Source organism: Porphyrobacter sp. SLTP (genome assembly GCF_009905735.1).
Lineage (GTDB): Bacteria > Pseudomonadota > Alphaproteobacteria > Sphingomonadales > Sphingomonadaceae > Erythrobacter.
Map to the genome: position 1 here is coordinate 111,465 of NZ_JAAALE010000008.1, position 53,024 is coordinate 164,488.

Below are 53,024 nucleotides of genomic sequence, written 5' to 3' on the forward strand. Positions count from 1 at the left end.
CTACAAGCGCGAGCTGCGGGATGAATACGCTGCCAAGGCAAAGGCCGACGCAGCGTGAGCGGGGAGGCGGTGCTTTCGGGCGACGTCGCCCGCAAGGTCATCGATCCGCACGCCTATGCCGAATGGGACGGGCTGCTCGACACCTTCGATCATATCCGCGCCACCACGCCCGTCGCCAAGGTGCAGCCCGACACGCCGGGGCTGTTCGACCCGTTCTGGCTCGTCACCAGCTATGACGATGTGATGCGGATTTCGAAGGACAACGCTGCCTTCCTCAACAACCCGCGCCCGGTGGTGTTCAGCTTCAATCAGGCGATCGAATTCAGCCGCGCGGCGACCGGATCGAACATGCTGGTCGATTCGCTGGTGGTGTTCGACGCGCCGATCCACCCCAAGTATCGCAAGCTGACGCAGGAATGGTTCATGCCGCGGAACCTCGCACGGCTCGAGGATGAACTGCGCGCGCTGGCGGCCCGCACGGTCGACCGGATGCTGGAACAGGGGGCCTCGGGCGAGGTGGACTTCGTCAAGGAAGTCTCCGGCCCCTATCCCTTGCGCGTCGTCATGCAAATCCTCGGCGTCCCCCCGGAGGACGAGTTCCGAATGCAGATGCTCACCCAGCAATTGTTCGGCGGGCAGGACAAGGACCTGTCGGGCAGCGGCATGGATCAGATGACGCCCGAACAGGTGGTGCAGATCGTTGCCGGGGCGGTGAAGACTTTCGAGGATTACTTCGCCGGAATCGCCGAGGATCGCCGCAAGCACCCGACCGAGGACGTCGCCAGCGTCATCGCCAATGCGCTGGTCGATGGCCAGCCGCTCCCCCCGCGCGACATGGCGGGCTACTACATCATCGTCGCCACCGCCGGGCATGACACCACCAGCGCCAGCACGGCGGGCGCGATGCAGGCCTTGGCGAATGACCCCGAGCAATGGGCGCGGGTCAAGGCGGACCGCTCGCTCCTGCCCGGCATCGTCGAGGAAGCGATCCGCTGGACCAGCCCGGTGCAGCACTTCATGCGCACGGCAGCCGAGGATTGCGCGCTGGGCGGGCAGCAGGTGAAGAAGGGTGACTGGCTGATGATCAACTACGTCGCCGCCAATCACGACCCCGCGCAGTTCCCCGACCCGCGCCGGTTTGACGCCGCACGCTCGCCCAACCGCCACCTCGCATTTGGCGCGGGGGCGCACCAGTGCCTTGGCCTGCATCTGGCACGGCTGGAGATGAAGATCCTGTTCGAAGCGATCCTCGACCGGGTCGCCAGCGTGGAACCGGCAGGCGAGGCCAAGCGCGCCAGCAGCACCTTTGTCGGCGGGCTGAAAACTCTGCCGCTGCGGGTAACGGCGGCCTGAGCCGCTACTTCAGCAAGTCCAGCGCAATCGCCCGCACCTCGGCGCCCATGTCAGGGCGGGCGAGCGCGATGGCCAGCGTCGCCTCGACAAAGCCGACCTTGCTGCCGCAGTCGTAGCGCGCGCCGTCGAAGGTCACCGCGTGGAACGGCTGCTGGCCGATCATCTTGGCCATCGCGTCGGTCAGCTGGATCTCACCGCCCGCGCCCTTGCCCTGATTCTCCAGCACCCGCATCACTTCGGGCTGGAGGATGTAGCGGCCCGAGACGATCTTGTTGGACGGCGCGTCGGCCTGCGCCGGCTTCTCCACCAGCCCCCGCACCTCGGTCAACGCGCCCTGCGAAGCGCCGGGGTCGATCACGCCGTAGGACGAGACCTGCGCCATCGGCACTTCGAGCACGCTGATGAGGTTGCCGCCGACCTCGCTATAGGCCTCGACCATCTGCTTCATGCAGCCGGTGCCCCCTTCGCGGGCGACCATCAACTCATCAGGGAGGAAGATCGCAAACGGCTCGTCTCCGACAATCGCCCGGGCGCACCAGATCGCGTGGCCAAGGCCCAGCGGCACCTGCTGGCGCACCGCGATGATGTCGCCCGGCGTGGCGCGGGTGCAATCGAGCACCGACAGGTCCTTGCCCCGCTCCGCCATGGTCTGTTCGAGTTCAAAGGCGATGTCGAAATGCTCGACAATCCCGGTCTTCCCGCGCCCGGTGACGAAGATCATCTGTTCGATCCCCGCCTCGCGCGCTTCGTCCACCGCATACTGGATCAGCGGACGGTCAACGACAGGGAGCAGCTCCTTGGGCACCACCTTGGTCGCGGGCAGGAAGCGGGTGCCAAGACCGGCAACGGGGAAAACGGCTTTCCGGATCGGCTTGGGAGACATGAACTGCCCTCGTTGCTTGCTTCTGGTTGCCTGATGTCCCGCGACCCGTGCCTTGCGCCATAACCGAGGTCAATGATTGATCGGAAACCGGACCCGGCGAGTTGCACGAAAGGCACTTTTCGCTAAGGCGGAATCATGGACAAACTCATCATTCGTGGCGGCAACCGCCTTTCCGGCACCATCCCGATCTCCGGCGCGAAGAATGCGGCACTGACGCTCATTCCCTGCGCGCTGCTGACCGAGGAACCCTTGACGCTGCGCAACCTGCCGCGGCTGGCGGATATCGACGGGTTCCAGCACCTGATGAACCAGTTTGGCGTCACCACCGTGATCCAGGGCACGCGCCCGGAGGATTTCGGCCGGGTGATGAGCCTTGAGGCAACCCGCATCACCTCGAACGTCGCGCCCTATGATCTGGTGCGCAAGATGCGCGCCTCGATCCTCGTGCTCGGCCCGATGCTGGCCCGCAGCGGCGAAGCGACCGTGTCGATGCCCGGCGGCTGCGCGATCGGCAACCGCCCGATTGACCTGCACTTGAAGGCATTGGAAGCCTTCGGGGCCAAGATCGAGCTGGCAGCGGGCTATGTCCGCGCGATCCAGCCCGATGGCGGAATGCCGGGCGGGGACTTCGATTTCCCGGTGGTCAGCGTCGGCGCGACCGAGAATGCGCTCATGGCCGCTGTGCTGGCGAACGGCACCAGCCGCCTGTTCAACGCCGCGCGCGAGCCGGAGATTGTCGACCTTTGCAACATGCTCGTTGCGATGGGGGCGGAGATCGAGGGGATCGGCACCTCCAACCTCACCATTCACGGCGTGAAGCGCCTGCACGGGGCGACCTACCGCGTCATGCCGGACCGGATCGAAGCCGGCTCCTACGCCTGCGCGGCCGCGATCACCGGCGGCGAAGTGCGCCTGGACGGCGCCAAGGCTGACGACATGATGGCGACGATCCACGCGTTGCAGGCCATCGGCTGCGATGTGACGTGGGACGCCAAGAGCATCACCGTGGGGGCAAACGGCGCGCTGAAAGCCACCAACCTCACCACCGCGCCCTATCCGGGCCTTGCCACCGACATGCAGGCGCAGCTGATGGCGCTATTGTGCAAGGCCGAAGGCGCGAGTGTGCTGAAAGAAACGATCTTCGAAAACCGCTTCATGCACGTGCCGGAACTCGCGCGCATGGGCGCAGACATCACCACCGAGGGCCGCACCGCGATCGTCAAGGGCGTGGACCGGTTGACCGGCGCCGAGGTCATGGCGACCGACCTGCGCGCGTCGATGAGTCTCGTCATCGCCGCCCTCGCGGCCGAGGGCGAGACGACGGTGCGGCGGCTGTATCACCTCGACCGTGGGTATGAGCGGCTGGAGGAGAAGCTCCAGCTGGTCGGCGCGGATATCGAACGGGTGGATGATTGATCCGGCGCTCCCTCGTCATTGCGAGCGAAGCGAAGCAATCCATCGACTGAGCTTGCAGTAGTCGGTCGGTCTTTGGATTGCCGCGGCCTTCGGCCTCGCAATGACTAAGTCAGCCGTTCACCACCAACCAGACCCTGATCGCGCTCGCCAGTCCCGGGGGCGTCGGTGACTTGATCCGTTCGGCATCGATGCGGGCGACCAAGGCAGCAATCGCCAGCCCCTCGCGCATGGCGGCGCCTTTCAGCATATCCCAGAACAGCGGTTCAAGGCTGATCGAGGTCTGGTGACCCGCGATACTCAGCGAGCGTTTGACCGGGGGGTGATAGGGCGACGTCATCCGCCGCCTCTTAACACGTCTTTGTGGTCGCATCGCTGTTTGCAGAAAACCGGTTCCCACTTTTCTGCGCGATGCTCCGGATCACGCCGCTTCGAAGTCGTCCACATATTCGGGGAGGAAGCCCGGCTCGCGTTCCGACCAGCCGGGCGCGGTGGCGGCGGCCTCGCTCAAGCTTTGCAGCAACAATTTGCGGCGTTCGGGGCGGATCGAGGGCAGGGCGGCGGCCGCGCAGAAGGCGGCGGGCAGATAGGGCCGCGCGCGGGCACCGAGCAGGCGCTCATACAGGAAGCGGAAGGCCGAAAAACACCCCAGCCGCTCCTGTTCGAGATCGAAAGCGGCCACCCGCACCAGCTTGCCGAGGAAGCGCTCGACCTCCTGCGGGGTGCCTTCGTGCGGGATCAGCGCGCGCAGAGTCTTCAGATCCTGATAGGCGACATATTGGCGGCGGATCGCAGTGTTCTCGCTCTCGCTGCGGCCCCAGCGGCGGAACGCATCGGTGCGGGCGAGGCCGATATCGAGGCTGCGCTTGATGTAACGCTGTTCTGCGGGTGCGAACCCGGCGAATTCCCGCATTTCGGCAATCGGCATCATCATGGCGCATGTCTCCTTCAGACAGGGAGAACGTCGCACGCCATGGTTAATTTAAGGTTAGGTAGAAATGGGGTCACAGAAAGGCACAAAGACACAAAGAGGGCAGCGCATGCGGCCCGTGAGGGCCTGTCTCTTCAAGCCCACCTTGAAAACGAGGCTCGGCTTCGCCGCAGGTGCCAACCTCTTTGTGCCTTTGTGTCTTTGTGTGAAACCCTCAGATCAAACCCGCGAGCGGCGAGGACGGATCAGCATACATCCGCCGCGCCATGCGGCCTGCAAGGTAAGCCTCGCGTCCGGCCTCGACCGCCAGCTTCATCGCGCGGGCCATGCGGATCGGGTCTTTCGCCTCGGCGATGGCGGTGTTCATCAGGATACCGTCACAGCCCAGCTCCATGCCCACCGCTGCATCCGACGCCGTGCCAACGCCCGCGTCGACCAGCACCGGCACCTTCGCGCCCTCAACGATCAACCGGATCATCACCCGGTTCTGGATGCCGAGGCCCGAGCCGATCGGCGCGCCCAGCGGCATGATCGCGACCGCGCCCGCATCCTCAAGCTGCTTCGCCGCAATCGGATCGTCGGCGCAATAGACCATCGGCAGGAAGCCCTCCTTGGCCAGCACCTCGGTCGCCTTCAGCGTCTCGCGCATATCGGGGTAGAGCGTGCGTGCCTCGCCCAGTACCTCCAGCTTGACCAAGTCCCAGCCCCCCGCCTCGCGCGCCAAGCGCAGGGTGCGCACCGCATCCTCGCCGGTGAAGCACCCGGCGGTGTTGGGGAGGTAGGTGATCTTTTTGGGGTCAATGAAGTCGGTCAGCATCGGCGCCTTGGGATCGCTGACATTCACGCGCCGCACCGCCACGGTGACGATCTCCGCGCCCGAAGCGGCAACGGCCGCGGCGTTCTGCTCGAAGCTCTTGTACTTGCCTGTGCCGACGATAAGCCGCGAGGTGAAGGTTCGGCCCGCCACGGTCCAGCTATCCGCGACGTGATCGCCGCCGCCGACAAAGTGCACGATTTCCAGCCTGTCGCCATCCGCCAGCGGCGCGTCACCCAGCGTCGAACGCGGGACGATTTCGCCGTTGCGTTCCACGGCGACCTTCTCGGGTGCGAGGTCGAGTTCGCGGACCAGATCGGCGATGGTGGCGGCGGCGGAACGGTGCGGCGCGCCGTTCAGGATAAGGCTCTTCGTCATGGCACGGGACATAGGCGCTCAGGCCGAGGCTGCAACCCAAGTGTTTTGAGAGGCTGCGTTTGGATAAGCGCGTCAGCGCGCGGCGCGCAGGTTCAGCACATGGCCGGCCGAAACCAGCGCCACACCCAGCAGCGTCAGCAGGAATTCGTTGGTTCCATGCGGCACGACCAGCGCAGCTGCCATCAGCACCAGACCGACCACCGCGACGAGGAACGGCAGCATCCGCCCGTGGCGCAGCAGGCCCCAGCCGATCGCCGCGGTCGCCACCGCCACCGCAACGGCGAGGCCGATACGGTGGATGTTCTCTTCCAGCAGGAAATGCCCGCCCAGGCCCAGAGCCGAGACCAGGAACAGGGTCGCGAGACAATGGATCGCGCACAGGCCGGCCAATCCGATCCCGAGCTGATCGAGTCGGCGACGGAGCGAGGTCCGACTCGCAGGGGGGAGCGCATTTTGGGGCATGATCTCAGCCGCACATATGTAATGTTGTTACATTGTGCAAGGCGGACTTGCGCGCGAAGCATTTGCATTTGCGCCGAACAGACTTGCACTGGCACGGCGCGCGGCACAAAGAGCGAGCCACCATGGCCACTTCCGCCTCCGTGTCGAACCTGTTCAAACCCGCCCCGCACACCCGCGCCCGGCCTCTGGCGATTGCGCGCTGGCTGGAGCTGGTGGCGCTGCTGGTGGTGGGCATCGTGGTTGTCGGCGGGATTACCCGGCTGACGGAGAGCGGCCTTTCGATCACCGAATGGAACGTGGTCAGCGGCATCCTCCCTCCCTTGAACGAGGCCGCGTGGCAGGCCGAATTCGCCAAGTACCGGCTCACCGCCGAATTCCGGATGGAAAGCGGCCCGGCGGGGATGGATCTCGCCGCGTTCAAGTTCATCTTCTTCTGGGAGTGGTTCCACCGCATCCTCGGGCGGGTCATCGGGCTCGCCTATCTGTTGCCGCTGATCGTGTTTGCGGCGCGGCGAGCGATTCCGGCGGGATACGGCTGGCGGCTGGCGGCGATGTTCACGCTGATCCTCGGGCAAGGGGCACTGGGATGGTACATGGTGTCGTCGGGCGTCGGGAATACCGACCTGACCGATGTGAGCCATTTCCGCCTGTCCGCCCATCTGCTGACGGCGCTGTTCCTGCTCGCGGGTCTGGTGTGGACGTCACGCGATTTGCGGCTGCTCGCCCGCGATCCTGCCGCCCGCCCGGCGCCGCTGACGGCGGGCGCGGCGCTGGTGGCGGGCGTGTTGTTCGTCCAGCTGCTGCTCGGTGCGTGGGTGGCGGGGCTCAATGCCGGACTCGCCGCCAATGATTGGCCGCTGATGAACGGGCGGCTGCTGCCCGAGGTGGACTGGTCGCAGGGCGCGCTGTGGACGCTGACGCATGATCCCTTCCTGCTCCATTTCCTGCACCGCTGGTGGGCGTGGGTGGCCGTCGCGGCGCTGGTGTGGCTGGGACGGGCGGTGCGCACAACGGATCGGTTCGCGAGCATCGCGGTGCACAGCGCCTTCGGGACGATGGTGCTGCTGGGGATTGCGACCGTGATGAGCGGCGTCTCCCTGTGGATCGCCGCCGCGCACCAACTGGTCGGCGCGCTGACGGTCGCCGCGACGGTCTGGGCGATGCACAGCAACGGAGTCGCACGGCAAGGCGGAGCTACCGCCTGATGGCCGCCGCGCTGGTGTGGTGCCCCTTCCCCGATGTTGAAAGCGCCCGCGCCGCTGCCGACACGCTGCTCGATGAAGGGCTTATCGCCTGCGCCAATATCCTCGGCACCATCGAATCCCGCTTCGTGTGGGAGGGCGCCCGTGCTTCGGGCACCGAGACCGCGGTGCTGTTCAAAACCGTCGCCGACCGTCTGGATGACGTGGTCGAGCGGGTCGGCGAACTGCATCCCTACGATACGCCCGCCATTCTCGGTTGGCATGTCGATGAGGCCCATCCGGCAACGCTGGCATGGCTGGCCGGAGCCATTTCCAGCTAACGGTATTATTTTACCGCATCGCGAAATGGCGCTTTTGCTTGACTTTCACGGGGGTCGGCGACATTTGCGCCCCACTTCTCCGCTCGGCCGTGTGCCGCGTGGGGGCGATTCTCCCGGACATTTGCCGGCAGAACAGTTTCGAACCAAGGACACATGCCATGAAGGCGCTCAGCAAGCAGACCCGGTCGATCAAACCGGCCGAGGTCGAAAAGAACTGGCACATCATCGACGCCGACGGTCTCGTCGTCGGTCGCCTCGCCGCGATCGTCGCCAACATCCTGCGCGGCAAGACCAAGCCGACCTACACCCCGCACGTCGATTGCGGCGATCACGTGATCATCATCAATGTTGAGAAGGTGAAGTTCACCGGCAACAAGATGGGCAACAAGATCTATTACAAGCACACCGGTCACCCCGGCGGCATCAAGGAAACCACCCCGGCCAAGGTGCTGGGCGGTCGTTTCCCCGAGCGCGTGCTTGAAAAGGCGATCGAGCGGATGATCCCGCGCGGCCCGCTCGGCCGTGATCAGATGCGTGCGCTGCACCTCTATGTCGGCACCGAACACCCGCATGATGGCCAGAAGCCGCAGGTGCTCGACGTCGCTTCCATGAACCGCAAGAACAAGGTGGCCGCATAATGTCCGACGAAACCACCACCGTCTCGGATCTCGCCGACCTCAAGGATATCGCCGCTGGCGTTCCGCAGGGTGACGCTGCCGAAATCGCTCGCGTGGCCGCACCGCTGCGTGACCGTGAAATCGACGCGCAGGGCCGTTCCTACGCCACCGGTCGCCGCAAGGATGCGGTTGCCCGCGTGTGGGTCAAGCCGGGCACCGGCAAGATCACCATCAACGGCCGCGATCAGGAAACCTACTTCGCGCGCCCGACTCTGCGTCTGGTGATCAACCAGCCCTTCACCATCACCGACCGCAGCGGCCAGTACGATGTGATCTGCACCGTGCGCGGCGGCGGGTTGTCGGGTCAGGCCGGCGCTGTGAAGCACGGCATCGCTCAGGCGCTCAGCAAGTACGAGCCGGAACTGCGCAGCGCGGTGAAGGCTGAAGGCTTCCTCACCCGCGACAGCCGCGTGGTCGAGCGCAAGAAGTACGGCAAGGCCAAGGCCCGCCGCAGCTTCCAGTTCTCGAAGCGCTAAGCTTTTCCCGCAAGGGATACAAAAAAGGGCGGCCCCGGAAGGGAGCCGCCCTTTTCTTTTGCCGCCCGGGAGACTCGGGGGCTCAGCGTTGCAGCAGCATGATCCCGAAGGACAGCCCGCTCGCCGACAGGAAGATCGGCCACGACCAGTAGATTTTGGCATCCGCGAGATGCACCGCATGAATCGCCAGCGGACCGGCGCTCGATCCCTGCGAGCCGACCACCAGAGCGACCGTCGCTGACAGGATCGCGCCAAAGGTCATCGCCTTGATCAAATCCATCGCCATTCCCTTCGTCGCACCAGCCGCAGGGGGGGAGACTTGCCCCAGGCGGCCGTCGGTTGAACAGGGCAGGCAGGAAAGGGCCAGCGCGTGCATGCCATCCCAGCCTGCATCCGCGATTTGACCAACAAAACCTTAAGGCCAATCCTAGGGAAAAGGTTAAGGCGCAGCCCCGAAATATTACCGATGCGCGCAGATCAATGCACCGGCGGATCGACCGGGGGGACACGATCGACCGGAGCGACCGGCTCGCCCGGTGTGCGCGGCGGGGTGGCATCCTCGGGGACATCCGCGATCAGCATGTCGGGCGTCGGAACACCTTCGAGATTGCGCACCGCCACCTCCAGCCGCACGCCATCCCACGTCAATTCGTTGAAACTGGGCGGGGTTGAGCGGGTGCGATGCGACAGGGTGCCCGCGCCAATCATGCGGACGGCGCCTTCGCTGGTCGGCTCGGCGATGTCGAAGGCGTCATGGACATGGCCCGACAGCACGCCGAGCACATCGCGCCGCGCGAGTTCACGCAAGGCATTCTCGCCCCCGCGGGTCAGCGCCGTGCCATGCGTTCCGGCCTCGCGCAGCGGGTGGTGCACCGCCACCAGCGCCCGCGTTCCGGCAGGCAGCCGGTCGAGCGCATCAAGGCAATCGGCCAGCGCCGGGGCCGTCACCCAGCCCTTCGACCAGTTCATGCGCGGCTGCCAGCGCCGCACGGTCTTGAGCGGCACGATCGCCAGCCCCGGCAGGTCGATCTCGCGTTCGACCAGCGTCTTCATCCCCTCGAACCGTTTGTAGGGATCGAAAAAGCGCTCGATCAGGTTGAAATAGGGCATGTCGTGATTGCCGATGCTGATCGTCACCGGAACGTCGAGCGCGGTGATCCAGCGGGTCGCAGCGGCGAATTCGTGATGGCGCGCGCGCATCGTGTGATCGCCAGTAATCACCACCGCAGCGGGGCGCTTGGCCGCGATCTCGTCGCGCACCCATGCCAGCGCGTCGCGATCCTCCAGCCCGAAGTGGATGTCGGACAGGTGGAACAGGCGCAGCCGGTCAGAGCTCATGCGATGTCGCCAGCAGATCCACGCCGCATGGCTCAACCGAGAATCGCGAACCGGAGGGGCATTCGCTTGGCTCACCGTCGATCAGGCAGGCCAGCGGGCTGCCATCGGCGCTGACGAGCGTAAAGCTGTCAGCGATCCCGAGCCGGTCGTGCGGCCCTTCGCGGAACCGGCGGCGCACCAGGGCCCAGGCCTGCCCGGCATAGTCGAGCGGGGCCTCGGCGAAGTATCCGTCGATCTGCACACCGTGTTCGCCGGGGGTCAGTTCGATGAGCGGATAGCCGCCGTCGCGCGACAGGCGGCTGTCGGCCAGCATGACGCCTGCCCCGGTGGTGGTGTGGCGCAGCGCCTCGACCGTTTCCTTCGCCATCTCCGCGATATCGCGCCTGCGCATCGATTCGCGCACGCGGCTCCACGCGGTGCCCGGGCCGACCAGCAGCCCCGCCAGCGCCAGCCCAGCCTCGCAGCGCACACAATCCAGCCGCCGCGCGCGCGCACCGCCGCCGGCCACAATATCGAGGATCGTGTCGAGGTCCGTCGTCCGGTGCAGCCGCAGTGGCAGCAGGTTCATCGTTCCGCCCGGCAGCACCAGCACCGTGCCGCCCCAGCCGGAGAGCTGATTGATCAGCGTGTTCATCGTGCCGTCGCCGGTGTAGATCACCACATGCCCGATCCCTGCCGCATCCAGCGCGGCGGCATCGGGCAGGGGATCGTCGGGAAAGGCCACCACCCGCTCGACCGGCCAGTCGCGCGCCGTCAATGCGGCGGTGAGCGTTTCGGCGGAGGTCTGGTCATTGCTCCCGCTTGCAGGGTTGACCACGAGCCAGCAGGGGGTGTGCGTATCCATCGTCGTTTGTGCTCCGGCGCCCCCGGCTTGGGCGCTATACCCGCCCGCTCAGGATCAACCAAGCGGCACCGGCATTGAAAAAGGTGTAGGCGGCATAGGCCCAGGCATAGCCCGGCCATCCCTCAACCGAGAGCAGCAGCGCGAAGAACAGCACGGCAAATTCGCTCACCAGGGCGGCGCGGCTGCCCAGCGTCTGGCTCACCTGCGGCAGGCGCGCGAACAGCGGGTGACCGCTTTTGAACACAGCGCGGTTGATCGCGAAGTTTCCGATTCCCAGCAGAAAGATGATGATGGTGGCCGAACCCATGCCGCCACTATGGCGCTGCGCTGGTCGATTGGGAACCGCCATTTGTCCCGCCATCAGCACCATTGGTCATCAGGCCGCCGCGTCTGTCGACGGCGGTACACGGGTTGATCGAAGGCCGAATGCGGGCGGCAGGAAGGGGGCGTATCAGGGGTTTCAGCAGGGCGCTTGGCACCCCCGCCGGATCGGACCCCCGCCCGATCTCAGGCCCCTGCGAGATGGAGGAGATGAAACATGAAACCCCTTGCGAAAACACTCACACATGCCCTTGCGGCGCTTGGCCTTGCCGGCGCGGCGATCAGCCCGGCGATGGCCGCCGAGATGCAGAAGACGACCATCCGGGTCACAACCACAGACATCGATCTCGGCACGGCGAACGGTCAGAAGACCCTCGACAAGCGCGTCGAGAAAGCCGTGCGCCAGGTGTGCCGCACCACCAGCCTGACCACCGGTTCGCGCGTGATGAGCCGAGACGCCCTCGCCTGCCTCGCCAAGGCGCGCAGCGATGCCAAGCAACAGGTCGCCGCGCTTATTTTGGAACAGCAGCGCGGCGGCTAACCGCAGCTGCAATCCTGCGCCAACCGACGCCCCGCAGGCTGGATGGCGCAGTCGATACGGCCCGAACCCTTCCAGTCCCTGGGGTTCGGGCCGTTTTTTTGTTTTCCGGCACTATTGGTGGGGCGGGCGTCAGCGCAGACCGCGAATCAACGACCCGCCATCGCCTTGACGCGCGCGAGGTAAGTGCGCCCGATGCGCAGCGCCTCGCCGTTGACCAGTTCCGCCGACCACACGCCTAGGCCATCGTGACGCAGTCCGCGAATATGGTCGCGGCGCAGGATGGTGGAGCGGTGGATGCGGATGAACTGTTCGGGATCGAGCCGTTCTTCCAGCCCGGCGATGGTCTGGAGCAGCAGGTAGGACCGCCCAGCTTCCGGCCCGCCCACGTGCAAGCGGACATAGTCCCGCTCGGCATCGATCTGGTGGACTTCGCTCACTGCGATGCGCAGCAGCTCAGACCGGTGCGGCACCCACAATTCGTCGAGATAGCGGCTCGCCTTCTGGCGGCGCTGGCCACGGCGGGCGACGGCACGCTCGATCGCGCGTTCCAGCCGGTCAGCCGAGACGGGCTTCAGCACGTAATCGACCGCCTCCAGATCGAACGCCTCGACCGCGAAGTGATCATGCGCGGTGACGAAGATCACCACCGGCGATTGCGGCTGATTGGCGAAATGGCGCGCAACGCCAAGCCCGTCCAATTCGGGCATGGTCATGTCGAGCAGCACGAGATCAGGTTCAAGCTTCTCGGCCAAGCGCAGCGCGGCGGCGCCGTCGCTCGCAGTGCCGACCACGCGGACGGCAGGGATTTCGGCGCAGATGACCTGCACCCGCTCAACCGCGAGGGGTTCGTCGTCGACGATCAGGGTGCGCAGCGCAGTGGTTTCCGTGTCGGTCTCAGGCATAGCGGGCTGTCATTCTGGTCAAGGGGATGCGGATTTCGGTGCGGTAGCCGCCCGGCACGGGGGCGGAGGAAAAGCCGATGTCGGGGCCGAAACGGGCCTCCAGCCGGTCACGCACATTGGCAAGGCCAATGCCGAAGCCGTGCGGTGTCCCTTGCGGCACGCCGGGGCCATCATCGCTGACGGTGATCACCAGCCGGTCAAACTCCTCGCGCGCGGCGAGCGTGATCGTCACCGGGCGCGACACCGGCGAGACGGCGTATTTGACCGAGTTTTCAACCAGCGGTTGCAGGATCATCCCCGGCACCCGCGCTTCCTCAAGCTCCTGCGGGAGATCGAACACGCACACCAACCGGGTCGGGAAGCGCACCGCCTCGATATCGAGGTAGAGCTTTTGCAGATCGAATTCGTCGCGCAGGGCAACATCGGCGGTCGGTTCAGTGGCGAGGCTGTGGCGGTAGAAGCGGCTGATCGTCTGGATCATCCGCTCGGCCCGGTCGGCCTTGCCGGTCATCACCAGCGCGGACAGCGAATTCAGCGTGTTGAACAGGAAATGCGGGTTCACCTGATAGCGCAAGGACAGCAATTCAGCGGCCTTGGCGGCAGAGCGGAACTTGTTCTCACGCTGCTGCGCCGCGCGCGCCTGGACGCCGGCGAGCAAGGCAAAATAGGTCGAAGCCCAGGCGAGGAGGAGGAAATACCGCCCCAGCGCGACGTCGAGCAGCTTGCGCCAGAAATCCGCATAGGTTTCCGCTTCCTCGATCAGCACGCTCTGCGAATCGGCGGACTGATCATCGGTTCCGCCCGCAGCAGGATCGGCGCGGCGCACCGGCACGTCGATCAGCAGATTGCCGGATTCGTCGCGGCGCAGATTGAGGTTGTACCGCTCGGCATAGGCCTGCCGCTGGGCGAACTCCATGTCCTTGAAGACGACGTAATTGACCTGCCCGATCGCCAGGGCCACCGGCATCGCCAATACAATCGCGCCCGAAATCTTGAGCCACAAGGGCCGGTTATCGAACAGGCGCAGCAGCAGCCACAGCACCAGCGTCAGCAGCACGCCGACGCCCGTGACCAGCAGCCGCCGCCAGCCGAGTTCAAACTGGAGTCCGAAATCCATCACCAGCGCGCGGACTGTGGTGAGCGCGAAGTAGGTCGCCCATAGCACCACCATCGAAAACAGCACCGTGCGGAAAGACACGGTGGGGGCGGGTGGATCAAGAGCGGCGTCGCTGGTCGGGTTCGTTGCCATTGTGACGGCCAGCGATAACGCCCCCGCCCGCTCAGCGCCACTGGCAGTGGCGCTTATTGTCGGGCGGGGTCAGGTCTTGGTCGAATTATGAACGGCTGTTCAGACACGCCGAACGACTTGCGACGCGCCAGCGCGCCGTCAGTCGCGCGGCTTGATCATGTCCGCCGGCACCACCCATTGGGCAAATTGCTCTTCGGTGAGCAGCCCCAGCGCCAGCGCCGCCGCCTTCAGCGTGGTGCCCTCGGCGTGCGCCTTCTTGGCGATCTTGGCGGCGTTGTCGTACCCGATATGCGGGTTCAGGGCCGTCACCAGCATCAGGCTTTCATTGAGCAGCTGGGTGATGCGATCCATGTTCGCCTCGATCCCGACCACGCAATTGTCGGTGAAGGCGTGGCTGGCATCGCCCAGCAGCTTCATCGATTGCAGCACGTTGTAGATGATCACCGGCTTGAACACGTTGAGTTCGAGATGCCCGTGCGATCCGGCGACAGTCACGGTCATGTGATTGCCCATCACCTGAGCGGCAACCATCGTCATCGCCTCGCACTGGGTCGGGTTGACCTTGCCCGGCATGATGGACGAACCCGGCTCGTTGGCGGGGAGGCTGAGTTCGCCGAGGCCCGAACGCGGGCCGGAGCCGAGCAGGCGGATGTCGTTGGCGATCTTCATCAGGCTGACGGCGAGCACATTCAAGGCACCCGAAATCTCCACCATCGCATCATGCGCGGCGAGCGCTTCAAACTTGTTGGGCGCGGTCACGAAGGCGTGGCCGGTTTCGGCGGCAGCCTCGGCCGCGAAGGCGACATCGAACCCGACTTTGGCGTTGATCCCGGTGCCGACCGCCGTGCCGCCCTGCGCCAGTTCCAGCACCCGCGGCAGCGCCGCACGCACGCGGGCGATGCCATATTCGACCTGCTTGGCGTAGCCCGAGAACTCCTGCCCCAGCGTCATCGGGGTGGCATCCTGCAAGTGGGTGCGGCCGATCTTGACGATGTCGGCGAATTCCTGCGCCTTGGCGTCGAGCGCGCCGTGGAGCTTCTCCAATGCGGGAATCAGGTGATCAAGCGCTTCGCTCGCCGCAGCAATGTGCATCGCGGTGGGGAAGGTGTCGTTCGACGACTGGCCCATATTGCAGTGATCATTGGGGTGAACCGGGGACTTGCCACCCTTTGTGCCGGTCAGCATCTCGTTCGCGCGGCTGGCGATCACCTCGTTGGCGTTCATGTTCGATTGGGTGCCGCTCCCGGTCTGCCACACCACCAGCGGGAACTGGTCGGCGAGGGTGCCGTCGATCACTTCGCGCGCGGCAGCGACAATCGCCTCGCCCAGTTTGGCATCGAGCACGCCGAGCTTCATGTTGGCCTTGGCCGCCGCAAGCTTCTGGATTCCCAGCGCCCGCACCAGCGCCGGCGGCATCTTTTCGCCGCCAATCGGGAAGTTGACGATCGAGCGCTGCGTCTGCGCGCCCCAATGAACATGCGCCGGAACCGCCACTTCGCCCAGCGAATCCGTCTCGATCCGCACGTCCTGCCCAGCTGCCGTCATGTCACTCATCGAAGCCATCCCTCATTAAGTCGAATACAATCCCGAAGGGTTCGGCGCTCCCCTAAGCACCAGCGCGCTGCAAGGTCAAAGGCCGAAATCGCCAGCATACGCGTCGCTGCGACGCGGTCCAAAGGCCTTGGAACCGGAGCCGCGCGCGTTTAAGGAGAGGGTTGACGGACTGTATTGCGTCACTAATACAGTTAGCCCGAGAGACGATGAACACCATGACCACGACTTTGCCCGATACTCATCTTGCGCGCCGCGCCATGATCGACAGCCAGCTGCGCACCAGCGGGGTGAACGAGGAATATGTGCTGGCGCGCATGATCGCTGTCCCGCGTGAGGATTTCCTCCCCGCGGACAAGGCTGCGCAGGCCTATATCGACCGTGCGGTGATGCTGGGTGAAGCAGGCCACCTCGCCGCCCCCCTGTTCTATGGCAAGCTGCTGCTCGAAGCCGCACCGATGCCGGATGACCGCGTGCTCGTGGTCGGCGGCGGCACCGATTACCTCGCCGCGCTGCTGCGCCCGCTGGTGGCCGAACTTCACCAGATCACCGCAGCCGAGGCGGCGAACGCAGGTGGCACCGGCGCCTATTCGCTGATCGTGATCGATGGCGCGATCGAGCAACTGCCCGATGGCCTCGCCGCGCAATTGACCGATGAGGGCCGGATCGTCACCGGCCTCGTGCTGCGGCAGGTCACGCGGCTGGCGACGGGTCGCAAGGTCGCCGGCAAGGTCAATCTGCAACCGGTCGAGGATCTCGGCATCCCGGTGCTCCACGCCTTCGACGCGCCCAAGACCTGGACCTTCGCGTGAACCGCAAGCCCGCCTCGCTGATCTGGGCCGGTTCGGCCAGCCTGTTGGCGCTTGCCGCTGTGGCAGCGCCCGCGCAGGCCGATAACCTGCGTGATGCGCTGGCGGCGGCTTACACCACCAACCCGACGCTCGAATCCGCCCGCGCCACGCAGCGGGCGATCGACGAAGGCGTGCCGATCAACCGCGCGCAGGGCCTGCCCTCGGTCGCGGTCACGGCGACCCATATCGAGTTCATCCAGCAATCGGCCAACGCCTTCACCGCGCCCGAACGTAACCTGGGCGTGAATGCCCAGCTGCTGGTGCCGGTCTATTCGGGCGGCGCGGTGCGCAACGGGATCGCTGCCGCCAAGGAGCGGGTCGAGGCCGGACAGGCCGATCTGCGCAACACCGAAAGCACGATTTTCAGCCAGGTCGTCGCCTCCTACATGGACGTGCTGCGGACCGAGGCGCTGGTGGCGCTGGCGCGCAACAATGTCGCCGTGCTGCGCACCAATCTGGAAGCGACCAGTGACCGGTTCCAGATCGGCGATCTGACCATCACCGATGTCGCGCAGTCACGCTCGCGCCTCGCGGTGGCAGAAGGCGATCTGCAAGGGGCCGAGGCCAACCTGATCGCCGCGCGGGAAACCTATATCCGGCTGGTCGGCAACGAACCGGGTGAGCTGGAAGCCCCGCCGCCGCTGCCCGGCCTGCCCGACACTGTCGGCGATGCCATTGTTGCGGCGCTGGAGAACAACCCCAACCTCGATGCGGCCAAGCAGCGCGCACAGGCCGCCGGGTTCGACACCAAGGCGGCTGGCAGCGGACGGCTGCCGTCCGTCAGCGTGTTCGTCAACGGCGATTACAGCGACTTCTTCGGCACGCTGGGCGGCCCGGTGTCGGCCGACTTCGCGCAGAGCGAAAAGACCGCCAATGCCGGCGTGCGGGTGACGATCCCGCTGTTCCAGGGCGGCCTGCCCGCCGCGCAAAAGCGCCAAGCCGGCGCACGCGAATCCGCCGCGCTGGAAGATGTGATCGCGGCCGAGCGGCAGATCATTGCGGAAACCCGCGCGACCTATTCCAACTGGCTGGCTGCGGGCGCCATCATCAAGAGCGCGCAGGCCGCTGTTGAAGCCGCCGAACTCAGCCTTGAAGGCGTGCGCGCGGAAAACTCGATCGGCAACCGCCAGATTCTCGACGTGCTCAACGCCGAACAGGAACTGGTCAACGCCCGCGCGCAATTGGTGACCGCGCGGCGCAATGCCTATGTCGCGGGCTTCAACCTGCTCGCACTGATGGGCCGGGCCGAAGCGCGCGATCTCAACCTTGATGCGGGCGTGCTCTACGATCCGCAGATCAACGCCGACCGGGTCAGCAGCAAGATGTGGGACTGGGACCGCGACCCCAAGGCGGAAGCGAAATCGACCAGAACCGTTGACATTCCCCCCGCCAACGCAACAATCGGCCCGCAATTGCTGCCCGGTGAGTGAGTGCGATCCCGATTCGGGACGGACTGGGCGGCATGACGACGGGGCGATACATGGCGCAGGATAACGAAGCATCGGTCGAGGAAATCCTTGAATCGATCAAGAAAGTGATTGCGCGCGATAACCGCGTCGGTGCGCTGGAAGCCCGGCGTCGGCGGATGCTGGTCTCCGAAGATTCCGAGGCTGAGCCCGCCCCGCTCGCCCGCACCCATCAGGTGCGCGATGCCGGTGAAGCGACCGACGAAGTGCTCGACCTGTCCGAAATGGAATATCAGGCCGAGCCTTCGGCGCTCCCGCTCGATCAGGCGGACGAAACCCCGCTGATTGCCGAAACCGTGCGCGATGCGATGCAGGAAAACCTCGCCGCGCTGGCGATGCTGGCAGAGCCCGGCGCAAGGCCGCAGATCGTGCGTTCGGGCGAAACCTCGCTCGAAGGCCTGACCCGCGAATTGCTGCGCCCGATGCTGGCGGAATGGCTCGAAGCCAACCTGCCGACGATGGTTGAAAGCCTCGTGCAGGCGGAAATCGCCCGGATCGTCGGCAAGCGCCGCTGATACTGGTGCCCAAAGGCTAGCCGGATCGGCAAAGGCGGGCTAATCCCGCCGCCATGCGTAACCTTACTGCTTTCGGCGCTGTCATCGCCGCCGCCCTTATCGCCGCGCCGCTTGCCGCGCAGGACGCCGCCACCATCCCGGGCGTCACCGCGCCGCCGATGAGCGCCGAGGATCTGGTCACCCTGCCGCGTCTGGGTGCGCCGGTGGTCAATGCCGCAGGCACGCTGGCGGTTTACAGTGTCACCATCACCGATCCCGAAAGCCTGTCGCGCAGCCCCGCCCACTATCTGCTCGACCTGAGCACACCGGGCGCCGCGCCGACCGCGCTGACGCTCCCGCTCAAGGGCAGCGATCTCGCCTTCGGTTCGGACGGCCAGCTCTATTTCCTCAGCAGCGCGCATCCCGAAGCAGGCGCGCCGCAGCGCAGCCGCGTGTGGCGGGTGACGCTGGCGAAGGATGGCACGGTCGGCACCCCGCAAATGGTCGCGGACGCGCCCCATGCCGCGATTGCCGGGTTCAAGCTTGCCCCCAATGGCACCGCCATCGCCCTGTGGGGCGAAGTCGCACGGACTTGCCCGACCTTCGGCTGCGCCGATGCCAAGCCGCAGCACCTCCCCGGCCCGGGCACCGGACGGCTGTATGACGCCAAGGACGGTTTCGTGCGCCATTGGGACCGCTGGGCCACCCCCGGCACCCCCAACCGCATCTTCACCTTCCCGCTGAAGAATGGCGTCGCGCAGGGCGAGGGCGTTCCGGTCGACGGCACCGATCCCGCCACCGGCATCACCGCCGACACGCCCACCATGCCGTTTGGCGGAGCCGAGGAAATCGCCTTCAGCCCTGATGGCCGCGCGCTTTACTTCACCGCGCGCCTTTCCAACGCGGAGGAGCCGACTTCGACCAATCTCGATATCTACGCCTCTGACCTGTCAGGTGCGGCCCCCAAGCTGCTGACCGCCAGCAATAAGGCGACCGATACCACTCCCGTCGTCTCGCCCGATGGCCGCTATCTCGCATGGCTGGCAATGGAGCGCCCGATCTACGAGGCGGACAAGCTCGCGGTACAGCTGCTCGATCTCTCCACTGGTGAGAGCCGCAATCTGACCAAGGACACCGACCTCAGCTTCGCGAGCCTCGCGTGGAGTGCGGATGGCAAGCACCTGATCGCCACCGCGCAAAAGGTGCTCGATACTCCGGCGTTCAACATCGACCCCAAGACCGGCAAGGTCACCGAGCTCAATCTGATGGCCGGGAACGAGGCGCATATCGCCAATCTTGTGCCGCTGCTCGGCGGCCGGGCGCTGTTCACCCGCGATTCGCTCGGGCAGCCGGCTGAGCTCTATCTGTCGGACGGCATGGGTCAGGCCCGCCCGCTGACGGATGTGGCGACCACCCGGATGGGGGGCCTTGCCAGCATCGTCACCCGCCGCTTCAGCTTCAAAGGCGCCAATGGCGACACGGTATGGGGCCAGATCACGCGGCTTGCGGATCAGACCGGGCCGATCCCGGCGCTGCTCTACATCCACGGCGGACCGCAGGGCAGCTTCAACGACAGCTGGTCGAACCGCTGGAACCCGCGCGTCACCGCCTCGCAGGGCTATGCGGTCATCTCGATCGATTTCCATGGGAGCACCGGATACGGGCAGGCCTTCACCGACGCGATCAACAAGGATTGGGGCGGCGGGCCGCTGGAGGACTTGCAGAAGGGCCTCGACGCCGCGCTCAAGCTCGATACCCAGATCGACGGGGACCGTGCCTGCGCGATGGGCGCCAGCTATGGCGGTTATATGGTCAACTGGATTGCGGGCCAATGGCCCGATCGCTTCAAGTGCATCGTCCAGCACGATGGCCTGTTCGATATGCGCAGCATGTATTATTCGACCGAGGAATTGTGGTTCCCGCGCTGGGACTTCGGCGGATCCTATGACGAAGCGCGCGAGACCTACGAAAAGTGGAACCCGGCCAATCACGTGGCCAAGTGGAAGACCCCGATGCTGGTCGTCACCGGCGAAAAGGACTTCCGCGTATCCTACAGCCAGGGCCTGATGAGCTTCACCGCCTTGCAGGAACGCGGCATCCCGTCGCAATTGCTGGTCTTCCCGGACGAGAATCACTGGGTGCTGGGCGCGAAGAACTCGCTGCAATGGCACAACACCGTGTTCGCGTGGCTGGACCGCTGGCTGAAGGTTGAGGCCGCGAAGTGAGCCGCCAGGAACTGCTCTCGGCGCAAACCGCGCTCGCCAAGCATTATGGCGATCCGGCCAAGGGAACGCAGATCACCCGCCACATCATGCTGTGTTCGGTATCGGACAAGCAGAAGTGCTGTTCGCGCAAGGAAGGCGAGGAGGCGTGGGGCTTCCTCAAGTCACGACTGAAGGAGCTGGGGCTGGTAGGCCCGCAACGCACCGACGAAAGCAAGCGCGGCGCGGGCGGGGGCGTGCAGCGCTCCAAGGCCGATTGCCTGCAAATCTGTGGCGCAGGGCCGGTCGCGGTCGTGTGGCCGGATGGGGTGTGGTACCATTCGTGCAGCCCCAAGGTGCTCGAACGGATCATTCAGGAACATCTGGTGGGCGGCGTGCCAGTCGAGGACTATCGCCTCAACCCGCCCTCCTAATCATCCTTCGGCGACCAGAACTCGTCCTTGCCCGGAAGCTGGTTATCGACCGATTCGTCGTGCCCCGTGCCGTTGCTGAGGAACACCAGCCCCATCAACCCGCCACCCAGCAGCATGGTGAGGCTGATCCCCAGCGCGACGGCGATATAGAAGTGCACCGAAATCATGCCGTTATAGGCAAAGAGCAGGCCCATCGCGATGGCGACGGTCAGGATGGTTGCGGCCAGCAGAACCTTCATGATCTGCCGATAGCGCGCCCAGGCGTGGGCGGCGTTCACAGGATCGTCGAGCGGGGATTTGCGCGTCATGCCCCCGACATGGCGTGCCACCGCCCGCTTGGCAACGCGCGAAAGCTGCAAGGCCTGATACGTGCGGTGCAAGACGCGCGCTGGACTGGATTCGCTTTTTGGCCGCGATCATGGCACCTTCCCGGTCTGAGAGAGAGGGAGTCGTTATGACCATTGCTCGAATCATCGCCCAGCGCGGCCCATCCGACATCATCGCCTGTGACGTCACCACCCCGGTGTCCGACGCCGTCGGCATCCTTGCCAGCAAACGCATCGGCGCCTTGCCCGTGCTGCGCGACGGGCGGGTGGTCGGCATCGTCTCGGAACGTGACGTGATCTACCGCCTCGCCGATCACGGGGGCAATTGCCTCGATCTGCCGGTCGAGCAGATCATGACCTCGCCCGCGGTCACGGTTGAACCGGCGACCACGGTGGACGAGGCCTTGAGCCTGATGACCCGCCGCCGCTTCCGCCACTTTCCGGTGGTCGAGAACGGGCAATTGATCGCCTTCATCTCGATCGGCGACCTCGTGAAGCACAAGATGGACGAAGTGCAGCACGAGGCCGAAGCGCTGCGCAATTACATTCAGGCGGTGTGACCGCTTGAGGAACGCCCTCACGCGCCCTAAATGAGAGCCATGACCGCCGCGCCCCTGATCCTCACCCCGTCCGCCGCCAAGCGCGTCGCGCTGATTGCCAGCAAGCAATCGCGCCCCGCGATCCTGCGGCTGGCTGTGGAAGGCGGGGGCTGTTCGGGCTTCCAATACAAGTTCGATTTGGCCGATGGGCCTGAGGCTGACGACTCCATCTCGGAAACCGATGGCGTGAAGCTGGTGGTCGATTCCGTCAGCCTGGATCTGATCGCGGGCAGCACGGTCGATTTCGTCGAATCGCTCGGCGGTGCGGCGTTCAAGGTCGAGAACCCGCAAGCCGCCGCTGGCTGCGGTTGCGGGGCGAGCTTCGGGATTTAGGTTGATCTCTCCCCTCGTCATTGCGAGGAAGCCCCATGAAAATCGCCACCTTCAACATCAACGGTATCAAGGCCCGCCTGCCGCGCCTGCTCGAATGGCTGGACGAAACCCGCCCGGCGGTTGCCTGCTTGCAGGAGATCAAGTCGCAGGACGAAGGCTTCCCCGCCGCCGAGATCGAGGCGCTGGGTTACTCGGCGATCTGGCATGGGCAGAAGAGCTTCAACGGGGTCGCCATTCTGGTCGACACGCGCGCGGGCTACACCCTCACCGAGGTGCAGCGCGGTCTCGGCATACCCGGCCCGAACGAGGGCGATGACGAGCAGGCGCGCTATCTTGAAGCGGATGTCAGCGGCGTGCGGGTCGCGTGCCTCTACTTGCCCAACGGCAACCCCCATCCGGGGCCGAAATTCACCTACAAGCTGGCGTGGATGGACAAGCTGCGCGCGCGCATGGCGGACATCTGGGCCGAGGAAGTCCCCGCCGTGGTGCTGGGTGATTTCAACGTCATCCCGGAAGATGACGATGTCTGGTCGGTGAAGGCGATGGCGGACGATGCGCTGATGCAGCCCGAATCGCGCGCCGCCTATGCGCGCTTCCTCACGGATGGGTGGACGGACGCGCTGCGGACCCACAACCCGCGCGGGGGCGTGTGGACCTATTGGGACTATCAGGCAGGCGCCTGGCAGCGGGACCACGGCTTCCGCATCGACCACATCCTGCTGTCACCCGAATGCGCCGATCGGCTGGAAGCCTGCGGCGTCGACAAGGCCCATCGCGGCCGGGAGAAAGCCAGCGACCATGCGCCTGTTTGGGCGCGGTTGAGAGCCTGACCAACCTTCAAGGACGCCCTCGGCGCGCAGCGCCGCAAGGGCGACCGCCCGCCCGCAGCCGCTCGCCCGTCAGGGCGAAACGCGGCGAGGATCAACGATAAAAGATGTGCGTGTCGATCTGAGCCAGCCGCGTCTTGGTGCGGCTCCAGCTCGGGCGGACGTAGCGGGCGTGGAAGAACACGGCATTGCCCGCTTCCGATTCCCACAGGCCCTGATGCGCGATTTGCGCGACAGCGACGGCGCGATCCCAGGCGGCGGTCCCGGTGCGGATGGCCGGCATCCGGCTTCCGCGCATGAAGGAGAATTGGCCCGGTTGGGCGACAACGCCGCAATAGGACCGCGGGAAGCGGCCATCTTCGGTGCGGTTGATGATCACCTGCGCCACGGCCAGCTGGCCCGCCAGCGGCTCACCGCGGGCTTCGAAATAGACCGCGCCCGCAAGGCAGCGCAGCTGTTCGTTCATCGGAGCATCGGTATCGACCATGCCGACCAGCTCCGTGAGCGATCCGGCTTCGGTCAGTGTCGGGGATTGCGTCTCGGCGGGGAGGGGTTGCACCACCGGCTCGGAAACGAAGCTGATCGCTTCAGGGACCAGCTCGACCTGTTCGGCCAAAGCGGGGAGGGTGGGCTGATCCGTGGCGGCTTGGGCCAGAGCGGCGGCATCGCGGCCGCTCGGAAACATCGTGGTTGCGAAAGCCAGCCCGGCAATCGCGACAATCGTGGCAGTCTTGCGGCGCATTCAATCTACAAATTGGGCGGTGAGCGCGCACAGTCGCAGGCGGGAACCTTATCCGGATGAAATCGGGATGTGGGGGTTCAAAGAAGCCTGCCGGCCGCTCCCCGTCTGCGTGCTGTAGGTTACGACCGAATTGCCGCCCTGCCAGCCTGCGCGAGGAATTGAGCGGGGCCGATAGCCACCTTGCCGTTTACGTCAACGCGAATCGTTCAACCCTGCGACGAACCGTTCGGGATCCGCGATGTCCACCTCGATAAGCCACATATCCTGGTCCTGACCACGCCTACGGGCCAGATATTCGGAAAATTCCTGAGGGTTATCAGCGTTTTCGTGCTTTGTGGCAATAAAAAGGCGCGAACCATCCCGTTGCGGCATCCTTTCGTAAAGCGCAGCCGCCTCCCCGCGACACAGCATTACCAAGAGGATCGTCCCCGCATCCCGCTCCCCTTTGGCGAGCACCGTGGCATAGCCGCCTTGCGACTCGGCAAGGCGCAGGATCGCGCTGGCCTCGAGATGCGCGGGGAGCCTGTCGTTCACATCACAACCCGGATGGGCCGTCAGCGGCGTAACCCGGCAGGCTGGACAGCGCGATGCGGCTGCGCATGAAGGTGCCGGTGCCGCGGCCGATCTCGTCACCTTCCTCATCCACCAGCCGCGCTTCGGCGACGAACACCCGGCGGCGGCCGCTGACCCAGCGGCCTTCGGCGGTGACGGTTCCGGCGCGCACCGGCTTCGAAAAGAACAGGTTGAAGCTGGTGGTCAGCAGGAAGCGATCAGTGACCAGCGAATTGGCGGCATAGAAGGCCGCATCATCGAGCATCTTGAAATAGATCGTCCCATGCGCCGCCCCGGCCGCGTGGTAATCCTCAGGCGTGACGGTGAAACGCAGCCGCGACTGCCCCTCGCCCGTGATGGTCAGGCTGCTGGCAAACTTGGCGTTGACCGGGGCCGAGGCATAGAGCCGCTCCAGCGCCCGGTAGTGCTGCTGGGCCCCACTCGCCGAAGGAAATCCGTCACTGCCAGACATGGAAAATCGGCGCGGATCAGGCCGCGGTGCGCAAGAACTGGTTGGTCAGCAGCGCATAGGCCGCATCGGTGTCAGGCGCATCGGCGAGCATCTGAAGCATGGTCTCATCCCGCGTCAGGCGCGAAATGGCGGCCAGCGCGTGAAGATGCGTCGCCCCGGCATTCTCGGGCGAGACGAGCCCGCACACCAGCGACACCGGGCGCGCATCCGCCGCCGCAAAGTCGATCGGCGTGTCGAGCCGGATCACCGCCAGCGACGGGCGGCGGATATCTTTCGAGCGGCAATGCGGGATCGCCACGCCGCGCCCGAACCCGGTGCTGCCCAAGGCTTCGCGCGCTTCGAGACTTTCCAGCACCTCGCCTTCATCCAGCCCGTAAGCCGAGCTGAGCAGCTGGGCCATTCGGGCCAGCACCTTGGGCTTGGTATCGAGCCGGGCGAAGGCAATCGCCTGCGGTGAGAGAGCCAGGTTGACGTCCATGCTTGTGCAAATCCCGATTGCGAGCGCGCGTGGGTGGCGAAAATCCGGGCCGGCTATGCTTTTCAAGGCACCGCCGGATCGGGGCGAAGCCCCTCCTGCTTCCGCCGCCTGGGCCTTTGACATGCGGCTTTCGCCCTTACGGCAACCGCTGATTCAGGCCCTATTTCGGCTCCACCCATCCGATAGAGCCATCGGCGCGCCGGTAAACCATATTATGCCGTCCGGTGCCAGCGTTTTTGAAGAACAGCGCGCCGGTGTTCCTGAGGTCGAGCATCATCACCGCGTCCGCAACGCTGGCGGTGGGGATGTCGACGCGGGTTTCAGCGATGACCAGCGGGGCATCGGCCACCACTTCCTCTTCCTCGTCTTCCTCGACGGCGAAGATGGTGTAGGCGGCCTCTTCCTCGCCGCGCGCGTGGTCGGCCTGTTCATGGCGGTCGGTCAAGCGGCGCTTGTAGCGGCGCAGCTGCTTTTCGATCTTGGCCATCGCATCATCGAAGGCGACATGCGCATCATAGGCCGAGCCCTGTGCCTTCAGGATCAGGCCCTGCATGACGTGGGTGACGATGTCGCAGCTGAAAGCGCCCGCAGGGGCTTTGCCGAAGGTCACGTGGCTGGAGATCGCACGGTCGAAATACTTGTCGACGACTGCGCCGAGCCGGTCAGCCGCATGTTCCTGCAAGGCTGCGCCGGTGTCCATCTGGTGGCCCGAAATCCGAATATCCATGAAGTGTAGTCCTCCCGTCCAGGTTGAGGAGCCCAATGTAAGGCGATGAGTCGCGCTCAGCCTTCACCGCGTCCAGATCGCCTCGGCGATTCCGGCGATGAAGGCGCGGTGACGTTCCAGCTCCTCCGGGCTGGCAACATGAGGGCGAGGTTCGCGCCGGGGCTTGTCGGCCGAAGGCCGGTGCCAAGGCGCGTTGGTGGTGGGTTGGGCCGCAAGGCCTGCGTCAGAATCTGCCGGCGCGAGGCCAAGCCCGATCTGCCGCCCGCCGGTGAGTTCGACATAGACCTGCGCGAGCAATTCGGCATCGAGCAGCGCGCCGTGCTTGACCCGGTGGCTCCGGTCGATCCCGTAACGGGTGCACAGTGCATCCAGACTGAGTTTGGCGCCGGGGTGCTTCTTGCGCGCAAGGGCGACGGTATCGACCATCCGGTCCAGGCTGATCGGCGCGCGGCCCAGCAATTCCAGCTCGTTGTTGAGGAAGCCGAAATCGAACCCGGCATTGTGCGCGACCAGCGCGGAATCGCCGAGAAATTCGAGCAATTCATCCGCCGTTTCGGCAAAGCGCGGCTTGGTGGCGAGGAACGCGGCGCTGAGGCCGTGCACGCGCTCGGCCTCGGGCGGCATACCGCGATCGGGGTTGAAATAGGCGTGAAAGGTGCGGCCCGTTTCGACCCGGCCGATCATCTCGATGCAGCCGATTTCCACCATGCGGTCCCCTGTCTTGGGATCGAGTCCGGTGGTTTCGGTGTCGAAGATAATCTCGCGCATTGGGCGGACTATCCTCCCATGTTCGGGCACTTGCAAGGGGTGCTTGCAATCAAATTGCAGCAATCAGAGCGCGGCAATCAGCGCGGCGACCTGCGCGCGGGTGTCATCGAGGCTGGTGCCGGTGTCGATGACATGATGCGCGCGGTCGCGCTTGTGGGTGTCGTGGAGTTGCAGGCCGAAGATGTGCGCGAATTTCTCGGGCGTCATGCCCGGTCGGGCAAGCACGCGGGCGCGCTGGACAGCCTCAGGTGCAGAGACGACGACGATGGTATCGACCGCCTCGTGCCCGCCGCGTTCGAACAGCAGCGGAATGTCGAACACGACCGCGGGCTTGGCGTGGTGCTGCTCAAGGAAAGCGGCGCGCTTGGCGGCGACGGCAGGGTGGACGATGGCCTCCAGCCGCGCGAGCGCAGCCTTGTCGGCGAAGACCAGCGCGCCCAGCCGTTCGCGGTCCACGCCGTCCGGCCCGGTTGATCCGGGGAAGGCGGCCTCGATCGCCGGAACAAGTTCGCCGCCGGGCCCCTGCATCGCGCGCACCTCGGCATCGGCGTCAAACACCGGGATCCCCGCCTCGGCGAACATCGCCGCGACGGTCGATTTGCCCATGCCGATGCTGCCGGTGAGGCCGATGATCTTGGGCCGGGTCATCGGGTCAGCAGCGCGCGCAATTCGGCGTCATGTTCGCGGGGTGGGGGGGCGCCGAAGAAATGCGCGAAGGCGGTCGCCGCCTGACCGATCAGCATGGACAGCCCGTCAATGGTGCGGTGTCCCTTGGCGCGCGCGTCTTGCAGGAACGGCGTGTCGAGCGGGGCGGTGACGATGTCATAGGCGATGCTGCCAGGCGGGGCGTGGCTCCAGTCGAAGGGGAGCGGGGGCTGGCCCTGCATCCCCAGCGACGAGGCATTGATCACCAGATCAAGGCACCCTTCGCGATCATCGAAGGCGAAGTCGGTCGGATCGGCGAAATGCGACAGGGCGATGGCGTGATGCTCGCCCTTGGGCGCCAGTTCATTGAGCAGCGCCCGCGCCTTGCCCGGATCGCGCCCGGCCACCACCAGGGTGAAGCCCTTGTCCGCCAGCGCGGTGATGATCGCGCGGGCGGCGCCGCCGGTGCCCATAATCCGGGCCATGCGATAATAGTGCGTTTCTGCCAGATCAGCCTTGAGCGGCTCCAGAAACCCGCTCGCGTCGGTGTTGGTGCCCGTCATAGCGGGGTGGTTGTCGGTTCGTAGCACAGTGTTCACCGCCCCGATGGCGTCTGCGGGCGGCGCAATGCGGTCCAGCAGCCGCATCACGGCCTGCTTGTGCGGCATCGTGACATTGCACCCGCGCCAGAGCGGATCGGCACGGCGCTGGGCGATGTAATCGGCGAGCTCCTCGGGGCGAACATGGCAGGCGCGGTAGTCCGCTGCGATACCCAGCTTGGCAAGCCAGAAACCGTGGATTGCCGGGGACTTGGACTGCGCAATCGGATCACCGATCACCTCGGCGTAGGCGCGGCTCATGCGATCAGCACTCCTTCCTCGCGCAGTGCCGCCAGCAACGGGAGCAGCGGCATCCCCAGCACGGTGAACTGATCGCCCTCGATCGCGTCGAACAGCTGCACGCCGGGCCCCTCGATCCGGAAGGCTCCTACTGTGTGGCCGATCGCGGGCCATTCAAGCTTCAGATAATGCGAGATAAATTCGTCTGACAGATCGCGGACATGGAGGCGCGCGATGCTGGCATGGCTCCATTCGCAGCCCCCATCGCGGACCAGAGCAGCCGCGCTGTGCAGCTCCATCACCTTGCCGGAGAAGAACCGCAGATGCTCCGCCGCTTCCTCGGCCGAGCGTGGCTTGTCGAATCGGCGACCTTCGGCGACCACCAGCGAGTCCGACCCGAGCACCAGCGCCTTGGGATAGAGCGCCGCGACAGCCGCCGCCTTGGCGACTGCCAGTGCTTCGGCGACTTCGGCAGGCGCGGCACCGGCCAACCCCGCCTCGACCGCGCGTTCGTCAATATCGGCGGGGATGCTCTCGTAAGTGACACCAGCCGCATCGAGCATCGCCCGGCGGGAAGCGGATTTGCTGGCGAGAATCAGACGCTGGCTCATATCGGCTTGCCCACCCCGCCTTCGCTCGCAGGTTTGCGCTCGCGCTCCTGCGCCAGCCGGATGATCGCCGCTGCCGTCTCTTCGATCGAGCGGCGGGTGACATCGATCACCGGCCAGCCATTATCGCCGAACATCCGCCGGGCATATTGCAGCTCGGCCTTGACGCGGTCATTGTCGACATAGGCAGTCTCGGTCGCTTCATTGAGAGATAACAAGCGGTTGCGGCGGATTTGCACCAACCGTTCGGGGGATGTCGTCAGCCCCACCACCAGCGGATGGCGCAGGCCGAACAGCGCCTTGGGGGGCGGGCTTTCGACCACCAGCGGGATGTTGGCGACCTTGTAACCGCGGTTCGCCAGATAGATCGAGGTCGGCGTTTTCGAGGAGCGCGACACCCCCACCAGCAGGATATCGGCCTCCTCCCAATCCTCATGCGCGAGACCGTCATCATGGGCGATGGTGTACTGGATCGCATCGACGCGCTTGAAGTAGCTTTCGTCCATCATGTGCTGGCGGCCAGGGCGGCCATGCGCCTCCTGCCCGAGCTGCGCCTCCAGCGCCGCCGTCACTTGGTCAAGCACTGGGACAGCAGGCAGGCCCAGATGGCGGCAATGCTCCTCGAGCCGCTTGCGGGTCTCGGGGTTCACCAGCGTGTAGAGCACCAGTCCCGGATGGGCGGCGAGATCGGGCACAATCCGGTCGAGATGCTGCAACGACCGCACCATCGGCCAGAAGTGGCGGTTCACACTCGGATTGTCGAACTGCGCCAGTGCCGCCTTGGCGATCATTTCCAGCGTCTCGCCGGTCGAATCCGATACAAGGTGGAGGTTGAGTCGGTTCATCACGGGTGCCTGTGGACAGATGGGCGCATAAACCACGGCAGGGTGCAGTGGACAAGCTGGGGAGCATTTTTCATGCCCGCTCCCGGCCTTTTCCTCGGGCTATTTGCGCACACGGGACAAGTTTTGTCGACAGTCTGTGAAGAGTGGGGATAAAGCCAGCTTGACGTCCAATCCATGCGGATTCGGTGGGGGCTTGGGAGCAGTAGATGAGAGGGGACAATCCGGCAGGGCCCGGTAATTCCCGCTATCCACAGGGCCAACAGACTCCATCAGTCCTTTTATAATTTGTTTTGATTTGTTTATAGGAATCCTATGCCCGGTCCGCTTCTCGATACGCTCAAAGGTGTCCGTCAGGACATTGCTCCCGTCTGGCTGATGCGCCAAGCCGGGCGCTATCTCCCTGAATATCGCGAACTTCGCGCCGAGAAGGGCGGCTTCCTTGAGCTGGTATACGACAGCGAGGCTGCGGCCGAAATCACTGTGCAGCCGATCCGGCGCTTCGGATTTGATGGCGCGATCCTGTTCTCCGACATCCTGATCGTACCGCACGCCATGGGGCAGGGACTGACCTTCGCCGCCGGGGAAGGCCCGCATCTGGCGCCGACGCTGCTGGAGGTCGGACTCGATGCGTTCACCCCGGCGTTCGAGCGGTTCGAGCCGGTGTACGAGACGGTTCGCCGCACCCGTGCGATGATCGGTCCCGAAGTCACGATGCTTGGCTTTGCAGGGAGCCCCTGGACGGTCGCAACCTACATGATCGCGGGCGAAGGCTCCAAGGATCAGGGCCCGGCGCGGCTGCTCGCTTACCGTGATCCGGCGCATATGCAGGCGATCATCGATGCGATCATCGATGTTTCGGTGACCTACCTGCGCGGACAGATCGATGCGGGCGCGGAAGCCGTGCAGCTGTTCGATAGCTGGGCGGGGAGCCTTGCGCCTGACCAGTTCGAAAAGTGGGTGATTGCGCCGAATGCCGCGATCACCGCAAAGCTCAAGGAAACCCACCCCGATACCCCGGTGATCGGTTTCCCCAAAGGCTCGGGCGCGAAACTGCCGGCCTATGCGCGCGAGACGGGCGTGGATGCCGTCGGCCTCGACGAGACGCTCGATCCCGCCTGGGCCCATGCCAGCTTGCCGGAAGGCATGCCGGTGCAGGGCAATTTCGATCCGCTGCTGCTTGAAGCGGGCGGCCCGGCGGTCGCCGCGCGGGTCAAGACGATTATCGCCGCCTTCGAAGACCGTCCGCATGTCTTCAACCTCGGCCATGGGATCGGGCAATTCACCCCGATTTCGCATGTCGAGGAACTTCTCGCAGCGCTGAGGGGCTGATCCGATGCAGGAGCTTATTGCCTCGATCTACCTGTTCCTCAAATCGGGGCATGTGATCTTCATGGTGTTCTGGCTCGCGGGGCTGTTCATGCTGCCGCGCCAGTGCATCTACATGCTCGATCACGAACCGGGCTCCGCGGGCGAGGCCAAGTGGGCCACCCGCATGGGCAAGCTGCGTGCGATCATCCTCACGCCCAGCCTGATTATCGTCTGGGTGCTGGGGCTGACCATGGCCTATGGTGGCGGCTGGTTCAGCTCAGGCTGGCTCCATGCCAAGCTGACGCTGGTGCTGGTCCTGACCGGCTATCACGGCTGGCTGGTGGGCCAGACCAAGAAGATGGCCCGCGGGGAGCGACCGCTCTCGGAAAAGACCCTGCGGATGATCGGGGAAGTGCCGGGGCTGCTGCTGGTGCTGATCGTGGTGCTGGTCTACCTCAAGCCGTTCTGATCCTGCGCGCGCCTCGCACAATCGCTGATTGACCTGCGCCTTGCGCGCTCCTATTTCGCGAACACCTATCCGGTATCGGAGCGTCAATCCCGCTCCCACAGGTCTGCTTTCTCCAAGCCCAGCTCCGTCGCAATCGGGGCACCTCTGCCACGCAGAGGCACTGACCATCCGGCCACACTAAGACTTTCGGAACACAACAAAAATGCATCTTAAAGACCTCAAGCGAAAGACCCCGGCCGAGCTGGTCGCGATGGCGGAAGAACTCGGCGTCGAAGGCGCTTCGACCATGCGCCGCCAGGATCTGCTGTTCAGCATCCTGCGCGAACTGGCCGAGGACGAGGAATACGAAGAAAAGATCATGGGCATCGGCACCATCGAGGTGCTCCAGGATGGTTTCGGCTTCCTGCGTTCGCCCGAGGCGAATTACCTTGCTGGGCCGGACGATATCTATGTCTCGCCCAATCAGGTCCGCCGCTGGGGCCTGCGCACCGGCGATACGGTCGAGGGCGAAATCCGCGCCCCGCGCGAAGGTGAGCGCTATTTCGCGCTGACCACCCTCGCCAAGGTCAACTTCGATGATCCTGACGCGGTGCGTCTGCGCACCAATTTCGACAACCTGACGCCGCTCTACCCGGATCAGAAGCTCAACCTCGACACGCTCGATCCGACCGTCAAGGACAAGAGCGCGCGGGTGATCGACATCATCGCTCCGCAGGGCAAGGGCCAGCGCGCCCTGATCGTCGCCCCGCCGCGCACCGGTAAGACCGTGCTGCTCCAGAACATCGCCAAGGCGATCACCGATAACCACCCGGAAGTGTTCCTGATCGTCCTCTTGGTCGACGAACGCCCCGAGGAAGTCACCGACATGCAGCGCAGCGTGAAGGGCGAGGTGATCTCCTCGACCTTTGACGAGCCTGCCAACCGTCACGTGCAAGTCGCTGAAATGGTGATCGAAAAGGCCAAGCGCTTGGTTGAGCACAAGCATGACGTGGTGATCCTGCTCGACTCGATCACCCGCCTTGGCCGTGCCTACAACACCGTCGTGCCCAGCTCGGGCAAGGTGCTGACCGGCGGTGTGGATGCCAACGCGCTCCAGCGTCCGAAGCGCTTCTTCGGTGCCGCGCGTAACATCGAGGAAGGCGGCAGCCTCTCGATCATCGCCACTGCGCTGATCGACACCGGCAGCCGGATGGACGAAGTGATCTTCGAAGAGTTCAAGGGCACTGGTAACTCGGAAATCGTCCTTGATCGCAAGGTTTCCGACAAGCGCATCTTCCCCGCGCTCGACGTTGGCAAGTCCGGCACCCGCAAGGAAGAGCTGTTGGTTCAGAAGGACAACCTCTCCAAGATGTGGGTGCTGCGCCGCATCCTGATGCAGATGGGCACCGTAGATGCGATGGAATTCCTGCTCGACAAGATGAAGGATTCCAAGACCAACGAGGACTTCTTCGCCACGATGAATCAGTAGGTTAATTGCCAAACCGGGCCATGGGGTCGGCCCGGTGAAGAGGTCAAAAGGACGGGAATTCGTGCTTAGCCAGTATCTCTATATCAGCACCGCGCCGACCCTGCCGCGCGAGGAAGTCGATGCGATTCTCGCGGCCAGCGCGCGCAACAATCCCGAGCGCGGGATCACCGGGCTGCTGCTGTTCAACGGCCGCAATTTCCTCCAGTTGCTGGAAGGGGAGGAGAGCGCAGTCGCCGGCCTGATGGACACGATCACCGCCGATCCGCGCCACAGCGGCGTCTCGGTGCTCGATCGCCGCGGGATCGATGCCCGGACCTGCCCCGACTGGGCGATGAAGCGGGTGATGATCGCGGAAAGCATCGAAAGCCGCCGCGATATGCTGGAGCGGGATCTGCCCGAGGGGCTGGACCCCGAAGTGCGCAAGATGATCGTCAACTTCGCGGTGCTGAACTAGCCTTTCGCCGCGGCCAACTGCGCTGCCATCATTTCCCAGATCTTGTTGATCGCTTTCAGCGGCCGCACCATCACCTTGAAATCGGTGATCTGGCCCGCGTCATTGAAGCGGATGATGTCGACGCCGTTGATGGCGATGCCGTCCAGCTCGGTGACGAATTCGAGCATCATCTCGTCCCCGTCCACCAGCTCGCGGACATAGTGGAAGCTGTCGTTCCCCAGCACGTGTGAGGCGGCGACCAGATAGGCCATCACCACCGCTTTGCCGGCTTGCGGGGTGTGCACCACGGGGGAGTGGAACACCGCATCATCCGCCAGCAGGGCAGACAGGGCGGCAGGATCGCTGCCGCCCATCATGTAGTCGTGCCAGCGGGCGAGGCCTGCGTGCCCGCTCATTCGAGATGCTCGGCGAAGAAGGCAGAAGTGCGGCTGTCAGCGAGGGTCGCGGCAGCCTCATCCCGGCGCTGGCCGGTTTCAGTCGCGAAGCCGTGGTCCAGCCCTTCGTAATCGTGCAGCGTCACCTTGGGGTGATCGTCCAGCCCGGCATGCATCGCGGCCTGTGTTTCACGTGGAACAAAGCCGTCCGCGGTCGGGATGTGCAGCATCACAGGGTGGGCGATCGCGTGCTTCTCACCCAGCAGGCCATCAATGCCGACCCCGTAATAGCCCACGCTGGCATCGATATCCGTGCGCGCCGCGGCCATGAATGCAAGCCGACCGCCGAGGCAATATCCGACGCACCCGACTTTGCTGACGCCCAGCGTGCGGCGGATGTGGTGGATCGTCGCTTCGATATCGCGGATGCCGGCGTCCTGATCGAACTGGCCCATCATGCCCAGCGCCCGCTGGAACTCAGCCTCGACATCGGGATCGGTCTCCACGCCCGGCTCCAACCGCCAGAACAGGTCCGGCGCGACCGCGAGATAGCCTTCAGCGGCCAGCTTGTCGCACTTCTGGCGGATGCCGGGGTTCACCCCGAAGATCTCCTGAATGACGATGATTGCCGCACGCGGCGTGCCTTCGGGGCGGGCGACATAGGCGCCGAAGCTGGCATCAGCTTCCAGCGTGGGAATGGTTGCGTTGAGGCTCATGGGGTCTCTCTCTCGTGGCTTGGGGGGTTGGCCTATCGTCTATCTCTTGCCTTGCCGCGCTGCCAAGCGCAAATGAAGGGCAAGGAGAGCGGCGCCATGAAGATCACCATCGAAGTCGATTGCACCCCCGAAGAAGCGCGCAGCTTCATGGGCCTGCCTGACGTGTCAGCGGCGAACAACGTCTACGTCGACAACATCACCAAGGCGATGCAGGGCGTCTCCAATCCTGACCAGTTGCAGCAATATGCGTCGGCCTTGGCGCCGATGGGGCAGGTGGGGCTGAAGCTGTTCCAGAGCTTCGTGGAAAGCGGAATGAAGGCGGCGCAAGGCGGATCGGGCGGGGCGAAGGGCTCCGACTAAGTCTACGATGAATTCCACGCCGACGATCTTCGCGCTGTCGAGCGGCGCGCCGCCTGCGGGTGTGGGCGTGATCCGCGTGTCTGGGCCTCAGGCCAGCGCGGCCCTGTTGGCATTGGCTGGTCGGGTGCCGCCGCCGCGCCGTGCCTCACTCGCGAAGCTGCGGGACGGGACGGGTGCTTTGCTGGACGAGGCGCTGGTGCTGTGGTTTCCCGGCCCGAACACCGCGACTGGGGAGGATCTGGCCGAGTTCCACTGCCATGGCGGCCGTGCCGTAATTGCCGCAGTGGAGGCGGCGCTGGCGGCTTTGCCAGAGACCCGCCGTGCCGAACCGGGGGAATTCACCCGCCGCGCTTTCGCCAATGGCCGTATTGATTTGGCCGAGGCGGAAGGGCTGGGCGATCTGCTCGCCGCCGAGACCGAACTGCAACGCGCTGCAGCTTTGGCAAACCTCGGTGGGGCTCTGTCCCGCCAGGTAGAAAGCTGGCGCGAGCGGGTGCTGGTGCTGTCAGCGGACGTCGAAGGCGTGCTCGATTTCTCGGACGAGGAAGATTCGAGCGATCTGCCGGAATGTTTCACGTGGAACATTGGCGCGCTGGCGGGGGAGATTGGCGAATGGCTCAGCCGCCCACGCTCCGAACGGTTGGGGGAGGGGTTCCGCGTGGTGCTTGCGGGGCCGCCCAACGCCGGGAAGTCGACCTTATTCAACGCCTTGGTGGAAAGCGAGGCGGCGATCACTTCGCCCATCGCCGGAACGACCCGCGATGTGATCGAACGCTCGGTCGCGATCGCCGGTGTACCGTTTACCTTCGTCGATACCGCGGGCCTCCGTGAGGTTGGGCCGGAAGCTGAGGCTGACCAGATCGAGGCCATCGGCATCGACCGCGCCAAGAGCGAGTTGCTGCGCGCTGATCTGGTGCTGTGGCTTGGGGCTGAAGGCGAGGGACCCCAGGGTGCGTGGGAGATCGCAGCCCAAGCCGATCGCGCGGGCTTTGTGCCGAAGGACGCGGCGCGCTTCACGGTGTCGGCAGCGACCGGGGAGGGGCTGTCGGGTCTCAAGACCGCTCTCGTAGCTTCAGCGCGAGACGCTCTGCCCAAGCCGGGCGAAGCGGCGCTCAACGCACGGCAGCATGCGCGGCTGAGTGAGGCGGGGGAAGCGCTGGCGGCAGCAAAAGCCCTCACTGATCCGCTCCTGGTGGCCGAAGAACTGCGTCGGGCGCGTGTGGGGTTTGACCGGTTGATCGGGCGGACGACGACCGAGGACATGCTCGATACCTTGTTCGGGCGTTTCTGCATCGGCAAGTGAGCCCGGCGGCGCCAAAATGTTTCACGTGAAACATTGGCCGTGGCGAATCATCTTTGACGATCCGGCCCCCGCAGCCTATCTGCGCCCCTATGCATTCCTTCGATGTCCTCGTCATCGGCGGCGGTCACGCCGGGGTTGAGGCTGCCTGCGCGGCGGCCCGCATGGGTGCGCGAACGGCATTGGTGAGTTTCGATCTCGATGCCATCGGGGCGATGAGCTGCAATCCGGCGATTGGCGGCTTGGGCAAGGGCCATCTGGTGCGCGAGGTCGACGCGCTCGATGGGGTGATCGGCCGTGCTGCGGATGCGGGGGCGATCCATTACCGGATGCTCAACCGCTCCAAGGGCAGCGCCGTGTGGGGCCCGCGCGTGCAGGCGGACCGGGTGCGATTCAAGGCGGCGGTGCAGGCGATGGTCCGCGCGCAACCGAACCTGACGCTGGTGCAGGGCGAAGCCGCGGCGCTTGTGCTGGAAGGCGGTACAGTCGCTGGATTGGAGCTGGCCGACGGCACGATCCTCCATGCCGGGCGCGTCGTGCTGTGCACCGGCACGTTCCTCGGCGGGGTGCTGTTCCGCGGGGAGGAGCGCTACGAAGGCGGCCGCATTGGCGAGAACGCGGCCAAGCGGCTCGCTGCGCAATTGCGCGGTGCCGGCCTGCCGATGGCGCGGCTCAAGACCGGGACCCCGCCGCGTCTCGATGGCCGGACGATCAATTGGGCGGTACTCGAAGAGCAGCCCTCGGACGGCGAGGCCTGGACCATGTCCGCGCTAACCCCGCGCCGGGTCAATCCTGAGGTGTTCTGCGCGATCACCCGCACCACCCAGGCGGGCCATGATGCGATCCGCGCCAATCTCCACCGCTCACCGCTGTTCTCCGGCGCGATTGCGGCGGCGGGACCGCGTTACTGTCCGTCGATCGAAGACAAGATCCACCGCTTCGGCGACCGCGAAGGCCATCAGGTGTTCCTCGAGCCCGAGGGGCTGGACACCCACATGGTCTATCCCAACGGCATCAGCACCTCGCTCCCGACCGATGTGCAGGAGACCGTGGTGCGCACCATGCCGGGCTGCGAGCAGGTGGTGATTGTGCAACCGGGCTATGCGGTGGAATATGACCACATCGATCCGCGCGCTCTGACGCCCGATTTGCAGGTCCGCGCGATCCCAGGGCTCTATTGCGCGGGGCAGATCAACGGCACCACGGGGTACGAGGAAGCCGCCGCACAGGGCCTTGTCGCGGGGCTGGAGGCCGCAGCGGCCGCGCTCGGCAAGCAGGCGCCCCAGCTTGACCGCGCCAATTCCTATATCGCGGTGATGGTCGATGACCTGACTTTGCAGGGCGTGTCCGAGCCCTACCGGATGCTCACCGCCCGTGCTGAATACCGCCTGCGCCTGCGCGCCAATAACGCCGCGACCCGCCTCACCGGGCTGGGCGTCGAGGTCGGCTGCATCGGCGAAGAGCGTTGCCAATGGTGGGAACGGCGTGAAGCGACCCGCGAAATGTTTCACGTGAAACATTCGCAGAAGGTCCACGCGCGCGAACTCGCCGATCTCGGCCTTTCGGTGCGCCGTGATCAGGGCGAACGGTCTCTGGCCGAGTGGCTCCGCTATGACGGGGTCACACCGGAGGCGCTGGCACCGTGGCTGGGTGAGGTGACGGCGCTTGATCCGCTGCTGGCCGAAGAAATGGCCGAAGATGCCGCCTATGCGCCCTATCTCGCGCGGCAAGATGCCGAACTGCGCGATTTGCGCGCCAGCGAGGCGCTGCCCCTCGCGCCTGACTTCCCCTATGGCGAAGTGCCCGGTCTTTCCAACGAGATGGTCGAAAGGCTGGCCAAAGCCGCACCCGGAACACTGGCGGCGGCCGGGCGGGTTGCTGGCGTCACGCCCGCCGCGCTGTCTGCGCTGCTGGTCCACGCCCGTCGCCTCGCCCACGGGCAGCGCGCGGCATGATTACCAGTGAAGCCGAAGCCCGCGCCTATGTCGCGGGGCTGACCGATGCCGAGGGACTCGCGCGGATCGACGCCTTCGCCGCACTGGTGCTGGAGGAAAACCAGCGCCAAAACCTCATCGCCAAGGCGAGTGAGGCGCATCTGTGGCAACGGCACATTGCCGACTCGGCGCAGCTCATCGAAAATGTTTCACGTGAAACATTGGGGCCGAACGCGCAGGGGCCGTGGCTCGATCTCGGCAGTGGCCCGGGCTTCCCGGGTGTGGTGATCGCCGCACTTTGCCCCAACATGCCGGTGGTGCTGGTCGAATCACGCGCGCGGCGGGTCGAATTCCTCGAAGCGGTGATTGCGGCGCTGAATCTGCCCAAATGCCGCGTCGAAGGTCAGCGGTTGGAACGGGTTACGCCATTTCCGGCCCGCGCCATTTCGGCACGAGCTTTCGCGCCGCTGCCCAAACTTCTCGAGCTATCCGCACCCTTCTCCACAAGGGCCACGGCCTATGTCTTGCCCAAAGGGCGGTCGGCGGCGCAGGAGTTGGAGACGCTCAAGCCTTCGATTCGAGCAATGTTTCACGTGAAACATTCCTTGACCGATCCCGACGCGGGAATCATTGTGAAGGCCTGACACGCGAAACTGTGCGGATTCAGCCTGAATCGGCGCGCGGAAGGACGGGAACAACCATGTTCGTAATCGCGATTGCCAATCAGAAGGGCGGAGTGGGGAAGACCACCACCGCGATCAACATTGCCACAGCCATGGCGGCGACCGGGTGGCGCACGCTGCTGATCGACCTTGATCCGCAGGGCAACGCCTCGACCGGGCTGGGTGTTCGCGCTGAGTCGCGTGAGGTTTCGAGCTATGATCTGTTGGTCGATGAAGTGCCGCTCGCCAGCGCAATCGTTCCGACCAGCATCCCGCGGCTCGATCTGATCCCGGCCACGGTCGATCTGTCCGGCGCCGAGGTTGAGCTGGTGGCCGTCGAGGGGCGGACGCACAGACTGGATAAGGCGCTGGCGAACCATGCGGGGCATGACATCTGCTTCATCGACTGTCCGCCGTCGTTGGGCCTGTTGACGCTCAATGCCTTGTGTGCGGCGGATACGCTGCTGGTGCCGTTGCAATGCGAGTTCTTCGCGCTGGAGGGGCTCAGCCAGCTGCTCCAGACTGTCGATCAGATCCAGCAGCGGTTCAATCCTGATCTCGGAATCATCGGCGTGGCGTTGACGATGTATGACCGGCGCAATCGCCTGACCGATCAGGTGTCCGACGATGTGCGCGATTGCCTGGGCAAGCTGGTGTTCGAGACCGTGATCCCGCGCAATGTGCGCCTCTCCGAAGCGCCGAGCCACGGGCTTCCCGCGCTGATCTATGACCAGCATTGCACCGGCAGCCGCGCTTATATGGCCTTGGCGCGCGAATTGATCGGGCGATTTCCCGCAGAAAGACAAGCCGCATGAGTGAGAATGTGACGCAACCCGCTGATTCGCCTGTGACTTCGCGCGGGGATGATAAGCCGCGGCGCCTGGGCCGGGGGCTGGGTGCCTTGCTCGGCGAGACCCGTCGTGAGGAACCGCTGGTGCGGCGCGATGATGGTTCGGCGGATGCGCCGCAAGTGGTCGGCTCGCCGCTGCGCAATCTCGCGCTGGCCTCGATCAAACCGCTGCCGGGCAACCCGCGCAAGTATTTCGATGAAGCCGCGCTGGACGAGCTCGCCGCCTCGATCGCCACGCGGGGCGTGATTCAGCCGATCATTGTCCGCCCGCACCCGAACGGTGAAGGTTATCAGCTGGTCGCAGGGGAGCGTCGCTGGCGCGCGGCGCAGAAGGCTCGGCTGCATGAGATTCCGGCGCTTGTGCGCAACCTCTCCGAACGCGAGGTCATGGCGCTCGCACTGATCGAGAATTTGCAGCGCGAAGACCTGAATCCGGTCGAGGAAGCGCGGGCCTATCATCGTCTCTCCGAACAGGAGGGCATGATTCAGGTCGACATCGCCAAGATGGTTGAAAAATCGCGCAGCCACGTCGCCAACATGATGCGGCTGATGACGCTGCCGGAGCCGGTGCTCGGGTTTATCGAACAGGGCAAGCTGTCGATCGGCCACGCCCGCGCGCTGATTGGGCGGGATGACGCGGTGCAGATTGCCGAGATCGCGGTGGCTGAGGGGCTATCGGTGCGCGATGTCGAAACGCTGACCCGCAAACCCGCCAAGCGGCCCGATGCGCCGTCTCCTGCGCCGTATCAAACCACTGAAAATGCTGATATTCTGGCCGTCCAGCAGCATCTTGAGGAGTTTCTCGGGCTGAGCGTCAAGATCAAGCCGGAGGTTGATCCGCGCAAGGGCACGATCACGATCCGCTATACCACGCTGGATCAGCTCGATCTGGTCTGCCAGCGCCTGACCGGCGGCGAGTTCTGATTTTGGGTCCGCACGCCATCCGGCGTGCGTAATCCTCGCTCACACGCTTTTTGGACGCGTCACCGCCATGCGCGCCTGGCCGACAGTTAATTAAGCATGAAAAAAGCCCCGCAAGGTCGCCTGATCTTGCGGGGCTTTCTCGTTATCCCCCGACGGGGAAACGCAAATCAGCGGTTCTTGATCATCTTGGGTGACGGACGCGGGGCCGGATCAATCACGCGCGCCGCGCCGGGCACGGTGTAGGTCTCGTAACGCTCTGTCTCGCGCACCACCACCTGCTGCTGCACTTCGGTCCGCACCGGCACCATCACCATCTGCGGCGGCGGGGCGTAGGTGTAACCGTAGGAATAGCCCGCCGGATAGCCATAGCCATAGGAGTAGCTCTGCGCCGGGTAGGCGATCTCGCGGCTGGCGATGCGGGGGCCGGGGGCACCGTAGTGCGACAGATAGCTGTCGAGCGCGGCTTCGCAGTCGTAGCGGTCCTCGTCGTCATCCCCGTCGAAGATGCTGCCCAGCAATCCGCCGATCAGCCCGCCACCGCCAACGCCAAGCACGGTGCCCAGCACGCGGTCGCCTGCGCCGGCGATCTCGTAACCGGCAAAGCCGCCAGCAATTGCGCCAAGCAGGCCGCCGATGATCAGGCCGGTGTCATCCTTGCCCTGATCTTTGGTGCGGCGGCGGCATTCGTCAATCCACTGCTGACGCTCGAACACCACCGGAGCGGGCGCATAGGCCATCGGCGGCGCATAGCCGTGGTGCTGCATGGGCGCGTAACCCTGATGCGGCGTGGAATGGCGCGGCGGCGGCCCGTCAATCCGGCGGGTGCGGGTGATCGTCTCGACCCCGTTGACGTTCGTCACGGTCTCTTCCGCCTGCATGGTCACCGGCGCGGTGCGGTATTCGGCCGGGATCGTGCGCATTTCGGCTTCGCTCATCGGCGAAAGCGGCGGAAGATCAGAGTAATTCTGCGCTTGCGCTGCTCCCGGGATAGCGAGAGCCAAAGCGGCGAGCGAAACGGTCGGCGAAAGCTTGAACATGGGCAATTTCCCCCTGAATCAGCCGGATTGGGCTGATGGTTAGCGAAAGCTTACCACCGAGTCCGCCGCGCGCCCAAGCGGTGCTGTCAGCGCTGTCCCGTTTCGGGAAGGTCGTCGGCGCAAATCGCTCAGATCCGGTCAGCGAGCAGGGCCGCCAGCGCCTCGATCCCGGCGGCGTCGGCGGCGGTAAAGCGCGCCGGGGTGGGGCTGTCGAGGTCGATCACCGCGATTACCACGCCATTGCGCAGCACCGGCACCACCAACTCGCTCGCGCTCGCCGCGTCGCAGGCAATGTGGCCCGGGAAGGCGTGGACATCGGCGACAAGTTGCGTGGCGCGACTTTGCGCCGCTGCGCCGCAAACGCCAATGCCGAAGGGGATGCGGATGCAGGCGGGGCGGCCCACGAAGGGTCCGAGCACCAGCTCGTCCGCGCCGCCGGTCTTGGCAGGAGCGACCCGGTAGAAGCCCGCCCAGTTGAGATCGGGCAGAAACTCCCACAAAAGCGCCGCAACATTCGCCATATTGGCGACCGCATCCGGCTCACCCGCCGTCAGCGCTTCAGCCGCGCCGAGCAGCTCGCGGTAAAGCTCGTCCGAGGCGAGCGGTGCGGCGGGTTTGAAATCATACATCGCGGTCAGTGGCCTTTCGTCGCATCGCCCCGGCGCTTATCGGTTGCCGCATCGGCGGCTGGGCTTTATCCCGCGTCACATGGCTCTTTTTCGCAAAATCGCAATCGCTCTTGTCACCGCAATCGTGGTGACGGGGGTCGCCCTGTTCTTCCTGTCGCGCGGCGACACCGCCGATCTGTCGGTGGAAGAGGTCGCTGGCACCGAACCGGTGTTGCAGGAGGGCGACCCGCAGAACTTCCCGACCGTCCAGATTGCCGAGCCGGTGGGCTGGAAAGCGGGCGAAGCACCAACCCCGGCCAAGGGGCTGGAGGTTGTCCGCTTTGCCGAGGGGCTGGATCACCCGCGCACGCTGTTTGCGCTCCCCAACGGGGACATATTGGTGACCTTGACCCGCGCTCCCGCGAAGAAGGAGGGCGATGACGGGATCATGGGCACGATCCGCGGCTGGGTTGAAGGAATCCTGTTCTCCAAGGCTGGCGCGGCGGGCGAATCCCCCGATCAGGTCGTGCTGCTGCGTGATGCGGACGGCAATGGCACCGCCGAGGTGAAGCAGGTGATCCTGTCAGAGGGCCTCGAATCGCCCTCGGGCATGGCGTGGAAGGATGGCACGCTCTACGTCGCCAACCACAATGCGCTGCTGGCTTTCCCCTATGCGCTCGGCAGCGACAAGGTCACCGGAGCCCCGCGCAAACTGATGGACCTGCCAGCAGGCGGCGGGCACTGGATGCGGAATCTCGAACTCTCGCCCGATGGGCAGCTGCTCTACGTCGCGGTCGGATCGGTCAGCAATATCGGCGAGGCCGGGATGAAGGTCGAAGAAGGCCGGGCGATGATCTGGGAATATGATCTCGCCGCGGGCCGCGCGCGCCAGTTCGGAGCGGGGCTGCGCAACCCCAATGGCCTCGATTTCAGCCCTTGGACGGGCGAGTTGTGGACCACCGTGAATGAGCGCGACATGCTCGGATCGGACCTCGTGCCCGATTACCTGACCAACGTGCCGATCGGGGCGCAGTATGGCTGGCCCTGGGTCTATTACCGCACCAATATCGACCGCCGGGTCGAAGCGCCGATGCCGCGCTTCCTGATGGAATATGTCCGCAAGCCCGAGTACGCGCTCGGCCCGCACGTGGCGGCACTGGGGTTGGTGTTCTCCAAGGAGGGCGACCGCATGGGCAAGAGCTTCGCCAGCGGCGCCTTCATCGCGCGGCACGGATCGTGGAACCGCAAGCCGCCTTCGGGCTATGACGTTGTGTTCGTCGACTTCGACGCGCTCGGCAATCCGGTGGGCAAGCCGATGCCGGTGCTGACCGGGTTCCTGACGGGCGAGGGCACCACCCGCGGCCGTCCGACCTGGGTCGAATGGGCGGGCGATGGATCGCTGTTGGTGTCGGACGATACGGCCGGGATCATCTGGCGTGTGCGCTCACCCACGGCCACGCCGGCTCCGGCCATCGCTCGGCTAAAGGACGATCCACTCCCCCCGAGCGCGCTGAAAGACCCGCAGGCGGCGTTCGAGGCGGATTACCTGCGCAAGCAGGCGGGGCAGAAGGTCAACTGAGCCTCAAACCGGCGCGCCCGGCCAGCTCGGTTGCGAATTGCAGCGCGGTGCGGCCTGAGCGGTTGCCGCGCTGGATCGCAAAGGCCATAGCCTCCTCGGGATCGAAGCTGAGGCCGAGCGGCGCGGTATAGCCTGCAAGGATCGCGAGGTAGGTGTCCTTGTCCGCCGGGTGGAAGCCCAGCGTGAGCCCGAAGCGGTCGGCCAGCGCGAGGGCATCGTCGCGCTCATCGCGTTCGTGAATCGCGGCGGAGGTATCCTCCCGCTCGACGATGGAACGGCGGTTTGCTGTCACCACAATGCGGACATGCGCCGGGCGGGGCGCGACGCCGCCATCTAGCAGGCTTCTGAGCGCGAGCATTTCCGCCCGGCCATCCGCGCCGAAGCCGAGATCGTCGATAAACAGGAGGAAAGCGCGGGATCGCTGCGCCAGTTCGGCGACCAGTGCCGGGAAGCTCGGCAGGGCACCCGGCGCGATCTGCACAAGCGCCACAGCTTGCGGGTCGCGGGTCTGCACATCGGCTACGGCAGCTCGCACCAGCGCCGATTTGCCCATCCCGCGGGCGCCCCACAGCAGCACATCATGCGCCGCCGCACCTTGGGCGAGCCGCTCGCAATTGCTGCGCAACGCGGTCTTCTGCGCGGCGATCCCATGCAGTTGAGCGAGCGGCACCGCATCCAGCACCGCCACCGCGTGCGCTGTCTCGCCGTCCCACACATAGGCAGGCGCGGTGAGCCAGTCGGTCGGGGGCGGGGGCGGGGGCGCGAGCCGTTCAAGCGCGGCGGCGATCCGTTCCAAGGCGTCGCCGCGCTCCATCTCAGCCCACCAAGGCTGCGGCGGGCAGGGCGTAGAGCAACTCGGCCCCTGCGACCGCGCCTGCCTTGAGCCCAGCGGCTTCCGGCACGATCCGGTCGAGGAAGAACCGCACCGTCACCGGCTTGGTCGCCGCGAGTTCGGGCGCAGCGCCGGCCGCGACCGCTTCCGCTTGCTTCATCAGCTGCCATCCGGCGACCGTGACGGCGGCCATGGTGCAGAATGGCACGCTCCCGGCGAGGCGATCATCAAGGCTCGCCTCGTCGCGCATCCAGCGCGCGACATGGGCGCAGTCCATCGCCAGAGCGGTGAGGGCATATTCGGACGCGGCTTCGCGGGCGATGGTTTCGAACAAGGTCACCATCGCCTCGCCGCCGTCCAGCCCGAGCTTGCGGGTGACCAGGTCTGCGGCCTGAATGCCGTTGGTGCCTTCGTAGATCGGCGCGATCCGCGAATCGCGCCAGTGCTGCGCCGCGCCGGTTTCCTCGACGAAGCCCATGCCGCCGTGGATCTGGATGCCGAGCCCGGCGACTTCGACCCCGATATCCGTGCCCCACGCCTTGATCAGCGGCACGACGATTTCGGAGCGGGCCTTGGCCGCCTCGTCACCCATATTCCCGCGATCGACCTGACCTGCGCAGTAATAGAGCAAGGCGCGCGCGCCTTCGGTCAGCGCCTTCATCCGCAGGATCATGCGGCGCACATCGGGATGCTCGATAATCGCCACCGGGTTTTTGTCGGGCGAACCGGCGCGGGCCGATTGCACGCGGTCGCGCGCATAGGCGAGCGCCTGCTGCGTCGCCCGCTCGCCGATCTGGACGCCTTGATTGCCGACATTGATCCGCGCATTGTTCATCATCGTGAACATCGCGGCGAGACCCTTGTTCTCATGCCCGACCAATTCGCCGATGCATTCGCCATTGTCGCCGTAGGACATGACGCAGGTGGGCGAGGCGTTGATGCCCAGCTTGTGTTCGAGGCTGACGCAGCGAAGATCATTGTGCGGGCCGAGCGAACCGTCGGCGTTCACATGATACTTCGGCACCACGAACAGCGAGATGCCGCGCGAACCCTCGGGCGCGCCGGGCAGCCGTGCCAGCACCAGATGGATGATGTTCTCGGCCAGATCATGCTCGCCCCAGGTGATGTAGATCTTCTGGCCGGTGATCCGGTACTTGCCCGCGTGCGGCCCGTTGACGATCGGCTCGGCAACCGAACGCAGCGCGCCGACATCGCTCCCGGCGGCGGGTTCGGTCAGGTTCATCGTGCCGGACCACTTGCCGCTGACGAGGTTGGGCAGATACATCGCCTTCTGGTCGTTCGAGCCGTGATGCTCCAGCGCCTCGATCGCGCCGACGCTCAGCATCGGCAGCAGGGTAAAGGCCATGTTCGCCGCGCCGAGGTTTTCGAGCACGTTGCAGGCCAGCGTGAAGGGCAAGCCCTGTCCGCCCTGCTCCACCGGCGAGGCAATCGCGTTCCAGCCCTGCTCGACATAGGCATTATAGGCCGCTTCGAACCCGTCAGGCAGGCGCACCACGCCATTTTCGAGCTTCGCCCCTTCGAGGTCGCCCTTACGGTTCAGAGGGGCGAATTCGCCCGCCGCAAACTGCCCGACGCCTTCGACGATGGCTTCGATCAGATCGGGTTCGGCGTGGGCGAAGCGTTCTGTCTGGGCGAGTTCCTCGATCCCCGCGTTCACACGGATGGCAAGCAGCTGGTCGGCGGTCGGCGGGGTAAAGGGGGTCACTTCGGGGGCGTCCTTGAGATGGGTAAAGCCCTCGCGCACTTGGCAGGGCGGGGGTTTGAATATAGCGCCGGGGCATGAGCGGCAAGAACGTTACGGAAGTGCGACTGGCAGACGCGGCGGGGATCGCTGAGGCCGCGCGAATCCTCGAATCGGGCGGGCTGGTCGCGGTGCCGACCGAGACGGTTTACGGGCTCGCCGCGCGGGCCGACAGCGCCGAGGCGGTGGCGAAGATCTATGCGGCGAAGGGCCGGCCGGACTTCAATCCGCTGATCGTGCATGTGGCAGGGTTGGCGCAGGCCGAACGCTATGCCGACTTCTCGCCCGAGGCGATTGCTTTGGCAGAGGCGCATTGGCCCGGCCCGCTGACGCTGGTCGTCCCGCGCCGTGCCGAGGCGGGGCTGGCTGAGGCGGTGACCGCTGGCTTGCCCACGATCGCTCTGCGCGCGCCAGATCACCCGGTCATGCGGGCGTTGCTGGCGGCGGTCGATTTCCCGCTTGCCGCGCCATCCGCCAACCGGAGCGGCTTCATCAGCCCCACCAGCGCCGCTCACGTCCTCGCCTCGCTGGATGGGAGGATCGACCTCGTCCTCGACGGCGGGATCACCACGGCAGGGGTGGAGTCGACCATTGTCGCGGTGCGCGCCGACGGCAGCATTGAGGAGCTACGCCCAGGCCCGCTCCAGATTGGCCCGCGGGGCAAAGCGACGCAGGTCGAAACCCGCATCGAAGCCCCCGGGCAAATCGCCAGCCACTATGCGCCGGGCAAGCCGGTGCGATTGAATGCGGTGAGGGCCGAGGCAGGCGAATTCCTGATCGGCTTCGGCACGGTTGCCGGTGACTGCACGCTGTCAGCCAGCGGTGATGTCATCGAGGCCGCTGCCCGCCTCTACGCCGCCTTGCACGAAGCCGCCCGCGCTTCGCAGCCGCGCATCGCGGTCGCTCCGGTGCCGGAGGATGGCGTGGGCCGCGCGATCAATGATCGGCTCAAGCGGGCGGCGGCTTAGTCGCCGCGGTCAGGCTCCACCGGGACACCCGGCAACAACGCTTTCATCTCCGCCCGGATCGCCTGCGCCTTGTCGCAGGCCTCGTCATTCCCGTCAGCACAGCGGTCCATCTGCTTGTCCAGATCGCGCTCGAGCTCACCCAGCCGTTCTTCGCGCTTGCGGATGTCGCGACCCCGCTTCTCGTCGGCTTCGGATTGGCTGGTCGTCGCCAGATCGACACCCTTGCTCACCGCTCTGACCGGCAACGTAACAACATCCACCGCCGCGCGGGCCAGACAGCCCTGCAAGGCGAGTGAAGCGAGGCCGAGGGCCACGAGGCGGATTGCGCGCATGGCCGCATTATGTCGCGCGGCCCGTGCGATAAGGCAATGCTATTCTGCGGGTTTTGCGGCGACCGGAGCAGTGGGCGCTTCGGGTGCTGTCGGCGGCTGCGGGGCCGATGCCCCGGGACCCTCGGTGCAGGTCAGCGTGCCCGAGCCGAATTCGTTGACGGTGCACTTCGCTTTGCCGGTCACGGTGACATCACCCGCGCCCGCGATGTTGGCGGTCACTTCTCCGTCCGAGGCAAAAGCGACATCGCCCGCGCCGCCGATCGAGACTTCGGCCGTGTCGGCTTTCAATCCCGCCAATTCCACCTCGCCGCTACCGCCGATGTTGATGGTCAGGCTCTTGACCGTGCCAGCGCCGCGGATGGTGCCCGAGCCGCCGATATTGATCCCGAGGTTCTGGGCTGCGACCGTGCCGAATTCGACCAGGCCCGACCCGCCAATCGTGACCTCGGCCTCGCTGGCGAGGGTGGGTGCCTTGATCGTGCCAGCGCCGGCGATCACGACTTCTTCGGGAGCGGGCATGGTGATGCGGATGATGGCGTTGGTCTCACCGCTCCAGCCTTCTTCGCGGGTGATGCCGATGGTCCGCTCGTCACGGACGAAGCGCAGGCTTTCGGTGTTGCCGCCTTCGACCTTGATCGTGAAATCATCGCCTTCGGTGAGGATCACCGTATCGCCCGAGGCGAGCACCACTTCGGACGGCGGTGTGCCGGTGAGGACGACATCGGCAAGCGGCACGCCCTTCTGACCGTTGATTTCCATCTCCGCCCCTTCGCATCCGGCCAGCGAGATCGCGGCGGTGAACAGAGCGGCGGCGGCGATGCGGCGGCCGGTAAATTGGGTCATGGCGTGTCTCTCCCGAAGTGCGCTAGCGTATTGCTGATATAATACACCCCGACGCGTGGCACAAGCCTGCGCGCCGCACAAACAAAAAGGGCCGCCCCGCAGGGCAGCCCTTGATGTCGCACACGGCGGAAAAAGCCTCAGGCTTCTTCGGCAGTATCGTAATATTGCGGCGCGTGTTCACGCAGCACGTCGAGAATCTTGCCGAGCGCGGTGGGCTCGTCCGTCTCTTCCATCGCCGCCAGTTCGCGGGCGAGGCGGCTGGAAGCCGCTTCGAAGATCTGGCGTTCCGAATAGCTCTGCTCGGGCTGGTCTTCGGGGCGGAACAGATCGCGGGTCACTTCGGCGATCGACACGAGGTCGCCCGAATTGATCTTCGCTTCATATTCCTGCGCACGGCGCGACCACATGGTGCGCTTGACCTTGGGCTTGCCCTTCAGCGTTTCCATCGCCTGCCGCAGCGTCTTGTCCGACGACAGCTTCCGCATCCCGATCGCTTCGACCTTGCCCACCGGCACGCGCAGAGTCATGCGCTCTTTTTCAAACCGAAGGACGTAGAGTTCGAGCTGCATCCCGGCGATTTCCTCGCGCTGAAGCTCGATCACCCGGCCAACGCCGTGCTTGGGATAAACGACATAATCGCCGACGGTGAATGCGTTCGCGGTGCTTGCCATGCAAGTTCCTTTCAATCGGCCGTCCTGGCAACGAGAGAGCGGACAATCGGCCCAGCGACGCGGGGGCTTGGCTGAAGAGTGCCTCAGACAAAGCGAGCGCCGGGTGTCAATCATCCGGTTGGGGGGTTGCTGGTGTCGGGCCTTCCTGGTTTTCACGCCTGCGCGGGCACAGCCCTGCGCGGTCGGAGTATTATATAGCACGTCTGCAACAAAATTGCGAGTCGGCGTTTGCGAAAGCGTGCCGAACTATGCAAACTGCGCGAAAAGCTGCCGAAAATCAGTCACCATCGCCTGGATCGGCGCTGAAATACTTCTCGAACTTGCCCTTTTCGCCCTTGTGCGCGTCGGCATCTTCGGGCGGCGCCTTCTGGCTGGTGATGTTGGGCCAAAGGGCCGAGTACTGGGTGTTCAGTTCAAGCCACTTTTCCAGCCCGTCTTCGGTATCCGGGAGAATCGCTTCGGCCGGGCATTCCGGTTCGCACACGCCGCAATCGATGCATTCGCTGGGATTGATCACCAGCATGTTCTCGCCTTCATAGAAGCAGTCGACCGGGCACACTTCCACGCAGTCGGTATACTTGCACTTGATGCAGTCTTCAGTGACGACGTAAGTCATTGCGGCTCTTTCAATGGAAGTCTTCGGAATTGTCCGGCGGGGCATCCGCCGTGAGAGTTGACGCTGCTATTGTCATTTGCCCTTTACGGTCAAGCCCATCAGAATCAACCTCCCGATAATACGAAGCCGCCTGCGCCGGAGAACCGCGCCGTTCGGGGAGGGCGAGCAGTTCGATCACGCGCACATGGCCGCCCACGGCGATCGTCAGCACATCCCCGATACGCGCCTGTTCGGCACAGCGCAGCACATGCTTTCTGTTGCGGCGCAAAGCGTGGGTATCGATCAGGCTTTGCGCGGCGGAACGGGTGCGGGCGAAGCGGAGATAGACCAGCAGGCGGTCGATCCGGATCGACTCTCCCACCCCGCCGCTGTTCATCCCTTGAGCAGGTCCGCCAGCTTGTCGAAGGCGCCGCCGGCGCGGGCTGGTCCGGTGTCTGCGGCGGGTCTGGAGACGGGTTGCGCCGGACGAGGGGGCCGCTTGCCGCCGTCACGCGGAGGCTGGGCGCCATCGCGCTTGGGCCGAGCGTCGGCGGGCTTGCCCTTGCCGTGCGGAGGGCGCTGGTCCTTGCGCTGAACGGGGCGTTCGGGGCGGCGGTCTGGCCGCCGTTCGTCCTTCTCTCCCGGGCGGCGCGGGCGCCAGTGCCAGCGATCGGGCGCGGGCGGGCCAAAGGAGCCTTCCGCCAAGGGTCGCGCACGGTCGCAGCGGAAACCGGCGCTGCCAAGCAGGCGGCGCGCGTTCTCGGCTTCCAGTCCCACTGAGACTGCCAGCGCCATGTCGAGCCGGAAGGCGCGATTGCGTTCCTTGGGGTGCGCCGCCGTGGCCACCGCACGTCCGTCAAATGCGGCGCGCAGGATCTTCTCGGCCAGATCGACCCGGATCGCCTGCGACCCGGCATAGCGATAGCCCGCAGGCAGCCGACCTTTGGCCCAGCTCCCTTCGGCCAGCACCGGTAGCATCGCGTCCTGCACCGGGCGCAGATCAAGGCCAAGCGCGTGCAGCAAACGCCGCGGCGCGGGCTTGAGCAAGGGCGCGGCAAAAATGTCCAGCGCGCCGAAGGTCACGCCCAGCTTGCGCAGATAGGGGCGCATTTCCTTGGGGAGGTGTTCCAGCCCGGCATCCTCGCGGCTGATCACGCCGCGCGCTTCGATAAGGGTGATAACCAGCGCCCGCGCCTGCGATCCGGCTTCGGGATCGCGCGCGGCTTCGGCCAGTTTGCGCAAGGGCTCCAGCGGTTCGAGCTGCTTGTCGAGCCATTGGGCCAGCCCCGCTTCCAGCTTGGCCCGTGCCCCTTCGGGCACCAGCACCAGATCGCGGGTCAGCGTGAGCTTGGGCGTGCCGAAATTGCCCGCGCCCGGCTGACCGGGGAAAGTGATGTCGGCCAGCGCACGGTCTTGCCAACGGATCGCTCCGCCGGAGATGACCAGCTCGCTTAGACCCTGCGTCAGCAGCCAATCGGCCCGGTCCGCCAGCAGCGCGGGCAAAGCCTTCTCGCCTGCCGCCAGCAGCATCCGCCGGTCAGCGACGCCTGCACTCGGATCGACATGGAAGCGGAAGCCTTCAAGCCGCCCGATGCTCAACCCCTCCACGGTCAGGTGGCCATCGGGTTCAAGCGTGACGGGCAGCGCACTTGCGTCCTGCCCCAGCGATTTCATCAAGAGAGTCGTCCTTCGGTTCACGAATCGCTCGGTCAGCCGCGCGTGCAGCGCATCCGAGAGTTTCGCCTCGACCGCGCGCGCCCGCGCAGCCATTTCGTCGCGTGCCAGCACCCAATCGGGCCGCTGGCAGATGTAAGCCCAGCTGCGAATCGCCGCGATTCGCCCTTGCAGCGTGTCGATGTCGCCCTGCATCCGGTCAAGCTCGGCGATACGCGCAGCGACGAAATCCGCGCCGAGATACCCTTCGCGCAGGTCGTCCCACAGCCGCGCGACGAAGCGGGCGTGCTGTTCCACGCCAAGGCTGCGGAAATCGGGGAGCGAGCACGCCTCCCAGAATCGCCGCACCGCGCCTGCGCCGCGCACGGAACGGCCGATGTCATCCTCGGCCAGACGGCGCAGCACCGCCATGTCGATCGCTTCCGGCGCGGCCTTCAAGACAGCATGGCTGGGCCGCGCCTCCAGATCGGCGATCAGTGCGCCCAGCGTGTCAAAACGCGGGTCGGCATCGCGCCAGAACAAGTGGGTGAGCGGGGCGAATTTGTGTTCTTCAATCGCGTAGACTTCCTCATCGGTGAAGGCGAGCGGCTCTCCGTCGCCCTTGCCCGTCCCCGAGAGCGTCCCGAACGTCCCATCGCGCTGGTGCCGTCCCGCCCGTCCGGCGATCTGCGCCATTTCCGACGGGGTGAGCCGCCGCTTCCTGCGCCCATCGAACTTGCTGAGCGCCGCGAAGGCGACATGATCGAGATCGAGGTTCAGCCCCATGCCGATCGCGTCGGTGGCGACGATGTAATCGACCTCGCCGGACTGGAACATTGCGACCTGTTTGTTGCGGGTCTCGGGTGAGAGCGCGCCCATCACCACCGCCGCGCCGCCGCGGAAGCGCCGCAGCGCCTCCGCCATGGCGTAGACCTGCTCGACCGAGAAGGCGACCACCGCAGAGCGTTTGGGCAAGCGCGACAGCTTGCAGATGCCCGCATGGGAGAGCGTGGAAAAGCGCGGGCGGCTGGTGATCTCCGCCTTGGGGATCAGCGCCTTGACCATCGGTTCCAGCGTCGCGGAGCCGAGGATCATCGTCTCTTCCCGGCCCCGGGCGTGCAGCAGCCGGTCGGTGAAGATGTGCCCGCGCTCGGGGTCTGCGCCCAATTGCGCTTCGTCCAGCGCCACGAAGGCATGCTGGCCGCTGGTGCGCGGCATGGCTTCGGCGGTGCAGAGGAAATAGCGGGCGTCGGGCGGCTCGATCCGTTCCTCGCCGGTGATCAGCGCGACCTGCTTGTCACCCTTGATCGCGCGCACCCGGTCATAGACCTCGCGCGCCAGCAGGCGCAGCGGGAAGCCCATCATGCCGGAGGAATGGCCGCACATCCGCTCGATCGCCAGGTGCGTCTTGCCGGTGTTGGTCGGCCCCAGCACCGCGCGGAAACGCGCGTCAGCGGCGTTTT

At 65.5% G+C, this 53,024-nt stretch carries 63 protein-coding genes (1 of these 63 only partly in view); 28 read left to right on the forward strand and 35 right to left on the reverse strand.

Annotated elements, in window-relative coordinates:
• Together GVM20_RS08800 and GVM20_RS08805 are read left to right on the forward strand one after the other, a co-directional pair.
• On the forward strand, positions 1-58 hold the end of the coding sequence (locus GVM20_RS08800) for an acyl-CoA synthetase (RefSeq protein WP_199799525.1). The gene continues 1,484 nt to the left of window position 1, outside the view; 58 of the gene's 1,542 nt are visible here — the last part of the coding sequence; the start codon falls outside the window, past its left edge; its stop codon occupies positions 56-58.
• On the forward strand, positions 55-1,353 hold the full coding sequence (locus GVM20_RS08805; RefSeq protein WP_166546831.1) for a cytochrome P450: 1,299 nt from the start codon (positions 55-57) through the stop codon (positions 1,351-1,353). The genes GVM20_RS08800 and GVM20_RS08805 overlap by 4 nt, the downstream gene beginning before the upstream one ends.
• A gap of 4 nt (positions 1,354-1,357) precedes the next feature.
• On the opposite strand, the gene GVM20_RS08810 is transcribed toward GVM20_RS08805, so the two are convergent.
• Positions 1,358-2,236, reverse strand: a complete 879-nt coding sequence (locus GVM20_RS08810; protein ID WP_166546832.1) for a UTP--glucose-1-phosphate uridylyltransferase — start codon at positions 2,234-2,236, stop codon at positions 1,358-1,360.
• A 135-nt stretch (positions 2,237-2,371) separates the two neighbouring features.
• Here GVM20_RS08810 and murA point away from each other — a divergent pair, with 135 nt between their 5' ends.
• Complete coding sequence (gene murA, locus GVM20_RS08815) at positions 2,372-3,652, forward strand: UDP-N-acetylglucosamine 1-carboxyvinyltransferase (protein ID WP_166546833.1); 1,281 nt, start codon at positions 2,372-2,374, stop codon at positions 3,650-3,652.
• Positions 3,653-3,761: 109 nt separating this feature from the next.
• Here the strand turns inward: murA and GVM20_RS08820 are convergent, their stop codons facing one another.
• The 4 genes from GVM20_RS08820 to GVM20_RS08835 all read right to left on the reverse strand — a co-directional run bounded on the left by GVM20_RS08820 (position 3,762) and on the right by GVM20_RS08835 (position 6,162).
• Positions 3,762-3,989, reverse strand: a complete 228-nt coding sequence (locus GVM20_RS08820) for a ribbon-helix-helix domain-containing protein (protein ID WP_166546834.1) — start codon at positions 3,987-3,989, stop codon at positions 3,762-3,764.
• Between the two features lie 81 nt (positions 3,990-4,070).
• Positions 4,071-4,583, reverse strand: a complete 513-nt coding sequence (locus GVM20_RS08825) for a hypothetical protein (protein WP_166546835.1) — start codon at positions 4,581-4,583, stop codon at positions 4,071-4,073.
• A gap of 211 nt (positions 4,584-4,794) precedes the next feature.
• Positions 4,795-5,772, reverse strand: coding sequence for a sulfur carrier protein ThiS (thiS, locus tag GVM20_RS08830; protein WP_286166007.1), 978 nt, complete (start codon positions 5,770-5,772; stop codon positions 4,795-4,797).
• A 72-nt stretch (positions 5,773-5,844) separates the two neighbouring features.
• Positions 5,845-6,162 carry a MerC domain-containing protein gene (locus GVM20_RS08835; RefSeq protein WP_353653128.1) on the reverse strand — a complete coding sequence of 106 codons (318 nt, stop codon included), beginning with the start codon at positions 6,160-6,162 and terminating at the stop codon, positions 5,845-5,847.
• Positions 6,163-6,356: 194 nt separating this feature from the next.
• On the opposite strand from GVM20_RS08835, the gene GVM20_RS08840 reads away from it, so the two are divergent.
• The 4 genes from GVM20_RS08840 to rpsI all read left to right on the forward strand — a co-directional run bounded on the left by GVM20_RS08840 (position 6,357) and on the right by rpsI (position 8,909).
• Positions 6,357-7,439 carry a COX15/CtaA family protein gene (locus GVM20_RS08840; protein ID WP_166546838.1) on the forward strand — a complete coding sequence of 361 codons (1,083 nt, stop codon included), beginning with the start codon at positions 6,357-6,359 and terminating at the stop codon, positions 7,437-7,439.
• Complete coding sequence (gene cutA, locus GVM20_RS08845) at positions 7,439-7,756, forward strand: divalent-cation tolerance protein CutA (RefSeq protein WP_166546839.1); 318 nt, start codon at positions 7,439-7,441, stop codon at positions 7,754-7,756. Before GVM20_RS08840 ends, cutA begins: the two co-directional genes overlap by 1 nt.
• 158 nt (positions 7,757-7,914) lie before the next feature.
• Positions 7,915-8,394: a 50S ribosomal protein L13 gene (rplM, locus tag GVM20_RS08850; RefSeq protein WP_160759830.1), complete on the forward strand. Its 480-nt coding sequence runs from the start codon at positions 7,915-7,917 to the stop codon at positions 8,392-8,394.
• Positions 8,394-8,909, forward strand: coding sequence for a 30S ribosomal protein S9 (rpsI, locus tag GVM20_RS08855; protein ID WP_166546840.1), 516 nt, complete (start codon positions 8,394-8,396; stop codon positions 8,907-8,909). Before rplM ends, rpsI begins: the two co-directional genes overlap by 1 nt.
• A gap of 82 nt (positions 8,910-8,991) precedes the next feature.
• Here rpsI and GVM20_RS08860 read toward each other — a convergent pair whose 3' ends face one another.
• The 4 genes from GVM20_RS08860 to GVM20_RS08875 form a co-directional block, all read right to left on the reverse strand.
• Entirely contained in the window at positions 8,992-9,189 is a 198-nt protein-coding gene (locus tag GVM20_RS08860) for a hypothetical protein (RefSeq protein ID WP_166546841.1), read from the reverse strand.
• A gap of 197 nt (positions 9,190-9,386) precedes the next feature.
• Entirely contained in the window at positions 9,387-10,247 is an 861-nt protein-coding gene (locus GVM20_RS08865; RefSeq protein WP_166546842.1) for a metallophosphoesterase family protein, read from the reverse strand.
• The gene (locus GVM20_RS08870; RefSeq protein ID WP_166546843.1) at positions 10,237-11,091 is read right to left on the reverse strand and encodes a diacylglycerol/lipid kinase family protein; all 855 of its coding nucleotides are present in this window, start codon (positions 11,089-11,091) and stop codon (positions 10,237-10,239) included. Before GVM20_RS08870 ends, GVM20_RS08865 begins: the two co-directional genes overlap by 11 nt.
• A gap of 34 nt (positions 11,092-11,125) precedes the next feature.
• Entirely contained in the window at positions 11,126-11,440 is a 315-nt protein-coding gene (locus tag GVM20_RS08875) for a hypothetical protein (RefSeq protein WP_234031925.1), read from the reverse strand.
• Between the two features lie 189 nt (positions 11,441-11,629).
• Between GVM20_RS08875 and GVM20_RS08880 the strand changes: the two genes are divergently transcribed.
• Positions 11,630-11,953, forward strand: a complete 324-nt coding sequence (locus GVM20_RS08880) for a UrcA family protein (protein WP_166546845.1) — start codon at positions 11,630-11,632, stop codon at positions 11,951-11,953.
• Positions 11,954-12,099: 146 nt separating this feature from the next.
• Here GVM20_RS08880 and GVM20_RS08885 read toward each other — a convergent pair whose 3' ends face one another.
• The 3 genes from GVM20_RS08885 to fumC all read right to left on the reverse strand — a co-directional run bounded on the left by GVM20_RS08885 (position 12,100) and on the right by fumC (position 15,649).
• On the reverse strand, positions 12,100-12,855 hold the full coding sequence (locus tag GVM20_RS08885) for a LytR/AlgR family response regulator transcription factor (RefSeq protein ID WP_166546846.1): 756 nt from the start codon (positions 12,853-12,855) through the stop codon (positions 12,100-12,102).
• Entirely contained in the window at positions 12,848-14,104 is a 1,257-nt protein-coding gene (locus GVM20_RS08890) for a sensor histidine kinase (RefSeq protein ID WP_166546847.1), read from the reverse strand. Before GVM20_RS08890 ends, GVM20_RS08885 begins: the two co-directional genes overlap by 8 nt.
• A gap of 138 nt (positions 14,105-14,242) precedes the next feature.
• Positions 14,243-15,649, reverse strand: coding sequence for a class II fumarate hydratase (gene fumC / locus GVM20_RS08895; RefSeq protein ID WP_166546898.1), 1,407 nt, complete (start codon positions 15,647-15,649; stop codon positions 14,243-14,245).
• 215 nt (positions 15,650-15,864) lie between these two features.
• On the opposite strand from fumC, the gene GVM20_RS08900 reads away from it, so the two are divergent.
• Genes GVM20_RS08900 through GVM20_RS08920 form a run of 5 tightly spaced genes read left to right on the forward strand, consistent with a single transcriptional unit; the run spans position 15,865 to position 21,101 of the window.
• A complete protein-coding gene (locus GVM20_RS08900) occupies positions 15,865-16,467 on the forward strand; it encodes a protein-L-isoaspartate O-methyltransferase family protein (protein WP_234031926.1) in 603 nt (200 codons plus the stop codon).
• Positions 16,464-17,936 carry a TolC family outer membrane protein gene (locus GVM20_RS08905; protein WP_166546848.1) on the forward strand — a complete coding sequence of 491 codons (1,473 nt, stop codon included), beginning with the start codon at positions 16,464-16,466 and terminating at the stop codon, positions 17,934-17,936. The genes GVM20_RS08900 and GVM20_RS08905 overlap by 4 nt, the downstream gene beginning before the upstream one ends.
• A gap of 50 nt (positions 17,937-17,986) precedes the next feature.
• Positions 17,987-18,487 carry a DUF2497 domain-containing protein gene (locus GVM20_RS08910; protein ID WP_166546900.1) on the forward strand — a complete coding sequence of 167 codons (501 nt, stop codon included), beginning with the start codon at positions 17,987-17,989 and terminating at the stop codon, positions 18,485-18,487.
• A 53-nt stretch (positions 18,488-18,540) separates the two neighbouring features.
• Positions 18,541-20,691, forward strand: a complete 2,151-nt coding sequence (locus tag GVM20_RS08915) for a dipeptidyl-peptidase 5 (protein ID WP_166546849.1) — start codon at positions 18,541-18,543, stop codon at positions 20,689-20,691.
• The gene (locus tag GVM20_RS08920) at positions 20,688-21,101 is read left to right on the forward strand and encodes a (2Fe-2S) ferredoxin domain-containing protein (RefSeq protein ID WP_166546850.1); all 414 of its coding nucleotides are present in this window, start codon (positions 20,688-20,690) and stop codon (positions 21,099-21,101) included. The genes GVM20_RS08915 and GVM20_RS08920 overlap by 4 nt, the downstream gene beginning before the upstream one ends.
• On the opposite strand, the gene GVM20_RS08925 is transcribed toward GVM20_RS08920, so the two are convergent.
• Entirely contained in the window at positions 21,098-21,409 is a 312-nt protein-coding gene (locus tag GVM20_RS08925; RefSeq protein WP_160759818.1) for a hypothetical protein, read from the reverse strand. The two genes, GVM20_RS08920 and GVM20_RS08925, sit on opposite strands and share 4 nt — an antisense overlap.
• A 146-nt stretch (positions 21,410-21,555) precedes the next feature.
• On the opposite strand from GVM20_RS08925, the gene GVM20_RS08930 reads away from it, so the two are divergent.
• Genes GVM20_RS08930 through xth form a run of 3 tightly spaced genes read left to right on the forward strand, consistent with a single transcriptional unit; the run spans position 21,556 to position 23,189 of the window.
• The gene (locus GVM20_RS08930; RefSeq protein WP_166546851.1) at positions 21,556-21,987 is read left to right on the forward strand and encodes a CBS domain-containing protein; all 432 of its coding nucleotides are present in this window, start codon (positions 21,556-21,558) and stop codon (positions 21,985-21,987) included.
• Between the two features lie 39 nt (positions 21,988-22,026).
• Positions 22,027-22,359, forward strand: a complete 333-nt coding sequence (locus tag GVM20_RS08935; RefSeq protein WP_166546852.1) for a HesB/IscA family protein — start codon at positions 22,027-22,029, stop codon at positions 22,357-22,359.
• A gap of 35 nt (positions 22,360-22,394) precedes the next feature.
• On the forward strand, positions 22,395-23,189 hold the full coding sequence (xth, locus tag GVM20_RS08940) for an exodeoxyribonuclease III (protein ID WP_166546853.1): 795 nt from the start codon (positions 22,395-22,397) through the stop codon (positions 23,187-23,189).
• Between the two features lie 91 nt (positions 23,190-23,280).
• Here xth and GVM20_RS08945 read toward each other — a convergent pair whose 3' ends face one another.
• The 10 genes from GVM20_RS08945 to GVM20_RS08990 form a co-directional block, all read right to left on the reverse strand.
• On the reverse strand, positions 23,281-23,928 hold the full coding sequence (locus GVM20_RS08945) for a cell wall hydrolase (protein WP_166546854.1): 648 nt from the start codon (positions 23,926-23,928) through the stop codon (positions 23,281-23,283).
• Positions 23,929-24,120: 192 nt separating this feature from the next.
• Positions 24,121-24,462, reverse strand: coding sequence for a DUF1491 family protein (locus tag GVM20_RS08950; RefSeq protein ID WP_166546855.1), 342 nt, complete (start codon positions 24,460-24,462; stop codon positions 24,121-24,123).
• Between the two features lies 1 nt (position 24,463).
• Positions 24,464-24,952 carry a PaaI family thioesterase gene (locus GVM20_RS08955; protein ID WP_166546856.1) on the reverse strand — a complete coding sequence of 163 codons (489 nt, stop codon included), beginning with the start codon at positions 24,950-24,952 and terminating at the stop codon, positions 24,464-24,466.
• 16 nt (positions 24,953-24,968) lie between these two features.
• A complete protein-coding gene (locus GVM20_RS08960) occupies positions 24,969-25,430 on the reverse strand; it encodes a PTS sugar transporter subunit IIA (RefSeq protein ID WP_160759811.1) in 462 nt (153 codons plus the stop codon).
• A 160-nt stretch (positions 25,431-25,590) separates the two neighbouring features.
• A complete protein-coding gene (gene hpf / locus GVM20_RS08965; protein WP_160759810.1) occupies positions 25,591-26,157 on the reverse strand; it encodes a ribosome hibernation-promoting factor, HPF/YfiA family in 567 nt (188 codons plus the stop codon).
• Between the two features lie 63 nt (positions 26,158-26,220).
• Positions 26,221-26,925: a DNA polymerase III subunit epsilon gene (gene dnaQ / locus GVM20_RS08970; protein WP_166546857.1), complete on the reverse strand. Its 705-nt coding sequence runs from the start codon at positions 26,923-26,925 to the stop codon at positions 26,221-26,223.
• Positions 26,926-26,988: 63 nt separating this feature from the next.
• Positions 26,989-27,573 (reverse strand): dephospho-CoA kinase, encoded by a 585-nt coding sequence (gene coaE, locus GVM20_RS08975; protein ID WP_166546858.1) that lies wholly within the window; start codon positions 27,571-27,573, stop codon positions 26,989-26,991.
• The gene (gene aroE / locus GVM20_RS08980) at positions 27,570-28,430 is read right to left on the reverse strand and encodes a shikimate dehydrogenase (RefSeq protein WP_166546859.1); all 861 of its coding nucleotides are present in this window, start codon (positions 28,428-28,430) and stop codon (positions 27,570-27,572) included. Before aroE ends, coaE begins: the two co-directional genes overlap by 4 nt.
• Complete coding sequence (locus GVM20_RS08985; protein ID WP_166546860.1) at positions 28,427-29,020, reverse strand: Maf family nucleotide pyrophosphatase; 594 nt, start codon at positions 29,018-29,020, stop codon at positions 28,427-28,429. Before GVM20_RS08985 ends, aroE begins: the two co-directional genes overlap by 4 nt.
• Positions 29,017-29,862 carry a pyruvate, water dikinase regulatory protein gene (locus GVM20_RS08990; RefSeq protein ID WP_160759805.1) on the reverse strand — a complete coding sequence of 282 codons (846 nt, stop codon included), beginning with the start codon at positions 29,860-29,862 and terminating at the stop codon, positions 29,017-29,019. The genes GVM20_RS08985 and GVM20_RS08990 overlap by 4 nt, the downstream gene beginning before the upstream one ends.
• A gap of 312 nt (positions 29,863-30,174) precedes the next feature.
• Between GVM20_RS08990 and hemE the strand changes: the two genes are divergently transcribed.
• The 4 genes from hemE (at position 30,175) to GVM20_RS09010 (ending at position 33,561) form a co-directional block, all read left to right on the forward strand.
• On the forward strand, positions 30,175-31,191 hold the full coding sequence (hemE, locus tag GVM20_RS08995; protein ID WP_166546861.1) for a uroporphyrinogen decarboxylase: 1,017 nt from the start codon (positions 30,175-30,177) through the stop codon (positions 31,189-31,191).
• 4 nt (positions 31,192-31,195) lie between these two features.
• Positions 31,196-31,639, forward strand: coding sequence for a CopD family protein (locus GVM20_RS09000; protein ID WP_166546862.1), 444 nt, complete (start codon positions 31,196-31,198; stop codon positions 31,637-31,639).
• Positions 31,640-31,841: 202 nt separating this feature from the next.
• Complete coding sequence (rho, locus tag GVM20_RS09005) at positions 31,842-33,107, forward strand: transcription termination factor Rho (RefSeq protein WP_160759802.1); 1,266 nt, start codon at positions 31,842-31,844, stop codon at positions 33,105-33,107.
• 61 nt (positions 33,108-33,168) lie between these two features.
• Positions 33,169-33,561, forward strand: coding sequence for a BLUF domain-containing protein (locus tag GVM20_RS09010; RefSeq protein ID WP_166546863.1), 393 nt, complete (start codon positions 33,169-33,171; stop codon positions 33,559-33,561).
• On the opposite strand, the gene GVM20_RS09015 is transcribed toward GVM20_RS09010, so the two are convergent.
• Together GVM20_RS09015 and GVM20_RS09020 are read right to left on the reverse strand one after the other, a co-directional pair.
• On the reverse strand, positions 33,558-33,956 hold the full coding sequence (locus GVM20_RS09015; protein WP_166546864.1) for a nuclear transport factor 2 family protein: 399 nt from the start codon (positions 33,954-33,956) through the stop codon (positions 33,558-33,560). The two genes, GVM20_RS09010 and GVM20_RS09015, sit on opposite strands and share 4 nt — an antisense overlap.
• On the reverse strand, positions 33,953-34,651 hold the full coding sequence (locus GVM20_RS09020; RefSeq protein ID WP_166546865.1) for a dienelactone hydrolase family protein: 699 nt from the start codon (positions 34,649-34,651) through the stop codon (positions 33,953-33,955). The genes GVM20_RS09015 and GVM20_RS09020 overlap by 4 nt, the downstream gene beginning before the upstream one ends.
• Before the next feature lie 96 nt (positions 34,652-34,747).
• Between GVM20_RS09020 and GVM20_RS09025 the strand changes: the two genes are divergently transcribed.
• The 6 genes from GVM20_RS09025 to GVM20_RS09050 all read left to right on the forward strand — a co-directional run bounded on the left by GVM20_RS09025 (position 34,748) and on the right by GVM20_RS09050 (position 40,681).
• On the forward strand, positions 34,748-35,011 hold the full coding sequence (locus GVM20_RS09025) for a DUF6489 family protein (protein ID WP_166546866.1): 264 nt from the start codon (positions 34,748-34,750) through the stop codon (positions 35,009-35,011).
• Positions 35,012-35,018: 7 nt separating this feature from the next.
• On the forward strand, positions 35,019-36,314 hold the full coding sequence (mnmE, locus tag GVM20_RS09030; RefSeq protein WP_166546867.1) for a tRNA uridine-5-carboxymethylaminomethyl(34) synthesis GTPase MnmE: 1,296 nt from the start codon (positions 35,019-35,021) through the stop codon (positions 36,312-36,314).
• Between the two features lie 89 nt (positions 36,315-36,403).
• A complete protein-coding gene (gene mnmG / locus GVM20_RS09035; RefSeq protein WP_166546868.1) occupies positions 36,404-38,266 on the forward strand; it encodes a tRNA uridine-5-carboxymethylaminomethyl(34) synthesis enzyme MnmG in 1,863 nt (620 codons plus the stop codon).
• Positions 38,263-38,889, forward strand: coding sequence for a 16S rRNA (guanine(527)-N(7))-methyltransferase RsmG (gene rsmG / locus GVM20_RS09040; protein ID WP_166546869.1), 627 nt, complete (start codon positions 38,263-38,265; stop codon positions 38,887-38,889). Before mnmG ends, rsmG begins: the two co-directional genes overlap by 4 nt.
• A gap of 56 nt (positions 38,890-38,945) precedes the next feature.
• A complete protein-coding gene (locus GVM20_RS09045; protein WP_166546870.1) occupies positions 38,946-39,722 on the forward strand; it encodes a ParA family protein in 777 nt (258 codons plus the stop codon).
• Positions 39,719-40,681 (forward strand): ParB/RepB/Spo0J family partition protein, encoded by a 963-nt coding sequence (locus tag GVM20_RS09050; RefSeq protein WP_166546871.1) that lies wholly within the window; start codon positions 39,719-39,721, stop codon positions 40,679-40,681. Before GVM20_RS09045 ends, GVM20_RS09050 begins: the two co-directional genes overlap by 4 nt.
• A 167-nt stretch (positions 40,682-40,848) precedes the next feature.
• Here GVM20_RS09050 and GVM20_RS09055 read toward each other — a convergent pair whose 3' ends face one another.
• Both GVM20_RS09055 and msrC read right to left on the reverse strand, forming a co-directional pair.
• Positions 40,849-41,718: a hypothetical protein gene (locus GVM20_RS09055; protein WP_166546736.1), complete on the reverse strand. Its 870-nt coding sequence runs from the start codon at positions 41,716-41,718 to the stop codon at positions 40,849-40,851.
• A gap of 128 nt (positions 41,719-41,846) precedes the next feature.
• The gene (gene msrC / locus GVM20_RS09060; protein ID WP_166546872.1) at positions 41,847-42,347 is read right to left on the reverse strand and encodes a free L-methionine (R)-S-oxide reductase MsrC; all 501 of its coding nucleotides are present in this window, start codon (positions 42,345-42,347) and stop codon (positions 41,847-41,849) included.
• A gap of 79 nt (positions 42,348-42,426) precedes the next feature.
• Between msrC and GVM20_RS09065 the strand changes: the two genes are divergently transcribed.
• Positions 42,427-43,905: a PQQ-dependent sugar dehydrogenase gene (locus GVM20_RS09065; protein ID WP_166546873.1), complete on the forward strand. Its 1,479-nt coding sequence runs from the start codon at positions 42,427-42,429 to the stop codon at positions 43,903-43,905.
• On the opposite strand, the gene GVM20_RS09070 is transcribed toward GVM20_RS09065, so the two are convergent.
• Positions 43,898-44,719 (reverse strand): DUF815 domain-containing protein, encoded by an 822-nt coding sequence (locus tag GVM20_RS09070; protein ID WP_166546874.1) that lies wholly within the window; start codon positions 44,717-44,719, stop codon positions 43,898-43,900. The two genes, GVM20_RS09065 and GVM20_RS09070, sit on opposite strands and share 8 nt — an antisense overlap.
• Before the next feature lies 1 nt (position 44,720).
• A complete protein-coding gene (locus GVM20_RS09075; RefSeq protein ID WP_166546901.1) occupies positions 44,721-46,463 on the reverse strand; it encodes an acyl-CoA dehydrogenase family protein in 1,743 nt (580 codons plus the stop codon).
• Between the two features lie 74 nt (positions 46,464-46,537).
• On the opposite strand from GVM20_RS09075, the gene GVM20_RS09080 reads away from it, so the two are divergent.
• The gene (locus tag GVM20_RS09080) at positions 46,538-47,467 is read left to right on the forward strand and encodes an L-threonylcarbamoyladenylate synthase (RefSeq protein WP_166546875.1); all 930 of its coding nucleotides are present in this window, start codon (positions 46,538-46,540) and stop codon (positions 47,465-47,467) included.
• On the opposite strand, the gene GVM20_RS09085 is transcribed toward GVM20_RS09080, so the two are convergent.
• The 6 genes from GVM20_RS09085 to GVM20_RS09110 form a co-directional block, all read right to left on the reverse strand.
• Positions 47,464-47,799, reverse strand: a complete 336-nt coding sequence (locus GVM20_RS09085; protein ID WP_166546876.1) for a hypothetical protein — start codon at positions 47,797-47,799, stop codon at positions 47,464-47,466. The genes GVM20_RS09080 and GVM20_RS09085 overlap by 4 nt on opposite strands.
• Positions 47,800-47,838: 39 nt before the next feature.
• Positions 47,839-48,642, reverse strand: a complete 804-nt coding sequence (locus tag GVM20_RS09090; RefSeq protein WP_166546877.1) for a head GIN domain-containing protein — start codon at positions 48,640-48,642, stop codon at positions 47,839-47,841.
• A gap of 137 nt (positions 48,643-48,779) precedes the next feature.
• Positions 48,780-49,313, reverse strand: a complete 534-nt coding sequence (locus tag GVM20_RS09095) for a CarD family transcriptional regulator (protein ID WP_160759785.1) — start codon at positions 49,311-49,313, stop codon at positions 48,780-48,782.
• A gap of 277 nt (positions 49,314-49,590) precedes the next feature.
• Positions 49,591-49,929, reverse strand: coding sequence for a ferredoxin FdxA (gene fdxA / locus GVM20_RS09100; protein ID WP_166546878.1), 339 nt, complete (start codon positions 49,927-49,929; stop codon positions 49,591-49,593).
• A gap of 10 nt (positions 49,930-49,939) precedes the next feature.
• Entirely contained in the window at positions 49,940-50,305 is a 366-nt protein-coding gene (locus GVM20_RS09105; RefSeq protein WP_199799522.1) for an RNA-binding S4 domain-containing protein, read from the reverse strand.
• The gene (locus GVM20_RS09110) at positions 50,302-52,947 is read right to left on the reverse strand and encodes a helicase-related protein (protein ID WP_234031934.1); all 2,646 of its coding nucleotides are present in this window, start codon (positions 52,945-52,947) and stop codon (positions 50,302-50,304) included. The genes GVM20_RS09105 and GVM20_RS09110 overlap by 4 nt, the downstream gene beginning before the upstream one ends.
• Between the last annotated feature and the right edge of the window lie 77 nt (positions 52,948-53,024).

What these genes read in the sequence shown, in the direction of transcription:
- GVM20_RS09000 (WP_166546862.1), top strand. Translation starts at nt 31,196, where the DNA reads ATGCAGGAGCTTATTGCCTCGATCTACCTGTTCCTCAAATCGGGGCAT.
- GVM20_RS09070 (WP_166546874.1), bottom strand. Translation starts at nt 44,719, where the DNA reads ATGGAGCGCGGCGACGCCTTGGAACGGATCGCCGCCGCGCTTGAACGG.
- GVM20_RS09045 (WP_166546870.1), top strand. Translation starts at nt 38,946, where the DNA reads ATGTTCGTAATCGCGATTGCCAATCAGAAGGGCGGAGTGGGGAAGACC.
- GVM20_RS08810 (WP_166546832.1), bottom strand. Translation starts at nt 2,236, where the DNA reads ATGTCTCCCAAGCCGATCCGGAAAGCCGTTTTCCCCGTTGCCGGTCTT.
- GVM20_RS08885 (WP_166546846.1), bottom strand. Translation starts at nt 12,855, where the DNA reads ATGCCTGAGACCGACACGGAAACCACTGCGCTGCGCACCCTGATCGTC.
- fdxA (WP_166546878.1), bottom strand. Translation starts at nt 49,929, where the DNA reads ATGACTTACGTCGTCACTGAAGACTGCATCAAGTGCAAGTATACCGAC.
- GVM20_RS08990 (WP_160759805.1), bottom strand. Translation starts at nt 29,862, where the DNA reads ATGAACCGACTCAACCTCCACCTTGTATCGGATTCGACCGGCGAGACG.
- GVM20_RS09015 (WP_166546864.1), bottom strand. Translation starts at nt 33,956, where the DNA reads ATGAGCGGGCACGCAGGCCTCGCCCGCTGGCACGACTACATGATGGGC.
- aroE (WP_166546859.1), bottom strand. Translation starts at nt 28,430, where the DNA reads ATGAGCCGCGCCTACGCCGAGGTGATCGGTGATCCGATTGCGCAGTCC.
- GVM20_RS09105 (WP_199799522.1), bottom strand. Translation starts at nt 50,305, where the DNA reads ATGAACAGCGGCGGGGTGGGAGAGTCGATCCGGATCGACCGCCTGCTG.
- GVM20_RS08840 (WP_166546838.1), top strand. Translation starts at nt 6,357, where the DNA reads ATGGCCACTTCCGCCTCCGTGTCGAACCTGTTCAAACCCGCCCCGCAC.
- rsmG (WP_166546869.1), top strand. Translation starts at nt 38,263, where the DNA reads ATGATTACCAGTGAAGCCGAAGCCCGCGCCTATGTCGCGGGGCTGACC.
- mnmG (WP_166546868.1), top strand. Translation starts at nt 36,404, where the DNA reads ATGCATTCCTTCGATGTCCTCGTCATCGGCGGCGGTCACGCCGGGGTT.
- GVM20_RS08880 (WP_166546845.1), top strand. Translation starts at nt 11,630, where the DNA reads ATGAAACCCCTTGCGAAAACACTCACACATGCCCTTGCGGCGCTTGGC.
- GVM20_RS08985 (WP_166546860.1), bottom strand. Translation starts at nt 29,020, where the DNA reads ATGAGCCAGCGTCTGATTCTCGCCAGCAAATCCGCTTCCCGCCGGGCG.
- GVM20_RS08915 (WP_166546849.1), top strand. Translation starts at nt 18,541, where the DNA reads ATGCGTAACCTTACTGCTTTCGGCGCTGTCATCGCCGCCGCCCTTATC.
- murA (WP_166546833.1), top strand. Translation starts at nt 2,372, where the DNA reads ATGGACAAACTCATCATTCGTGGCGGCAACCGCCTTTCCGGCACCATC.
- hemE (WP_166546861.1), top strand. Translation starts at nt 30,175, where the DNA reads ATGCCCGGTCCGCTTCTCGATACGCTCAAAGGTGTCCGTCAGGACATT.
- dnaQ (WP_166546857.1), bottom strand. Translation starts at nt 26,925, where the DNA reads ATGCGCGAGATTATCTTCGACACCGAAACCACCGGACTCGATCCCAAG.
- GVM20_RS08820 (WP_166546834.1), bottom strand. Translation starts at nt 3,989, where the DNA reads ATGACGTCGCCCTATCACCCCCCGGTCAAACGCTCGCTGAGTATCGCG.
- GVM20_RS09050 (WP_166546871.1), top strand. Translation starts at nt 39,719, where the DNA reads ATGAGTGAGAATGTGACGCAACCCGCTGATTCGCCTGTGACTTCGCGC.
- hpf (WP_160759810.1), bottom strand. Translation starts at nt 26,157, where the DNA reads ATGGATATTCGGATTTCGGGCCACCAGATGGACACCGGCGCAGCCTTG.
- xth (WP_166546853.1), top strand. Translation starts at nt 22,395, where the DNA reads ATGAAAATCGCCACCTTCAACATCAACGGTATCAAGGCCCGCCTGCCG.
- GVM20_RS08875 (WP_234031925.1), bottom strand. Translation starts at nt 11,440, where the DNA reads ATGGCGGTTCCCAATCGACCAGCGCAGCGCCATAGTGGCGGCATGGGT.
- GVM20_RS08860 (WP_166546841.1), bottom strand. Translation starts at nt 9,189, where the DNA reads ATGGATTTGATCAAGGCGATGACCTTTGGCGCGATCCTGTCAGCGACG.
- GVM20_RS09055 (WP_166546736.1), bottom strand. Translation starts at nt 41,718, where the DNA reads ATGTTCAAGCTTTCGCCGACCGTTTCGCTCGCCGCTTTGGCTCTCGCT.
- GVM20_RS08960 (WP_160759811.1), bottom strand. Translation starts at nt 25,430, where the DNA reads ATGGACGTCAACCTGGCTCTCTCACCGCAGGCGATTGCCTTCGCCCGG.
- GVM20_RS08935 (WP_166546852.1), top strand. Translation starts at nt 22,027, where the DNA reads ATGACCGCCGCGCCCCTGATCCTCACCCCGTCCGCCGCCAAGCGCGTC.
- GVM20_RS08865 (WP_166546842.1), bottom strand. Translation starts at nt 10,247, where the DNA reads ATGAGCTCTGACCGGCTGCGCCTGTTCCACCTGTCCGACATCCACTTC.
- GVM20_RS09095 (WP_160759785.1), bottom strand. Translation starts at nt 49,313, where the DNA reads ATGGCAAGCACCGCGAACGCATTCACCGTCGGCGATTATGTCGTTTAT.
- mnmE (WP_166546867.1), top strand. Translation starts at nt 35,019, where the DNA reads ATGAATTCCACGCCGACGATCTTCGCGCTGTCGAGCGGCGCGCCGCCT.
- GVM20_RS09025 (WP_166546866.1), top strand. Translation starts at nt 34,748, where the DNA reads ATGAAGATCACCATCGAAGTCGATTGCACCCCCGAAGAAGCGCGCAGC.
- GVM20_RS09110 (WP_234031934.1), bottom strand. Translation starts at nt 52,947, where the DNA reads ATGTGCGGCCATTCCTCCGGCATGATGGGCTTCCCGCTGCGCCTGCTG.
- GVM20_RS08930 (WP_166546851.1), top strand. Translation starts at nt 21,556, where the DNA reads ATGACCATTGCTCGAATCATCGCCCAGCGCGGCCCATCCGACATCATC.
- GVM20_RS08825 (WP_166546835.1), bottom strand. Translation starts at nt 4,583, where the DNA reads ATGATGATGCCGATTGCCGAAATGCGGGAATTCGCCGGGTTCGCACCC.
- GVM20_RS09020 (WP_166546865.1), bottom strand. Translation starts at nt 34,651, where the DNA reads ATGAGCCTCAACGCAACCATTCCCACGCTGGAAGCTGATGCCAGCTTC.
- fumC (WP_166546898.1), bottom strand. Translation starts at nt 15,649, where the DNA reads ATGACGGCAGCTGGGCAGGACGTGCGGATCGAGACGGATTCGCTGGGC.
- rho (WP_160759802.1), top strand. Translation starts at nt 31,842, where the DNA reads ATGCATCTTAAAGACCTCAAGCGAAAGACCCCGGCCGAGCTGGTCGCG.
- GVM20_RS08890 (WP_166546847.1), bottom strand. Translation starts at nt 14,104, where the DNA reads ATGGCAACGAACCCGACCAGCGACGCCGCTCTTGATCCACCCGCCCCC.
- GVM20_RS09080 (WP_166546875.1), top strand. Translation starts at nt 46,538, where the DNA reads ATGAGCGGCAAGAACGTTACGGAAGTGCGACTGGCAGACGCGGCGGGG.
- coaE (WP_166546858.1), bottom strand. Translation starts at nt 27,573, where the DNA reads ATGACCCGGCCCAAGATCATCGGCCTCACCGGCAGCATCGGCATGGGC.
- GVM20_RS09090 (WP_166546877.1), bottom strand. Translation starts at nt 48,642, where the DNA reads ATGACCCAATTTACCGGCCGCCGCATCGCCGCCGCCGCTCTGTTCACC.
- cutA (WP_166546839.1), top strand. Translation starts at nt 7,439, where the DNA reads ATGGCCGCCGCGCTGGTGTGGTGCCCCTTCCCCGATGTTGAAAGCGCC.
- GVM20_RS08955 (WP_166546856.1), bottom strand. Translation starts at nt 24,952, where the DNA reads ATGTCTGGCAGTGACGGATTTCCTTCGGCGAGTGGGGCCCAGCAGCAC.
- rplM (WP_160759830.1), top strand. Translation starts at nt 7,915, where the DNA reads ATGAAGGCGCTCAGCAAGCAGACCCGGTCGATCAAACCGGCCGAGGTC.
- GVM20_RS08945 (WP_166546854.1), bottom strand. Translation starts at nt 23,928, where the DNA reads ATGCGCCGCAAGACTGCCACGATTGTCGCGATTGCCGGGCTGGCTTTC.
- GVM20_RS08900 (WP_234031926.1), top strand. Translation starts at nt 15,865, where the DNA reads ATGAACACCATGACCACGACTTTGCCCGATACTCATCTTGCGCGCCGC.
- GVM20_RS08925 (WP_160759818.1), bottom strand. Translation starts at nt 21,409, where the DNA reads ATGACGCGCAAATCCCCGCTCGACGATCCTGTGAACGCCGCCCACGCC.
- thiS (WP_286166007.1), bottom strand. Translation starts at nt 5,772, where the DNA reads ATGACGAAGAGCCTTATCCTGAACGGCGCGCCGCACCGTTCCGCCGCC.
- GVM20_RS08870 (WP_166546843.1), bottom strand. Translation starts at nt 11,091, where the DNA reads ATGGATACGCACACCCCCTGCTGGCTCGTGGTCAACCCTGCAAGCGGG.
- msrC (WP_166546872.1), bottom strand. Translation starts at nt 42,347, where the DNA reads ATGTATGATTTCAAACCCGCCGCACCGCTCGCCTCGGACGAGCTTTAC.
- GVM20_RS09085 (WP_166546876.1), bottom strand. Translation starts at nt 47,799, where the DNA reads ATGCGCGCAATCCGCCTCGTGGCCCTCGGCCTCGCTTCACTCGCCTTG.
- GVM20_RS09065 (WP_166546873.1), top strand. Translation starts at nt 42,427, where the DNA reads ATGGCTCTTTTTCGCAAAATCGCAATCGCTCTTGTCACCGCAATCGTG.
- GVM20_RS08910 (WP_166546900.1), top strand. Translation starts at nt 17,987, where the DNA reads ATGGCGCAGGATAACGAAGCATCGGTCGAGGAAATCCTTGAATCGATC.
- rpsI (WP_166546840.1), top strand. Translation starts at nt 8,394, where the DNA reads ATGTCCGACGAAACCACCACCGTCTCGGATCTCGCCGACCTCAAGGAT.